The sequence below is a fragment of the Arcanobacterium haemolyticum DSM 20595 genome, assembly GCF_000092365.1.
GTDB lineage: Bacteria > Actinomycetota > Actinomycetes > Actinomycetales > Actinomycetaceae > Arcanobacterium > Arcanobacterium haemolyticum.
This window is the reverse complement of record NC_014218.1, coordinates 1,554,841-1,612,511: the sequence shown is the minus strand read 5'-3', so window position 1 is coordinate 1,612,511 and position 57,671 is coordinate 1,554,841. Positions and strand designations below refer to the sequence as shown.

Here is a 57,671-nt window from a genome sequence, read left to right as displayed (position 1 = left end):
GAAACTGAGCACCGTGCGCAGATCGCGGTTAGCGCCGAAACCTCCCATGGCGCCCGGCGTGGCAGTGGCGATCAGGGTTGGCTTGCCTGTGAAGCGAGTGGAGCCGTATGGGCGTGACAGGATGTCCAGAGCATTCTTGATGACCGCCGGGATCGACCGGTTGTATTCTGGAGTGATGAAGATGAAGCCATCGCATTCTTCGGCGATTTTGCGTGCGATTCGCACCGGTTCTGGCAACGTTTCGGGCTGGTCCCATTCGCTTTCATAGAAAGGGAGGTTGTGGATCTCGATCTGGCAAGTTTCGAACGTTTCAGGAAGCAAGGTTGTTAGATCATCTGCAACTTTCTGGTTCCAGGAGCCATTCCGGCGGCTTCCGACAAAAATGCCAATTTTCGTCATGTTTTTCCTTTCGTGTGGTGGGCTGTGTGGGTGCAGAATCGTATTTTCGACGCCGATCACGTAAGTGACCACCCAACAATTTTATTAAATAATAAACTATGTGTTGGACGGGGTGTCTAGTGTTTAGCGCTTTTTGTTGGTGTGGTGGGGTTTTGTGGGTGTGTGGTGGGGGTTACGTTGGTTTGGTTTGACGTTGTGGGGTGTGGGTGGGTAGAGTATTTATTCGTTGCGAGGGGCTGGAACGGTTCTTGCGGGATGGTTTTCTTCGTGATGTTGCCTTCTTGATGGTTGTCTGCTTTTGTGGTGGGTGGTTGTTGGGTGTGGGTGTGTTGTTTGATATCTCAATAGTGTGTCAGCTTTTTTTACGATTATTTTTTTGGTGTTGGGCTGGCTGGTTTTTTGCTGGTTGGTTTGATGCTGTTTTTTGGATGAGCTAGTTTTGGTTTGTCTTTTTTTGTTGAGCCTGTTGGGCTTTTCGGATGTATTGATTGGATGCCTTTTGTGGGTGTTTGGTTTTTTGTTTGGAGAGTTTGATCCTGGCTCAGGACGAACGCTGGCGGCGTGCTTAACACATGCAAGTCGAACGATGAAGGCTCCTGCTTGCGGGGGTTGGATTAGTGGCGAACGGGTGAGTAATACGTGAGTAACCTGCCCCTTTCTCTTGGGATAAGCCTTGGAAACGAGGTCTAATACTAGATATTCTGCTTCTGCCGCATGGTGGGGGTTGGAAAGGTTTTTCTGGTGGGGGATGGGCTCACGGCCTATCAGCTTGTTGGTGGGGTGATGGCCTACCAAGGCGTCGACGGGTAGCCGGCCTGAGAGGGTGACCGGCCACATTGGGACTGAGATACGGCCCAGACTCCTACGGGAGGCAGCAGTGGGGAATATTGCACAATGGACGGAAGTCTGATGCAGCGACGCCGCGTGGGGGATGAAGGCTTTCGGGTTGTAAACTCCTTTTAACACTGAACAAGGCGAAAGTTGAGGGTAGGTGTTGAATAAGCGCCGGCTAACTACGTGCCAGCAGCCGCGGTAATACGTAGGGCGCGAGCGTTGTCCGGAATTATTGGCGTAAAGAGCTCGTAGGCGGTTTGTCGCGTCTGCTGTGAAAGACCGGGGCTTAACTCCGGGGCTGCAGTGGGTACGGGCAGGCTAGAGTGCGGTAGGGGTAATTGGAATTCCTGGTGTAGCGGTGGAATGCGCAGATATCAGGAGGAACACCGATGGCGAAGGCAGGTTACTGGGCCGTTACTGACGCTGAGGAGCGAAAGCATGGGGAGCGAACAGGATTAGATACCCTGGTAGTCCATGCCGTAAACGTTGGGCACTAGGTGTGGGGCCTTTTCCATGGGTTCTGTACCGTAGCTAACGCATTAAGTGCCCCGCCTGGGGAGTACGGCCGCAAGGCTAAAACTCAAAGGAATTGACGGGGGCCCGCACAAGCGGCGGAGCATGCGGATTAATTCGATGCAACGCGAAGAACCTTACCAAGGCTTGACATACACCGGGATTATGCAGAGATGTGTGAGTCTTCGGACTGGTGTACAGGTGGTGCATGGTTGTCGTCAGCTCGTGTCGTGAGATGTTGGGTTAAGTCCCGCAACGAGCGCAACCCTTGTCTTGTGTTGCCAGCACGTTATGGTGGGGACTCACGAGAGACTGCCGGGGTTAACTCGGAGGAAGGTGGGGATGACGTCAAATCATCATGCCCCTTATGTCTTGGGCTTCACGCATGCTACAATGGCTGGTACAGAGGGTTGCGAGCTTGTGAGGGTGAGCGAATCCCTTAAAGCCAGTCTCAGTTCGGATTGGGGTCTGCAACTCGACCCCATGAAGTCGGAGTCGCTAGTAATCGCAGATCAGCAACGCTGCGGTGAATACGTTCCCGGGCCTTGTACACACCGCCCGTCACGTCACGAAAGTTGGTAACACCCGAAGCCCGTGGCCTAACTCGTTTGAGGGGGAGCGGTCGAAGGTGGGATTGGCGATTGGGACGAAGTCGTAACAAGGTAGCCGTACCGGAAGGTGCGGCTGGATCACCTCCTTTCTAAGGAGTCACGTACCACGCGTTATTGTGTTTATTGTTGTGTGGTGCCTAGCCTGGTGGTTGGGTAGTGGTTTTTAGTGGTTTATCGTATGAGGGTTGGCATGCTGTTGGGGTGTGGGATAATAGATCCTGTGCTGCCTGTGCTTGCGTGTTGCGACGGTTGTTGTAGCGTGTGGGTGTGGTGTTGGTGTGGTGGTTGAGAATTGTATAGTGGACGCGAGCATCTTTGGTTTTTTTGTAAGTGTTCAAGAGCGTTCGGTGGATGCCTTGGCATGCAGAGCCGATGAAGGACGTTGTAGCCTGCGATAAGCCTCGGGGAGTTGGCAAACGAGCTGTGATCCGGGGGTGTCCGAATGGGGGAACCTGGCCAGAGTTATTTCTGGTTACCCGCACCTGAATGTATAGGGTGTGTGGGGGTAACGCGGGGAAGTGAAACATCTTAGTACCCGCAGGAAAAGATATTCTGTGAGTAGTGGCGAGCGAAAGCGGATGAGGCCAAACCATGCGTGTGTGATAGCTGTCGGGCGTTGCGCGTGTGGTGTTGTGGGGCCATGTTTGATCCAGCCGATACTGGGTCGGGTAGTGATAAATGTATGGTGTGTAGACGAATCAGTTGGGAAGCTGGACCGTAGACGGTGAGAGTCCGGTAGTTGGAACATGCCTGCCTGCTTTATGTGGTGCCCAAGTAGCACGGGGCCCGTGAAATCCCGTGTGAATCTGCACAGACCACTGTGTAAGCCTAAATACTCTGTGTGACCGATAGTGGATAAGTACCGTGAGGGAATGGTGAAAAGTACCCCGGGAGGGGAGTGAAATAGTACCTGAAACCGGACGCTTACAATCCGTCAGAGCCTCCTTGGTAGGGGTGATGGCGTGCCTTTTGAAGAATGAGCCTGCGAGTTAGTGGCATGTAGCGAGGTTAACCCGTGTGGGGAAGCCGTAGCGAAAGCGAGTTTTAAAAAGCGTGTGAGTTGCATGTTCTAGACCCGAAGCGGGGTGATCTACCCATGGGCAGGTTGAAGCACGTGTAAGAGCGTGTGGAGGACCGAACCCACTTCAGTTGAAAATGGAGGGGATGACCTGTGGGTAGGGGTGAAAGGCCAATCAAACTCCGTGATAGCTGGTTCTCCCCGAAATGCATTTAGGTGCAGCGTCGTGTGTTTCTTACCGGAGGTAGAGCGACTGGATGGCCGATGGCCCTTATCGGGGTACTGACGTCAGCCAAACTCCGAATGCCGGTAAGTCAGAGCACGGCAGTGAGACTGCGGGGGATAAGCTTCGTAGTCGAGAGGGAAACAGCCCAGACCGCCGGTTAAGGCCCCTAAGCGTGTGCTAAGTGGGAAAGGATGTGGAGTTGCTGTGACAACCAGGAGGTTGGCTTAGAAGCAGCCACCCTTGAAAGAGTGCGTAATAGCTCACTGGTCAAGTGATTCTGCGCCGACAATGTAGCGGGGCTAAGTACACCGCCGAAACCGCGGCAATAAACACTTTGTTTGTTGGGTAGGGGAGCGTCGTACGTGAGGTGAAGCAGCACAAGTAATTGGTTGTGGATTTCGTACGAGTGAGAATGCAGGCATGAGTAGCGAATGACGGGTGAGAATCCCGTCCGCCGAATGACTAAGGGTTCCAGGGCCAGGTTCGTCCGCCCTGGGTTAGTCGGGTCCTAAGGCGAGGCCGACAGGCGTAGTCGATGGTCAACCAGTTGATATTCTGGTACCGGCGAAGAACCGTCCCTGTCGAACCAAGGGATACTAACCACCCAAACCATCCATCCACGTCTTCGGGCGTGATGGTATCGGGGAGCGTGGGACCTGATCTTGTAGTAGACAAGCGTGTTAACAGGGGTGACGCAGAGTGGTAGCTCCGCGTGGCTAATGGCTTGCCACGTTTAACAGCGCAGCCCGTTCCCCAGGCAAATCCGGGGAACATTAAGGGGTGAGGCTGGATGATGACCCACACTAGTGGGGAAGCAGAGTGATCCTGTGCTGCCAAGAAAAGCCTCGACGTGAGGTTCTAGCCGCCCGTACCCTAAACCGACACAGGTAGTCAAGTAGAGTATACTAAGGCGAGCGAGTGAATCGTGGTTAAGGAACTCGGCAAAATGCCCCCGTAACTTCGGAAGAAGGGGGGCCAAAACCCTGAAGCCCTTCACGGGCTAGGGGTAATGGCCGCAGAAACCAGGGAGAAGCGACTGTTTATCAAAAACATAGGTCCGTGCGAACACGTAAGTGGATGTATACGGACTGACGCCTGCCCGGTGCTGGAAGGTTAAGAGGAACGGTTAGAACCCTCGTGGTTCGACGCTGTGAATTTAAGCCCCAGTAAACGGCGGTGGTAACTATAACCATCCTAAGGTAGCGAAATTCCTTGTCGGGTAAGTTCCGACCTGCACGAATGGCGTAACGACTTCTCCGCTGTCTCAACCACGAACTCGGTGAAATTGCATTACGAGTAAAGATGCTCGTTACGCGCAGCAGGACGGAAAGACCCCGGGACCTTTACTATAGCTTGGTATTGGTGTTCGGTACGGCTTGTGTAGGATAGGTGGGAGACTATGAAATACCAACGCCAGTTGGTATGGAGTCATTGTTGAAATACCACTCTGGTCGTACTGGATGTCTAACCTCGGACCATAACCTGGTTCAGGAACAGTGCCTGGTGGGTAGTTTAACTGGGGCGGTTGCCTCCTAAATGGTAACGGAGGCGCTCAAAGGTTCCCTCAGCCTGGTTGGCAATCAGGTATCGAGTGTAAGTGCACAAGGGAGCTTGACTGTGAGACCGACAGGTCGAGCAGGTACGAAAGTAGGAACTAGTGATCCGGCGGTAGCTTGTGGAAGCGCCGTCGCTCAACGGATAAAAGGTACCCCGGGGATAACAGGCTGATCCTGCCCAAGAGTTCATATCGACGGCATGGTTTGGCACCTCGATGTCGGCTCGTCGCATCCTGGGGCTGGAGTAGGTCCCAAGGGTTGGGCTGTTCGCCCATTAAAGCGGCACGCGAGCTGGGTTCAGAACGTCGTGAGACAGTTCGGTCCCTATCCGCTGCGCGCGCAGGAAACTTGAAAAGGGCTGTCCCTAGTACGAGAGGACCGGGACGGACGAACCACTGGTGTGCCAGTTGTTCCGCCAGGAGCATCGCTGGTTAGCTACGTTCGGAAGGGATAACCGCTGAAAGCATCTAAGCGGGAAGCCTGCTTTAAGATAAGGTTTCCACGATCCTAACGATCGGAAGGCCCCCTACAGACCATAGGGTTGATAGGCCAGACGTAGAAGCCCGGTAACGGGTGAAGCTGACTGGTACTAATGGCCAACCACCTACAAAAACACGTAACAAACACGCACGCGTCCACTATACAACTCCCAACCCCCACACCAACCACAGAAACTATTCATCCAACCGTTTTGACGGTGGTCACAGCGGTAGGGAAACGCCCGGACCCATCCCGAACCCGGAAGCTAAGCCTACCAGCGCCGATGGTACTGCACCCGAGAGAGTGTGGGAGAGTAGGACACCGCCGTCACCACACCATCGAGGGGCTAACCAACACACCGGTCAGCCCCTCAAACACACCCCCACAACCACACACCCAAACGGACCAGAAGTAGCAAATGGCCAAGTTCTAGGAACTAGACACCAAACCTAGCAAAATCAAAGGGTCTGAGATAGAATGGTTGAGGAATCATTCCATGAACAGGGTTGTTACTGAAAAGGCAAGACCTGAGATTTGCACTGCAATCTCGGGTCTTTTTGTTTACTCAGAATTCTTTACTCAGAAACACGAATAAGTCCATAGAAGTCGTTACCCACGCCTTCAAAGGGGAAGGAAGATAATCATGATCTCACGTACCGTAACTGTTGCATCGTCCGTAGGCCTTCACGCTCGGCCAGCAGCACTCCTTGCAGAAGCAGCAGAAGAAACTGGCATCGAATTCACCCTCACCCTAGATGGTGAAGAAGCGGATGCGGCGTCAGTGCTCGACATCATGTCACTTGGTGCAGAACATGGCGACGAAGTCACCATCTCTACTGATGATGACTCTGCCGCCGAAGCACTCGATAAGCTCGCCGCGATGATCGAAACTGATTTGGACGCGTGAGTACATGGCCGCTCCACATCGTGTTCTCCTAGGTATTGGCGTCTCAGCAGGAACCGCCCATGGTGCTATTGCTCTTGTTACCCCGGCGCCAACGATGGATCCGAATGAAGCTGAGACCACTGACGTCGAAGTCGCCACCCAAACCGTTACTGATGCGCTAGACACGGTGGCTCGTCTGCTACTCGAACGTGCAGAACGCGCCCCCGAAAAGGCTCAAGAAATCCTCAATGCCACCGCAAAAATGGCAAAGGATCGCGGGCTTGCAAAGGCGATCGTCAAGGAACTGAAAAAGGGATCAGGTGTTACCCGTGCGATCACGGACGCTATCCAAAAATATGTGGATATGTTCGTGAAACTTGGCGGGTACATGGCCGAACGTTCAACGGATCTTTATGATGTCCGTGACCGTGCGATCGCGGTTGTTCGTGGTCTTCCGATGCCAGGCATTCCTGAGCTCACGGAGCCGTCGGTGATTGTGGCACGGGATTTGGCGCCTGCTGAAACAGCAACACTGAATCCGGAACTTGCCCTCGGAATTATTACGGAAGAAGGTGGGCCAACCAGCCACACGGCTATTCTGGCGGCTCAGCTTGGTATTCCTGCGGCGGTTCGCGTGCGTAACATTGTTGGATACGCGGATGATGCGCAAAAGCATGGCGTTTCGATTGCGCTCGACGGCGGGGTGGGCGAAGTGATTATTGCGCCGACGGAGGACGACGTCGAACTGCTTGCGGAGCGTTCGAAGCGACGCGAGGCCGCGTTGGCTGGATCGCACGGTGCGGGTTTGACTCGTGATGGGCACAAGATCGCGCTGCTTGCGAATATTGGGACGGCAGACGATGCTGCGCGAGCGGCCGGATACGATGTTGAGGGTTCGGGCTTGTTCCGTACGGAGTTCTTGTTCCTTGGGCGGGAAACTGCGCCGAGTGTGGAAGAACAGACTGCTGTGTACACGAAAGTGTTTGAGGCGTTTGGTACGCGCCGTGTGACGGTGCGTACGCTGGATGCGGGTGCGGATAAGCCGCTAAAGTTTGCTGATTTGGGTGGGGAAGAGAATCCGGCGCTTGGCCGCCGTGGTATTCGCCTTACCCGGATTCGTGAAGAGCTGATGGATACTCAGTTGCAGGCATTGGCGGCGGCTCAGCAGGCCACTGGCGCGGATGTGCGCGTGATGGCTCCGATGATTGCCACGATGGAAGAAGCACAGTGGTTTGCGGATAAAGCCCGTGCGGTTGGCTTGCCATCTGTGGGTATCATGATCGAAGTGCCAGCAGCGGCGATCAATGCGTCCACATTGCTGTCGATTGTTGATTTCGCATCGATCGGCACGAATGATTTGTCCCAGTACACGATGGCGGCAGATCGTATGCAAGGCGAATTGGCTGAACTGTTGAACGTCTGGCAGCCTGCCGTGCTCCGTATGATCCGTATGGCATGCCAGGGCGGTACTGCTACTGGTAAGTATGTTGGCGTGTGTGGTGAGGCGGGCGGCGATCCGCTATTGGCGCTTGTACTCACGGGCCTTGGCGTGCAGTCGCTTTCGATGGCTCCTTCGAAAGTGGATGCTGTGCGTGCATCTCTCAAGCTCCACGATCTCTCTGCATGCCAGCAGATGGCTGCCTATGCGCTTGATGCCCCAACGGCACAGGATGCTCGGGCAGCGGTTGAGGCTCTGGTTCACCCTGACGTGAAGTTCTTAATGTAGAGTAACGTCTTATAACGTTGGAGGCTCGGCAGGGAAACCTGCCGAGCCTTTCCAACAACAGCCAGAGCCGTTCAATCAATTCCCGAGAGCGCGTTCAGGCGCTCGTGACGCGCGATATGTGAAGCGCCAGATAGGCGAGTTCGTTCGAGTTGAGTTCTTCGCCCAGGCGCAGAGCCACGAGATCCCCGATTTTCTCCGCACATGCGTATTCTGGTACCAGGCTAGAACGGATAGCATCGCCGATTGTGGTGGCGTGATCGTCTAGTTGCTTGTGTTGCATGATGCGTACGAACAAGTACCGCATGTGGGTGATGAGGCGGGCGGTATTCACGCTGGTTTGATCGAGAGTCACGTCGAACGCAGCCCCGATCACGTCGATCACTTGCTGGATCAGCCCCGTCATTAGATAGGTTTGTGAAAGATCGCCGCCAGAGAACCCGGCATTGACCAGGTGTAGCGCAATGGCGATGCTTTCGTATTCGGGCAGTGCTCCGTGCCCTTCTCGCAGAAGAAGCTCGTTCAAATTACTCAAGAACCGTTTCGCGAGTTCGTATTCGCCCCGGTAGAGGTGTTCCACTTCTGCTTGGAGCGGATAGTGCATGGTTTCGCCGTTTTGTGCGCGGCGGAGAGCCAGATCGATGTGGTCGCACAACCCGATAAAGAGTGTTGGGCTGGTGAGTTTATCTTCGCTGAAACCGGCCGTGACCATGGCTTTGTAGACGTGGTCACGGACGTCGTTTGGCAGTTGCGCGATGAGGGTTCCGAGGTGGTCCGGATCGCGGCCGTCGAGTGGTACGAAAACCCGGACAACAAGGTCAGGATTGACCTGTTGTCCGGCGCTCGCTTTGAAACCGACGCCTCGGCCCGTCACGATGACCTCACGGCCAGAGTCTTGACGGGCCAAGACGACGTTGTTATTAAAGATTCGGAGAATCTTCATGCGCTTCCTTAACGTTCGGTTGTGACACCTGGCGTTAGGACTGTTGCGTGATCAGCTAACACCGGGGTGACAGCCGCGAAGTTACGTGTGTTGGTGACAGTAACGATCACTGTGGTTGCGTATCCCGCGGCGGTGACTTTGTCAAAGTCTACCGCGACGAGTGGGGTACCGGCAGTAATTTGTTCGCCCTTGGCAACTTTTGGTGTGAAACCATCGCCCTTCAAGTTAACGGTATCGATTCCGACGTGGACGAGAACTTCTGTTCCGTTCTCCGATTTGATTCCGTATGCGTGACCGGACTTGGTAACACTGGAGATAGTTCCGCTGATTGGGGCGACGACGTCGGACACACCAGCAACGCTTGGAATCACACCGAAGCCTTCACCCAAGGTGCGGGAAGCGAAAACCTTATCACCGGTTTCGTCGAGGGAAACAACACGGCCTTCGATTGGCACACCAACAGCATTTTCTGGGAGTTCAACTGGGGTGGCAACTGCGGCCTTTCGGGTGCCCTTGCGGACTGGGCGATCTTCGCGTGGGCGGTAATCGAGGAGGATGACCGCGATCATGGAGGTAAAGAAGGCAACCGCGATAGCGATCATGTAAACCCAGGCTGGATCAAACACGGAGATGGTGAGGAGCGAGGTGAAGACGAAAGCGTCGGTCTTCACGCCACCGTATGGAAGGCTGAGGATGGCGATGGTGACGCCACCTGCAAGACAGCCGGCGAGCAAGCGCGAGTAGATCATCTTGAAGCGCAGGTGGATACCGTAGAGGGACGGTTCGGAAATACCGCCGAAGAGGCCAGCAGCCAATGCGCCCGATGCTGTTTGGCGCATTGCCACATCCTTGTCACGGATGGACAGGAAGAGAACACCAGCGGTGGTTCCGAAACATGCGAAGTTCCATGCACCCATTGGGCCCTGAATAAAATCGTAGCCGAGGGTCTGGATGTTCACGAGCATCATTGCGTTCAATGGCCAGTGGAGACCGAGTGGAACCAAGAATGGGTAGATGAGCGGGATTGCGATAGCGAAGATGAATGGAGCGTTTGTGTTCATCCACGCCAGGCCGTTACCAAGGCCGTTACCGATCCAGATGCCGAGTGGGCCAATGAGGAATGCAGTGAGCGGGATGGTCACTAGCATGGAGATGAATGGAACGAACACCATCTGAACATTGCTTGGAATGATCTTCTTGAGGTTGTGGTAGATGAGTGCGAGGAGAGGAACCATCATCAACGGAACGAACACGTTGGATGAGTAGTCCGGCAATGGCATAGTCAGACCGAAGATGTCGATCGAGCAGGAGGCCTTGTGGATAGCTTCGTTTTCCACACACTGGAGTTGGGAGAACGCTTCTGGGTTCGATAGCTTCAAGAACTCTGGGGTTAGGAACGCAGCCATGACGGTGGCGCCCAGCCATGGATCAATGCGCAACTTCTTTGCTGCATTGTATGCCACCATGATTGGCAGGAAGTAGAATACGGAGTGCCACATGGCATCCACGAACACCCACGACGCGGCCTTATCTGCCGCACGGAAATCGACGATGTCCAGCGCATCGAGCACAGCAGCGAATGCGATGATGAGCGATGCGCCAAGAAGGACGCCCAGGATTGGGCGGAAGGAATCAGAGAGGTATTCGAAGAAGGTATCGAGCCAGGCAACCTTGCCGCGAGCCTTCGAACGAGCAGCTGCCTTCACGTCAGCATCAGACATGTGGCCACCGAGCTTCTTCATCTCGTCCATTGCCATGATTGCGCTGAACATGGATTCCACAGCGCCGCCAACGATCACCTGGTAGCGATCGCCAGACTGAGGCATGACACCCAGAACGCCTGGAATATTTTCGAGTTCTTCTGCCTTAACCACAGAAGAATCGCCGAGCTCAAAACGCAAACGGGTAGCGCAGTGATTCAGGGAGTGAATATTATCTGGGCCGCCAACAGCATCGATGATGCTGCGCGCACTTGTTGTTGTAGACATCCTTGTCCTTTTCTATCGTCTTATCTGCCGGAAAACAAAAAAGACCCAAGAGATACGCGAAAGCGCCTCTTGAGTCTTGCCTAAAAATAGTTGCAACCTCTTAAGATTGCTTTTATCATACGAGCAGTGTGAATGAAGAGTCAAGTACGCGATAAGATTGGGGCAGCACAACCGCGAGGATATTGGGGCAGCACAACCGCGAGGATAAGGCATAACTCATGGATCTAACTCTTGCTAAAGAAGAACTTGTTGAACGTTTCATGCGATACGTGGGGATCGTTAGCCAATCGGACGCCTCGCGAACGCATGTTCCCACGTCGGAAGGCCAGCGAGAGTTGGCGAAACTGCTCAAGGCCGAGCTAGAGCAGATGGGCGCTCGCGATGTGGTGTTGGATGAGTATGCGTGCTTGACGGCGCATTTCCCTGCCACCGCTCCGGGCCCGCATCTTGGTTTTTGTGCTCATCTGGATACGGTTGATGTTGGGCTGGCTCCACAGATTCACCCGCAGATTCGTGTGTTTACGGGGGAGCCGATCGCCTTAGGTAATGGCTTCGTGCTTGATTCCGCGCAGTATCCGGTGTTATCCCACTTCGTGGGTGATGACGTGGTGTGTACGGACGGCACGTCGGTGCTGAGTGCCGATGACAAGGCCGCTTTGGCGTCCATCATGACCGCTCTTGCTCACCTTCACGAACATCCGCACCCGGCGATTACGGTTGCGTTTGTGCCGGACGAGGAGATCGGTTTGCGTGGCGCGAAAGCGTTGGATTTGGGCCGGTTCCAGGTGGATGCGGCGTACACGGTTGATTGCGAAGGCGAATCCACGATTGCGTACGAAACGTTTAACGCGGGCCAGGCGATCGTTGAGATTCAGGGCGTGACTGCTCACCCGATGTCTGCGAAAGGCGTGTTGGTGAATCCTGTTTTGGTTGCGCACGATCTTATCGCGCGTTTCGATCGTAGCCAGACGCCCGAATGTACCGAGGGCCGCGAGGGCTATATTTGGGTTCAGGGGATCACGGGAAACCAGGCGCGCTGCACGGTTACGTTGAGTATTCGCGATCACGATAAGGCGCGTTTTGAGCAACGGAAGGCTGAGATTGAATCTGCGGTTGCCGACGTTTCGCAACAGCATCCGAAGGCAGTAATAACGACGACGATCGCGGACGTCTATGGCAACATCGCCGATTCGCTTGATTCTAGTAACCATTGGGTGATCGATGATTTGCGTGCGGCGATTCGTTCGGTGGGTAGGGAAGCGGTCCCGCTCGTCATGCGAGGCGGGACCGACGGTTCCTATTTATCAACTCAAGGGATTCCAACCCCGAATATTTTTACGGGTGGATTCAATTTCCATTCGGTTCACGAATTTCTTCCTGTATCCGAATTTCTGGCATCGTTCCAGGTGATCTGGGCGTTGATGACCAGGCGTGAGATTAGCTGAGGATCTTGAACTGGAATGGGTAGGAATGTAACCTGCCCTTATCCACGGCCAAGAAAGCCTTGATATGGTGCCAGAGTGTGAGGACAACGCTGGCGATGATCAGTGGGATGCCAATAACTGCCAAGACCAAAGTGAATGTGAGTATCCATCCGAGGATCGACATCAGCCACATGCCAATGTTGAAGTTGAATGAATCCGCTGCCGCCTTGCGAACAAACTGGCTTGAATCTTTCTTCAACGCCCACACGATCAATGGCCCAATGAAGGACAGCGATGAAGCGGAAACGAACATCGCGATGATCGCAGATAAGTGCGCGATCTTAGCCCAGGTGCGATCGTCTTCTGACACAGATTCAACGATCATGCCATTGTGATACATATTTTGAGTCATGGTTCCATTATCTCTGCTAGATCATCTGCACGGATAGACATTTTTCTCTAAGCAGAGGGATCAGCGGTAACGTAGCCCTTCTGCCAAGTCAAACATGTGATCGAGCAGTTCTTCGCCAGCAGCACGCAACCCGTTGTGTTCATTGGTGTTGGTGACGATCTGGCGAACGCCTGGCATGAGATCCACGGTTGCCATTGACATCTCAAATGGAACGTAGGCATCACGCAGATAAATTGTAGCCGCACCGCTTACGCCCGAAGCCGCAAGGACTTCTGGATCGAAGAGCGGTGGCCATTCCCAATTCGCCAAGATGCGCAACACATCTGCCCACGGCTTCCACGCTGGAATCGAATCACACCATTCGTCAAAGAGGTGTTCGCCGGTGAGGAGAGTGACGTCATTACGGTAATCCTCTGGCATGACCCGCCCAGCAGACCATCCGGTGACGCATCCGTTGGCGCCACATGCTTCATGGAGCAAGAAGTAGATCGGGTTGCGAGCATCAAACGGCAGTTGAGCTGCAAGATCGTGGCGCAATGGCAACGATTGCGGATCCCATTCCAGCAGATGATGCAACGCCTGCCAGCCTTCATTACGGCCCAGGTTCATGCCGAGTGAACGAATACGTGACGGGGAGACCACCTCACCATCAGGCAAAATAATCTTTCCGGCTGCAGCCTGTTCAACCAGGGCACGCATCCGTTCCCGATCCTGCGGAAAATGCGAATAGTAGTTTTCCGATAGCCAGCGCATCTTGTTAAACGTAGCCGCATAGAAATCATCCACATGGCCAACAACGGGCGGCAAACCACCCGTGAAGAACACCCGGTTTACCGAATCAGGATGCGTGCTGATATAGCACGCGGACGTGAAACCGCCGAAGCTCTGCCCAAGCAGATTCCAATCTTCAGGACCAGCCCCTAAATGCTTACGGAGCGCCTCCGCATCCTCAACAATCGAATCAGCACGGAAGTGGCTTAAATACTCCGCAACCGTGTGAGCATCGCCCATCGCCAACAATTCTTCGGTGACTGGTGTGGAACGTCCCGTTCCACGCTGATCCAGCATAATCACACGGTAGCGTTTCAGAGCCGCCGGCAACCAGCCGGGCGCCGGCGGATTAGCCGCCACGCGAGGCGCTTCAAAACCCGGGCCGCCCTGGAGATACACCAAGAATGGCAACGATTCGCCACCCTCACGGGTAACGATTCGCGCAAACACATCAATAGAACGATCATCGGATGGATCCCCATGAACCAATGGAACACGAATCGTATGATCGGCCAGAGTCAAACCTTGCAGCTGCGTCGTCGTCATCCCACAACTCCTCACACGAAACGTGCCGAAATAGTGCCCATCCGGCCGTAATCGCACAAAATGACGTCACCACGTTCAACAGGCATCGCGCGCGTAAACGAACCAGCAAGCACAATCTCACCCGCATCCAAATACTGATCGCGCGGAGCCAACGTGTTAGCCAACCATGCAACCCCATTCGCCGGGTGATTCAACACCCCAGCCGCAACGCCCGTCTCCTCAATCACTTCGTTCTTGTACAAAAGAGCAGAAACCCACCGCATATCGACGTCCTCAGGGCGAAGTGGCTGGCCGCCCAAAATCATCGCCCCAAAATACGAATTATCCGCAATCGAATCCACCACGGTACGGCCAGGCCCCGCAACACGAGACGACAAAATCTCAACCGCAGGCGTAATGAACTCGGTAGCACGCAACACGTCATACATAGTCAAGTGCGGGCCCTCCAGACGTTCCTTCAACACGAACGCCAACTCCACCTCAACCCGCGGATTACGGAACATATCAAAATCAATCAGTGTGGAATTGCCATAAATCATGTCCCGGAAAATCGTGCCGTGCGTAGGCTCCGTAATCCCACGCGAATCCTGCGCGGCGCGAGCTGTCAAACCAATCTTGTGACCTGCGATCTTACGTCCCGCATCCAACTGTTCCTCAACCCACGCGGCCTGGATTTCATACGCGTCATCGATCGTGGCGTGCGGAAGCTGTTCGGAGATCCGCGGCAGCGGTTCGCGCGTGTGCTGCGCCTTGCTCAATTTGCGGGCAATATCGGTTGCAAGCGATCTATCCATAACTTTTCCTTCCAGACAGCGCGGCATGCTGCGATGAACAATCCAGCTTTCATTGTGTCACTTTCTTCTAGGTGCGTGCCACCGGTCACAAACTGTTGCATAAGACACGAGACATCCGGGGCGAAAACCGGGATAATGGAACCATGGCTACACAATTCAAAACCAAAATGTCCGTGATTGGTGCGGGATCAGTTGGTACTGCTCTCGCTTATGCGGCAATGTTGCGCGGTTCTGCCAATGTTGTTGCACTGTTCGATATCAATAAAACAAAGGTGGATGCTGAGGTTCTTGATCTCGCCCACGGCACCCAGTTCATGGCAGGTTCTGAACTGATTGGTGGCTCCGATATTACCGTGACGGCGAATTCTGACATCGTGCTCATCACCGCGGGCGCAAAGCAAAACCCTGGGCAAACCCGCCTAGAACTGGCCGAAAAGAATGCACACATTCTCGAAAGCCTCATGTCTGATCTGGTTCCACTATCGCCTAACGCGGTGTTCGTGCTGGTTACCAACCCGGTTGATGTGCTCACCGCTGCTGCCGTGAAGTTCTCTGGCTTGCCAGAAGGCCGCGTGTTCGGTTCGGGTACGGTGCTGGATTCGTCGCGTCTGCGCTGGCTGGTTGGCCGCAAGATCGGCGTTTCTCCACGCTCCGTCCACTCGCTCATCGTGGGCGAACACGGCGATAGCGAATTCGCCCTGTGGTCTTCTGCCACGATCGGTCAGGTTTCGTTGCGTGAATGGCGCGATTCGTCCGGCAACAAGGTGTTTACAGATGACGTTCTGCACGAACTCGAACAAGAAGTGATTCACTCTGCCTACAAGATCATCGAAGGCAAGGGTGCAACCAACTACGCGATCGGCGTGGCGGGTGCGCGCATTGTTGAGGCAGTGCTGAACAACCAGCGCGCGATCCTGCCAGTTTCCAGTGTGTTGCACGGATCCTTCGGTGTGGATGACGTGGCGTTGGCCGTTCCATGCATCGTGGGTGCGAACGGCGTGGAACGCCCGATCGAATTCCCAATGGATCAGGCAGAACGTGCCCGCTTCGATGCGTCTGTTGAAGCATTGAGCGCTGCTCAAAAGAGCATCGGCATCTAATCGGCATCGAAACGCTGGATCTTTGCCTGGGGCTGTATCAAAAGGCTGAAACTACCATCATTCCCGAACGTAAAACGTTGAGATGTCAACGCTTTGACTTAGGCAGATGATAGAAAACTGGCCTTTTGGTACAGCCCCATGAGCCGTTATTCAGCCGTTGGCACCGGGCCGCCAGCAGCAAACTCATTTGGTGGGAGACTGCCGGTACGCACAGTGCGCGAAGTGGAATCGTCCCACTTGTACGTGGCAACAGCTGGCTTTGGCTGAGAGCGCTTTTCATCCAAGTACCAGGTGCGTTTGATCTGGATTTCTGTATCGGACACGCGAGAGATCTTCGGTTCGCCTAAGTATGGGCGTGCTTCGGCAGTGCCACTAAATACTCCGTTGTGGAACAAGGCAATGTTGTATGGAGAATCTTCACCTGGCTTGCCTGTTGGAATGACGATCCAAGAAAGTTGCGCACATGAATCATACGTGCTCGTATCTGCGGCTTTCAGATCCCAGTTTTCTACAGCGCCGTCTTTCAACCCTTCCCATGCGGGAGCGATCTGCGTGGAGGCATTCTTTAACGCTTCCTCACCTGTGGTAGACGCACAATCTGAACATCCGTTAAGCGCCAGTAACGCAGTTGCTAAACATCCCATGCGTGCGTAGCCAAAACGAGCCATGATCACTTCTTTCTGACTTTTCATATAAAACTCACGAAAACGTTAGCACTTTTGGCTAGTTCTTACCTCTTTTCTTGCGATATGGTCGGTCTCACAGATTGTGAAGTATGTGGTTGAATGACGCAGACGGGCACATAATCGCCTGAACAGAAACTGGATCTGGATGATAGTAGCCTTTCAGATCCACGGGAGTGCCCTGGAGCGCCACGAGTTCATCTTGGATCGAGCCGATGTTGTGTTCCAGTTCCTGGGCAAAAGCGGCAAAGCGTGCTGAGAGTTCTGGATCGTCGGTTTGATCGCGTAGCGCTTGTGCCCAATATAGGGCCAGCCAGATGTGGGAGCCTCGATTGTCTTGTTCTCCTGCGTTGCGTTTAGGCGAACGTCCGTTGGAAAGCACGTGTTCGGTTGCCGTATCAAGTGTGTTGGCTAACACGGTTGCCTGCGGATTATTGCTGGTTCTGCCGGCGAAGCGTAGCGATTCAGCCAGGGCTAAGAATTCTCCTAGGGAATCCCACCTTAAGTGGTTTTCGCTGAGGAGTTGTTCCACGAGTTTTGGTGCAGAACCTCCGGCTCCTGTTTCAAAGAGTCCGCCACCTGCCATGAGTGGCACGACGGAAAGCATTTTCGCGGATGTGCCAAGTTCCATAATGGGGAAGAGGTCCGTGAGGTAGTCACGCAGGACGTTTCCGGTGGCGGAGATCGTATCGAGTCCCGCACGGAATCGTTTCAAAGTGTAGAGAGTTGCGTCGCGTGGCGGCAAGATACTGATATCCAGGTTATGGGTATCAAGTTTGGAAAGACGACGTTGGGCCGCGTCACGTACAGCTCGATCGTGTGCTCGCTCTGGATCCAACCAGAACACGACGGGGGTTTTCGATAATCTGGCGCGTTCCACAGCTAGCTCAACCCAGTTGTCGAGTGGGGCTTTGCGGGTGACGCAGCTGCGGAAAATATCGCCAGCGTTTACGGGGCGCTCCAACAGCACGGTATCGTCATCCAGCAGGATGTGAACTGTGCCGGCAGACGGCGCAATGAACGTTTTATCGTGGGATCCGTATTCTTCAGCCTTTTGAGCCATCAACCCCACGTTTGGAACACTGCCTAGTGTTGCCGGATCGAATGCGCCATGCTGGCGGCAATCGTCAATAACTACCTGGTAAATTTCGGCGTATGACGAATCGGGGATCACTGCGATCGTATCGTCATCTTCACCATCTGGCCCCCATAGACGGCCGCCATTGCGAATCATTGCTGGCATCGATGCATCGACGATCACATCAGATGGGACATGAAGATTCGTGATACCCCGATCCGAATTGACCATCGATAACCGTGGGCCGGATTCTAACTCAGATGCGAACGAGGAACGAACGGCTGCGTCGTCGTCCCCCTCAATCTTCGCAAAAATCGAACCCAGCCCGTGATCGGCACTCACGCCCAAGCGGGCTAAATCTTGCCCGAAACGTGCGAACGTGCGCGGGAAAAATGCGCGTATCGCATGCCCAAAAATAACCGGATCGGACACTTTCATCATCGTGGCCTTCAGATGCAACGAAAAAAGTAGATTCTCACGCTTAGCGGCCGCGATCGCGCCGGATAAGAACATATCCAATTCGTGCGCTTCCATCGTGCTAGCATCCACTATATCCCCAGATCCTAACGGGATAACTGGAGTAATGACTTGTGTGGAACCGTCCGTTCTTGTAAAAACAATACGTGCGTTCGTTGAACGATCGGCCACCGCAGAAACTTCATTATGTTTGAAATCGCCTCTGGGCATCGTGGCAACACGCGTACGTGACTGAGGGCTCCAAGGCGCCATCGTGTGCGGATGTGTCCGGGCATAATTCTTTACCGCTTGAGGTGCCCGACGATCCGAATTTCCCTCACGAAGTACTGGATTTACTGCGGAACCTTTCACTGAATCGTAACGGACGCGAACGTCACGTTCTGCCTCAGTGTGCGGATTCAATGGGTAATCGGGGAGCGGGTAGCCTTGGTTTTGTAACTCTGCAATCGCGGCTTGAAGTTGGGGGAGCGATGCGGAAATGTTTGGCAGCTTAATAATATTCGCGTCCGGTTCTAACGTGAGTTTCCCTAGGTCAGCTAAGGCGTCAGGTTGCCGAAGCGATGTGGGGAGCAGATCGGAGAACGCTGCGATGATACGGCCGGAAAGTGAAATATCGCGGGATACAAGATCGATTCCTGCGGTACGCACAAACGCCTGAGCAATGGGGAGGAATGACGCGGATGCGAGCATCGGTGCTTCGTCTGTATACGTGTAAATCATCTGTACCATGGCTGTTCTCCCTCGAATTTCACGGTCATATCACGAAAATGTCTTGATGTTAAGATTATCAGGAATATGAAGAAATGTGGGCTGAATCAACATAATGATGTGAGGTTGCCCGCCAAACGTCGTTTTAACGCGCTCGCACTAGGGAAAACACCCCTCACGTTGGTACTTTTGAACTGCACACAAAGCCGTATTTGACGGAACAAAGGAGGCGGGCTATGGCAACGTGGACCGATGGCCCTGGAGTGATCACTCTACCTTCTGGGCGGCGCATAAGAGGACGCTCCTGGAGGGTGGCCACTGATGAGCAAGCAGATCTTTCCATTGTTCTCACCACGTCAGTTGGCAACAAATTCGGTGCGCCAACCGTCATCTCACGCGCAAATGAAACCATTGCGATCGATTGGCCAGATTACCGCCTACCACGCCGCTCCGCCCAAGCTCTCCAAACCTTGCGCGAAGCATGGGATGCGGCAGAACACCAAAAAGTAGAAATTACGTGTGCTGGAGGCGTGGGGCGAACAGGTACGGCGCTCGCGATTTTAGCCGTGTTTGACGGCATGGAACCACACGACGCCATCGAACTCGTACAGCAAGAATACAACCCAGAATCCGTTGAATCGCCTGCTCAGCGAGCGTTTGTTATGGATCTGGGATCGGACGTCAACTAAAAATAGGACATATCTGCCACGAATTCATAGTGGATCGTGGCATATCACTCAACTTCCGGTACTTACACCGAACGAAGGTGAGATTTTTAGTCATTTGCGCCATACTTGTCCCATGTTCCTTGATGGGGTAGCACCAAATAGTCCTGAACGCCATGTCCTTGAGACCCTGGCGGCACTGAGTGTTGCCAGCGAAGAAATCGAACCATACGGTTCCGACCCCGCACAATTCATCGAATGGTACGGCCCTGCCGAAGGACAACCTGTTGTTTTCGTTCACGGCGGAGGATTCCGGTCACCACTCTCAGTAGGGCACGCACGCCCAGCAGCACTCGCACTAGGCGAAGAAGGCTACCGGGTAGCCCTCGTCGAAATGCGCAAAGAACGCGGAAACCCCAATGTTACGCTTGCTGATCTTGACACCCTTGCCCACCTTCCACAACTTGCCAACGCAACATGGATCGGGCATTCACTGGGCGCAACGCTAGCGATCGACGTCGTCCTTGACCCTGACCTCCCCCCAACCAAAGCGATCGGCCTCGCGCCATTCTGCCATCTCGCAAACGAAGTAGACATCCACCCAGACGGTTCCGGAATCGAACTCTGGATCGGCGGAAAACCAGAAAATCTGCCAGGAATCTACACAAAACTCGATCCCAGAGCACGCATGAAAGAACTTGGCGAAGCACGATTTGTTGCCAATGAACTCAACATTCAAATCATCCACGGTGAAGATGACCAAACAATCCCACTCGCACGCGTACGCGGAAACGCAAGCACCACAATACGCACCGCAATCGTGCCAGGTGCCAACCACGTCGATTTAATTCGACCAGGCCATGATGCGTGGCTCTTCCTTCTAGGAGCGTTACGCGCCGATTAAGTAACAAGGCTAAAATGAAGGTATGAGTTACCTTGATACCTTCACACCACGTTCCTACGCCCAAGCTTTTGGCGACTTCATTACTGAATCTCCCACCTCGTACCACGCGGCAGAAAATGTTGCCCGCCGGCTCCAAGACGCCGGTTTTACGCGAACCGAACAAACAGACGAATGGCCGGATACGCGCCGCGGAGTCATGGTGATCTCCGGTGCTGTTATCGCATGGCAACTCCCAGAAACGTTCACCCCGCAAACTGGTGCTCGAATCATCGGTTCCCACACGGATTCCCCAACCTTCAAACTCAAGCCCGAAGCACACACCGCCACCGAAGGCTACTCGCATGTGAACGTTGAAGTGTACGGCGGGCCGCTCCTCAACTCGTGGCTCAACCGCGATCTGGGCATCGCAGGCCAAATCGTCACCATCTCTGGCGAACGCCACCTGGTGAAAACCGATGCGCTCATGACAATCCCACAACTGGCACCTCACCTGGATCGCTCCCAAAACGACGATCTCAAACTCTCCCGCCAAAAGGACTACCATCCAATCTGGTCCTGCAACGAAGCCTCCGTGATGGACAAAATCTGCGCGCAAGCCGGAATCGATCCCGCCACCGTGGCAGGCACCGATCTGTACGCCTACGATACGGCCCCATATCAGATCTATGGTGGCAAGGACGGAGAAGATTTCTTCTGCGCCGGGCGCCAAGATAACCTCACATCGGTTTTCGCATCCCTGGAAGCATTCGTGGCAGTGGCTGGGAACGCTGAGGTAGACGCACATGGCCAGGACGTACTGATCTTCGTGGCATTCGATCATGAAGAAGTCGGCTCCGGAACCCCAACGGGCGCCAGCGGGCCAATCTTGGAAAGCACCTTGCGCCGCATCGTTGATTCCTCCCCGATGGCAGGAGACGAAGGCTACTGGCGCTTCATCGCGAATTCGTCCTGCATTTCCGCCGATGCAGGCCACGCAGTGAACCCAAACCAGATCGCCAAACACGATCCGGCACACCACCCGGTGCTGGGTGGGGGCCCGTTGCTCAAACTCAATTCGCAGCAGCGCTACGCCACGGATGCCATCGGTTCGGCGGCCTGGCTGCGGGCGGCACACGTGGCTGACGTATCGACTCAAGAATTCGTATCCAATAACGATATGCCGTGCGGCACCACAATTGGGCCGTTGACCGCCACCCGTTTTGGCATGACAACCGTAGATGTTGGCGTTGCCATGCTGTCTATGCATTCAGTTCGTGAAATCACGAATCCGGCAGATGTGCTTGCGATGGCACGAATCCTTGAAGCGTACTGGATGGGTGCATGAAGCCGCATTTCAACCCTGCATATTCGTTAGATCAGGCGGCTGCCTGGCATGGGGATCGCGTGGCGATTCATTACGGTGACGTGGCGGTGCGTGTGGCGGAGGCTGCGCAGGTTACGCGCCAGTTGGCTGGGATGCTGGCCGAATGTGGCGTGGGGGCGGGGGATCGGGTTGCGCTGATTTCGCGCAATTCGCCGTATCATTTGCTGTTGCATGTGGCGTGTGCCCGGTTGGGCGCGGTGTTCGTGCCGGTTTCGTTCCGTTTCGCGGTGCCGGAGTTGGAAGATTTGCTGCGGTTTTCGGGTGCGCGCGTGGTTGTGGCGGATCCAGAGACTGCCGTGCGTGGCATTGACCGAGCCGGGTGCGGTGGGGCTGAGTTTTTTGTTATTGACGACGACGCGGCTGCTTCCGCCGCCGATGCTCCTGGCGAATACCGCCGGCTGGTGGCGAGCTATTCGGCGGTTGATCCGGCTGAACTGGGCGATGTGTTGCCTGATCTGGCTGATGTGGAATCTTTGGGCGGTGCGATGCTGTTCACCTCCGGTTCTACGGGGCGCCCGAAGGCCGTGTGTTTGAGCCATGAAAATCTGTGGTGGGGTTCGCAGAACTTCCGTGAAGGATTTGAGTATTCGAATCATGACGTTGAATTGGTGACTGTTCCGCTTACGCATATTGGCGGTTTTAACGGGACTACGCTGGATCTGTTTAGCCATGGCGGAACCGTTGTGATTGTGCGCGAATTTTCTCCGGCTATTGTGTTGGAGCAACTGGAGCGCCGCAAGGTGGCCATGATGTTCGCGGTGCCAACGATTTATGCTGCGTTGATGGCGCATCCGGATTTTGTGGCGCGTGATCTTTCTGCGTTCCGGTTGCCGCTGATCGGTGGGGCGATTTGCCCGCCTGCCTTGTTGAAGCGAATGGAAGAACACGGGTTGCGCCCGTTGAACGTGTGGGGGATGACGGAAGCTGCAGCATCCGGTTTCATGCTCTCGCAGGATCTTCTAGATGAAGCCAGGGGCGCGATCGGTATGCCGTTCGCCCACGTGGAAGCCAAGATCGTTGGGGCAGACGGAAACGAAGCTGCTGAAGGTGAACTCGTGATTAGCGGCCCGAACGTGGTGAGCGAATACTGGAAGGATCCAGATTTTAGCGCCGAAGCATTCCGCGATGGTTGGCTTTATACAGGAGATATGGCCCGGCGTGATGAGCACGGATTCGTGTGGATTGTTGGGCGCGTGCGTTACCAGATCAACACGGGCGGCGAAAAGGTGATCCCTGAAGAAGTTTCCAACGTGCTGATCCACATGCCAGAAATATCTGACGCTGCCGTGGTGGGAATCCCTGATCCGGTGTGGGGGCAGGCTGTTGCAGCGGCCATCGTACTCCGCCCAGGTTTTGAGGCTCCAAGCGTTAAGGCTGTGCGTGACTTCGCTCAAGCCCACATTGCCCGGTTCAAGGCGCCGCGTGTGCTGGTTGTTGTTGATGCTCTGCCAACCAATGCTAACGGCAAGATCAACATGGCCGAGGTCAAAGAACTGGTGTTGGCCAGGATCTGATGCTGATGGCAGGTGGCCTGGTTTGTGTGTGTGGAAGATCCACACACACAAACCAGGCCACCGTTCGCTTTAGCAGCGCGAGTTAGATGATGCGCGATCAGCAATGCCCGCGAGCAACAAGAGTTGCTGCTTCCTGGCGGGCATGGCCACCGCCAACGCCCAGGCCCTGTTCGGCCGATGCACCGATGGCCTTCAAGTTTTCTGGAATCTCCCATCCCTTGTGCTTCATGGCACGCGCCCAGAGGGAACCAGACCGGTAGGACGAGCGAACCAGCGGCCCAGCCATGATCCCAGCAAAGCCCATCTCATACCCAATCTTGGATAGTTCAACGAATTCCTTTGGCTTCACCCAACGATCGATCGGGTGATGGAGCGGGGAGGGGCGCAGGTACTGTGTGATCGTGAGGATGTCACATTGTGCGTCCTTCAGATCCTGCATGGCTTGGATGATTTCGTCCCACGTTTCGCCCATGCCCAAGATCAGGTTGGACTTGGTAATAAGCCCCGATTCGGACGCGAACGTGATGAGATCGAGAGAACGTTCGTAGCGGAATGCCGGGCGGATCTTCTTAAAGATTCGCGGAACCGTTTCGAGGTTGTGCGCCAAGACTTCTGGCTTCGATTCGAAGACTTGCGCAAGGGAGGCTTCGCCGCCGCGCATATCATCGATCAAAAGTTCCACGCCGGTGGTTGGGGACTGGCGGTGGATTTCGCGGCACGTTTCGGCGTAGAGCCAGGATGCGCCGTCGTCAAGATCATCACGAGTCACGCCCGTAACAGTGACGTAGTTCAGGCGCATATTGACCACGGATTCGGCCACGCGGCGCGGTTCGTCGCGATCATATTCCGTTGGTTTTCCTGTTTTGATGAAACAGAAATCGCACCGGCGTGTACAAATATCGCCTCCGATGAGGAACGATGCTTCGCGATCTTCCCAGCATTCGTAAATGTTTGGGCAGTTTGCTTCTGCACACACGGTGTGGAGGCTGGCACCTTCCATTCGGTTGCGCATATCTGTGTATTCGCTTCCGACAGTTGCTGTGGTTTTAATCCAGCCTGGCTTCTTTTCGATTGGGGTTTCGCGGTTGCGCTCTTCGACGCGCAGGAGCTTGCGATGTTCTGGGTTCACGCGGTCTGCGACGGCCACGGCGCCTCCTTAGATTCTTTGTTCCATGCTACGCCGGTTCGCGCTGGCACAGTTGGGTGAGAAGCCAGGGCTTCGTTTAATAACTGGGTTGGGTGTGGATGGACGACGACGCAGGGGTCTGGACGCGCCAAGAACTTCTGGTATCCATCGCTCAAGAATGGTATGAGGTGCTGTGCAACATCAGTTAGACTTGCGGTGACGCCGAGTTGTTGGAGCGACGTGACGCCTGCATCGGTGATTCCGCATGGGACCACGCGCATGAAGCGATCAAGATCTGTAGTGACGTTAAAAGCCATGCCATGCATCGTTGTATCTGTTGCGAACTTGATGCCAATTGCGCAGAGTTTCGATTCGATATGTGTGGGAGTATCAGCTGCGTTAATCCACACTCCGGATCGGCCATCTACGGCTTTCGCTGTGAGGCCGTACGATGTTACCGCCTTAATAAGGAGCTGTTCTGTTGTGCGAACGAAGGCAACGACGTCTTTAGGTGGCGTGACTTTAACAATGGGATAGATCACTAACTGGCCGGGACCATGGTAAGTGACAGACCCGCCGCGGTCCATGGCGATCACCGGAACGTCGTCGTTCGGAATATCTTGTGGCTGTGTGCGCCGTCCAGCAGTGTATGTATGGTCCGCCTCCCACACAATGAGCGTGTCTGGTTCGGAACCACAAGCAATTCGTGCGTGAAGAAAACGCTGAAGGGAGTCCACATCCATGTATGGGAGTGGGCCACACGATAATAAATTAACGATCTGCACACCAATAAGCGTAGTCCGGGACGTTAGTCTTATGCGACTTGTGAGTATGTGATGTCGCTTAGTTCGCCATTGGTTAAGATAACTTTCAATCGAGATAATTAGATATCGTGTGCATTAGGGTAGGACCGAATGGTAATTTACCCACAAAGTTGCATTAAAATGTGAGTCAGTATGGCTATCCGTTATACACTCCCAAAATAAGAGAATAAGAAAACCGGTGTTTTATCGTCCCCGCGAGGCGGAGAACACCGCCGGACAGAAAGCCTCGCATGTTAAAGTTCATTCTTCGGCGACTGCTTAACTATCTGCTTTTGCTGGTAGTGGCAGTAACCCTTGCCTACTTTATTGCTGGCACTCAGCTAGATCCGCGTTCGATGCTCATTGAAGCGGAAATTACATCTGGTAAGAACATTCCTTACGAAGAGGTTGTTCGAACCGTTGATCAGCGACTTACCGGGTGGAACATTAACCCAACAGATCCGATTCTTGATCGCTTCTTTAACTGGGTTGGTATGATTAGCCACTGGGATTGGGGCCACTCCCCACTCGGAAATAGCGTCAATGCTGAAATCGCAAATCGAGTGCCGATTTCTCTCCAGCTCGTTTTCCTTGGCTTCTTTATTGGAATTATTGGTGGCGTTTCCCTTGGTGCATGGGCTGCAGTTCACCAGTACTCCAAGCGTGATCGCCTCATCACGATCATTGCAATGGTGATCATTTCTACACCTGCAATGGTTATCGCCGTGTTCTTGCAAATCGGGGCCACATACGCAAATAACTTTGCCGGCTATCAAATCTTTAACTTCATTGGCCCAACATCGGCAGTACCCCCCACTGGATTTTTCCCAGCACTGCTAGATCGTGCCCAACACCTGCTGTTGCCAACGATCAGTATGGCATTGGCGTCAGTTGCCTCATATTCGCGAATCCAGCGCAACTTGATGCTCGATACCCTCGGGGCGGATTATGTACGCACGGCTCGTGCAAAAGGAGTGCGCTTCGGCACCGCCATTCGCAAACACGCGCTCCGCACCGCCCTCATACCAATTGCCACATACTTCGCATTCGGTATCGCAACACTCATCTTGGGTGCTGCAATCACCGAACAGGTCTATGGCTGGAACGGTATGGGCATCTACTCTGTGGGAACGATTACCGGTTCCGATATTAATGGAACAGCAGCTGTTGTTGCGTTCGCTGGAACCTGTACGCTAACTGGTGCATTCTTATCTGACGTTGCCATTTCTCTAGTTGATCCACGAGTAAGGGTAGGCTGATGAACGCTACACAACATTCACCTATGGTTACCCAAGCAGAAGTTGATGAAGTTCAATCACGCTTGGCAGAAGTTACTAAAGCTCGATTGGAATCAGCGCATCGCTACACCCGTGGCCAGCTCGTACGGCGTCGTTTCGTACGAAACTGGACTGCCGTTCTTGGCGTATTCATGCTTGTTGGCATCGTCCTTTTCGCATTTTTCGGATCATATATCAGCCCCTGGGATTATTTAACCCGAGATCGTACCGCGCCACTACAAGCGCCAAGTGCCACTCACTGGTTTGGAACAGATAACCGTGGGCGCGATCTTTTCGCTTTGACAATCGAGGGCTTGCGTACGTCCCTCATGATCGGTTTTGCTGTTGCCTTCATCCAAACCGGATGGGCAGCTCTCTTTGGCTCCTCAATCGCCTACTTTGGCAAATGGATTGACAAGGCAGGCTCATGGCTGATCGATTTGATGCTAGTCATCCCGTCATTCCTTCTTATCGCGGTGATTAATCAGCGGCTAGGTGGGCAATCAGGATCAGTTATCGTGTTGATCTTCTTGCTTGCGCTGTTTGGCTGGATGCTTACGGCACGTGTTGTACGTTCTATGACAATGTCTGTCAAAAATCTTGATTACGTCAATGCGGCTCAATACATGTCAGTGCCACCCTTCGTCGTCATCACTCGGCATATCATCCCGAACATCTCTTCCTTGCTGATCATCGATTTCACGTTGGGGATTGCAGGTGCAGTTCTTGCTGAAACAACGCTGTCGTACTTTGGTTTAGGTATCAAGGATCCACAAATTTCGCTTGGACGCTTAATTGGTGAAGGCCAAGCATCGGCACTGACCCATTCCTGGCTGTTTGTGCCACCGGCTCTTGTACTCGTCTTCATGCTCGTTTCCGTGAATTTCATTGGTGACGGTTTGCGTGACGCAATTGATCCAACCTCGAAGTCTGGAGGAAAAGCATGAGCAAGAAAAAGAATGTGATGACATTTGAAAACGACGATCTCCCACGCGCAAAAGCTGGTGTGCCGATCGTTGATGTCACCGATCTTCACGTACGTTTCCCTTCAGAAGACGGAATCGTTCACGCAGTTCGCGGTGTGAATTTTTCCGTTAATTCAGGGGAAGTCCTTGGCATCGTAGGCGAATCTGGTTCAGGTAAATCTGTCACGTCGATGGCTATTATGGGGCTTTTGGATCAATCTGCTCAGGTAGACGGATCTGTGAAGCTACATGGCACGGAAGTTTTAGGCCGATCAGATTCTTACATGAGTAATGTTCGTGGCAAAACAGTGGCCATGGTTTTCCAAGATCCGCTTTCAGCATTAACTCCGGTTTACACAATTGGGGATCAGATTATCGAAGCGCTCAAGGTTCATGATTCTGACTTGAGCGATGCCCAATATCGAGAACGCGCCGTTGAACTTCTTCGCACTGTAGGTATTCCTAATCCAGAAATTCGTGTCAAGGCTTTCCCACACGAATTTTCGGGCGGCATGCGGCAACGTGCAATGATTGCGATGGCAATCGCGAACAAGCCAGAACTGATTATCGCGGACGAACCAACTACTGCTCTTGACGTCACTATCCAAGCTCAGATTCTTGACGTTTTGCGTCAGGCTCAAAAGGAACTTGGTGCGGCTGTCATCATGATTACCCACGATTTGGGTGTTGTTGCAGGCTTGGCCGATAAAGTTGCGGTTATGTATGCTGGCCGTGTAGTTGAATCTGGTTCCGTGGATGAAATTTTCTACCACTCAGCTATGCCATACACGATTGGTTTGCTGGGATCGTTGCCACGCCTTGATTCTAAGAAGGAATACCAGCTAGCTGCTGTTGAAGGAAACCCGCCATCGATGCTCTTTGAGCCAACTGGTTGCCCGTTTGCGGCTCGTTGCCCAGTTGCTCAACCGCGCTGTTTGGATGGTGAACCGGGGCTTGATGATGTCAAGAGCTCTGATAGCTACCGGCATCGTGTGGCGTGTAAGCGTGCAGACGAAATCCGCCATGAATCTCGTAAATATACAGATATTTACCCACTTCCTGCTGCAGTGCCACCGCCTTTCACCACGTCTCGTTTTGAACGTGAAGAAGTGCTTCGCGTTGAAAATATGACTCGTTACTTCCCACTCATGAAGGGATCAGTGTTCCGCCGCCAGGTGGGCACTGTTCACGCAGTTGATGGTATCGATCTTGACATCCGTGCAGGTGAAACCCTTGGTTTAGTGGGCGAATCTGGTTCGGGTAAAACCACCACGTTGATGCAAGTTTTGGACTTGGTGAAGCCACAAAACGGCAATATTGTTGTTATGGGGGAGAATACCGCACAGCTTAATGCGCGTGATCGTAAGCGGATCCGGCAGGATTTGCAGGTGGTGTTCCAAGATCCAATGGCATCGCTAGATCCACGATTCCCGGTGTTTGATATTATCGCGGAACCATTGCGTTATGGTGGCTGGAAGAAAGAAGACATTCCAGGCCGCGTAGCAGAACTCATGAAGATGGTTGGGCTTGAACCAGCGCATGTCAACCGTTATCCACGTAATTTCTCTGGCGGGCAGCGGCAACGTATCGGTATTGCTCGTGCGCTTGCTTTGGAACCGAAGCTCCTTATTCTTGATGAACCGGTTTCTGCATTGGATGTCTCTATTCAAGCAGGTGTTATTAATTTGCTTGATGAGTTGCGTTCGAAGATGTCACTCTCTTACCTCTTTGTTGCGCACGATCTTTCGGTTATTCGCCATATTGCTGATCGTGTTGCGGTGATGTATTTGGGTAAGATTGTGGAAATTGGTGATGTGGATTCAGTGTTCGAATCACCGCAGCATCCGTACACGCAAGCTCTTTTGTCTGCCATTCCAATTCCTGATCCTCATAAGGAACGGAATCGCGATCGCATTATCCTAGAAGGCGATTTGCCTTCTCCAGCAAATCCGCCAAAGGGATGCCGTTTCGTTACGAGATGCCCACTTTATAAGACACTTGGCGATTCAGAGAAAGCGAAGTGTGATGCAAAGCATCCAGAGTTCGTTTCGCTGGCGCAAGATCACCAAGCTGCGTGTTATTATCCGCGGCCAGCTGCCCTTTTCTAGGATAGCTACCGCGCACATAACTGCTATATCTGTGTAAATACATTCAGGCGGCTGGAATACCAGCCGCCTGAATGTATTTTTTTCCACAATTCGTAAAATAAATGGTAAATGAATTTACCTTTTATTGAAATATGGTTTAGTCTATTCGTAACACTCCGCGTAAGTATGTATGGGAGTTATGTCCTAGAGGAGGACCAGATATGCGAATCAAGAAAGCAGGAGTTGCTCTCCTTGCAGCGTCCGCACTTGCACTGAGCGCATGCTCAGGGCCAGCAGCTACTGATGGTAAGAGCAATAAAGCTGCGGAACTTCCGGCGTCAGACATCAATCGAGTCGAGCCAGCTAAGTTGAAGGAAGGCGGAAACCTTCGTCTTGCCTTTAATGCATTGCCAACGAACTACAATCCGATACACGTAAATGGGAACACCGTAGAGAATAGTGATTTGTGGGCATACATGTCTCCTCGAAACATTAAGTTTGCAGAAGACGGCACATGGGAACCAAACAAGACGTTCTTGGAATCTTACAAGGTTGATAACAAGGCTGATGGTGACGTTAAAATGACTGTCACTCTAACCTTGAACCCAGAAGCAAAGTGGTATGATGGCACCCCAATTTCGGCTGCTGATTACCAAGCTAACTGGAACGCATGTAAAACGCCAGATACTGGTTTCGATTGTGCTTCCCAAGATGGATGGAGAGAAATCCTCTCTATCGAACCTGGTAAAGATCAATTTGAAGTGGTTGTGAAATTCGATCGCGAGTATCCGGATTGGGCAGCTGTTCTCTCTGAGCCAGTAGCCGCAAAGGGCACAAGCGATGCAACTGTGTTCAACACGGGCTGGGTTGCTGCAGATGTTAACGTTCTGAACCAGTATGTTGCTGGACCATTCAAGTTTAAGAGCATTGATGAAGCCACCAAGCGTATCACCCTTGAGCGCAATGAAAAGTGGTGGGGGCCTAAGGCTAAGCTTGATACTGTAACTTTCTCTACCCTCGATGCGAAGGCACAAGCTCAGGCGTTTGCAAACAATGAGCTCGATGTGGTTAGTCAGATCGTTGATGCGCCAACCTACGAACTCGTCAAGGGGCGTCAGAACGCAGTTGTTAAGCAATCTGCCTCCACTCAGTGGCGTCATATCACCCTTAACTCACAGGCTGAGGCACTGAAGGATGTTAAGGTGCGTCGTGCAATCCAAAAGGGTATCGATGCGACTGACTTCTTGGCTACCGATATGGCCGGGTTGCCAGTTGACGGTCTTGATCTTTCCCTCGGAAACCACTTCTTCATGCCAGGCCAGAAGGGCTACCAGGATAACTCTGTAAAGTTTGATCCTGAAGGCGCGAAGAAGGATCTTGAAGAACTAGGCTACAAGATGAATGAGAAGACTAAGTTCTTCGAAAAAGACGGCAAGGAACTCTCCTTCAAGTTCACTCGTTTAACAGGCGTTCCAACGTCTGAATCTGCCGCAGCCCTCCTCAAGGAACACATGAAGAATATTGGTATCAACCTTGTGTTTACTGATGTTCCGGCAAAGGAATTCTCCAACGTGCTTGATTCTGGAGAGTTTGAATCGATTGCTTTCGGTTGGCGTGGAACTCCGTACCCAATGAACAACATTGGCCAAATCTACGGTACAGGTTCGCAGTCTAACTTCTCGAAGGTCTCTGATCCAGAAATCGATAAGTACATCGATAAGATTTCAGGTGAGTCAGATAATGAGAAGCGAATCAAGATGACTAACGAAGTTGACAAGATTATCTGGGATAATGTTATGACTATTCCAGTTTACTACCGGGCAACTTTGAGAGCCGTGCCAGCAAACCTTGCTAACTTTGGTGCGACGGCATTCGAAACGATCCTTCCAGAAAATATCGGCTACACCGAGTGAATCTGAACGATCGCACAACATAGAGGGTCCTGCTAAGTGCAGCCTCTGAGGGCCGGGAAATTCCCGGCCCTCAATCCGTTTCCGGCTATCTGCTCCGGCGCTGTTATTGGCCAGTGCATGCCAGCCGAAGCGCATGCCAGCCAATACGAAAAACTCACTTATTTCCGGCGATAGGTCCATATAAGGGCCTATCGCCGGCTCTGGGTGAGTTTTTTGTAAGAAGGATATTCTTCTGAGCTTTTGTAGAAGAAAATGGAACGTGTTAGTGTGGATTCATGATGTATACACTGTTGCTGTCGTGATTGTGGTGGCTATAAGCCACCATCTGTTGAGTACTAACACTTTTGCGCACGTGTAGCTTGCGCACTACTCCAGAAATCCGTATCGTTTCGCGTCTATTTTGACTATGCGCTCTTAGCGGCGCGCGTTCAGCAACGCCTACAATCAAGCGAAACCATAAGCAAAGAATACGTATGATGAAGAATATTTTTACCTTTCCTGTATCTTTTCCCTTTCGCCGCTATTCCACGCGTTCACATCTACAAACGCCAGATGAGCGCGGGAAACGGTCCCTCACAGATCGCCAGTTTGAAGTAGGGCCTCATCCGGCCCGCTGGCCGCAGTTTATGACATTTGATGCCACGCCTCAGGGCGATCCGGATCGTGTGATTGGTTCGATGGTTCGGCAAAATTGGCGGATACTCCTTGCTGCCACGATTGCTTTCCTGTTTATGTTTGTTGGTTCGGCACTGATTCCGTGGGCGCTGGGCATCTTTCTTGATTCGGGGCTTGAGCAGGGGCTCCAAGCTTCGCTGATTCCTGGCTGTTTACTCATGTGCTTTATCGTGGGTGTTCGTGCGCTCGGATCATTGGGCGAGCCCTTGGGCGTGGTGGTGTGGATGCGTGGTGCATTCGCGTGGCGCCGGGACGTCGTCACGCACGTCTCCGGCATGCGTAATGGGGGCCGAAATGCGATTCCGTCGGGAGAAATTGTTTCGGCTGCCACCTCCGATTCGCCAAAACTTGGCAACCTGATGTATTCGATTCCATCAACAATCGCATCGTTAACGTCATTTGCCGTGATAGTTGTGTTGATGCTGAAAACTCATGTGATGTTGGGGCTTGTGGTGGCTATTGGTCTGCCGATCAGCGTGGCGTTGATGACTTTGTTGATTAAGCCATTGCATAAGCGCCTAGCCGAGAACCGCGAGGAGCGTGGAAAATTGACTACGCTCGCGTCGGATGCCGTGGTGGGGCTCCGCGTGCTTCGCGGCGTTGGCGGTGAAGGCTCCTACAACGAACGGTACGAAGAGCAGTCCCGCCATGTCATGGACACAGGTATCAAGGCGGCGCTGGTTCAGGCGGTCTTAGGCGGTTTGACCACCGCGGTTCCCGCGTTGTTCAGCGCGATTGTGATTTCGCTGGGCCTGTGGTCTGTGTATGCGGGGGAGCTCAGCTACGGCAACCTTGTGGCGTTTTACGGGTACACGGCGTATTTGGCTGTCCCCGTTTCGTCAGCAACAAATTTTTTCCAGATGTTGACGGACGCTCGCGTAGGCGCCCGCCGCATCGAACGGATTTTGGAATCGCAACCGTTGATTTCTTCCGATCGTGAAGATCCTTCGGTTCCGATTCCGGATTGGTCGCGGGCTCGTTTGATCGACGACGAACGTGGCGTTGTGATCGAATCTGGCTGTATGAGTGTGATCGTGTCAGCACGCCCGGATATCTCTGCCGGGGTGGCCCAACGTTTTGCTCGGGTTGATGATTCTCCTATTCGTGTTACGTGGGATAGCAACGATATCGATATTCGTACTCTTCCCGTATCAAACGTTCGTGACAACATTGTTCTATCTGGTGCTATTGCTCAGTTGTTCCAGGGTAGGTTACGTTCGAACGTGAACGGCAGACATGCGGATGAGCCGCTTCCGCGCCCGATCGAAACCCAGATGGCAGATACTGGAGATGGGGCAGGAGTAGCCACGCGTGATCACCTCCCTCAGCCGGGCGCGGCTTCGGAGAGGGATCTCATGCGCGTTCTTGCCATTGCAGATGCTACGGATATTATCCACGGCTTCGATGAGGGCCTGGATGGCTATGTGGCTGAACGCGGCCGATCGCTTTCTGGCGGCCAACGTCAGCGCCTTTCTCTTGCGCGAGCTGTGGCTACCAACGCTCCGATCTTGATTGGGATCGAACCGACGTCAGCCGTGGATTCGCATACGGAACTGCGCATATCCAAAGCCCTCTACAATGAGCGCCGCGGTAAAACAACGGTGATCGTTTCCGTATCTCCAATCATTTTGCACCAGGCAGATCGCGTGATTTTCTTAGACAAAACCGGGCATGTGATCGCTACCGGAACCCATGCGGAACTGAGCGAACGCGCCGATTATCACGCGATCGTTCACCGTGCGAGCGAACCAGAACACGAATCGGAAACCGAGTCAGAGGAGGCCCAGGCATGAAACTCCCTATAGCTTCAAATGCAACGATTATGCGCCAGTTGGGAGCGTTGGTGGCGAAGTTTCGATCAGAATTGATTTTTGTTCTGGTTGTGCAACTGATGGTGGCGCTGGCTACGGTGGTCACGCCGTGGGTGATTGGTGCGTCATTGGACGCGGTGAATCAGGGCGTGGCAGGTTCGGTGATTCGCACGAATATCATCATTTTGATCGTGGCGGTGATTGTGCAATCGTTGACGGCCGGCTACGGCGAATACGTCTCGCGCGTACTGGGGCAGAAGGTGTTTAACGATTTGCGCGTTGAACTGGTAAAATCTGTGACTCATCTGCCGCTTTCCACCGTGGAATCGGCGGGTACGGGCGATCTTCTTGGGCGCACCACAACGGACGTGGACCGGATCGAGTTCATCGTGCGTGTGGGTATTTCGCGAATCATGATGCTGTCGATGCAAGTGGTGGTTACAGTGATTGCCGCGTTGCTGGTGGATTGGCGGATCGGATTCGTGGTGGCGTTGTCCTTTGTGCCGGTGTTCTTTGTGGTTCGTAAGTATTTGCGCCGGACTATCGCGGCCTACTTGGCATCGTCTGCATTGTATGCGGAAGTTTCTGGCGATATTGCGGAAACAGTTGAGCATTCTGAGACGATTGATTCGCTTGCGATGGGGGAGCATCGCGTTCGCCGTACCATGACCTTGATGGCTGAACATTGGGAGAACGAACGGTATTCGGCAACGATGCGCGCGATTTTTGGTGCGGGCATGGTGATTGTGTTGTTTTCGCCGGTGATCATCGCGGTGTTGTGGGGCGCTTGGTTGATTGGTCTGGGTTATGTGTCGGTTGGCGCCGTGACAGCGGTTGCGTTGTATGCTCAGCAACTTCGCGGCCCGATTGATGAGCTTTCGTGGTGGATTGACGAAATGCAGTTTGCTGCGGTGGCACTCGCACGTATTTTTGGCGTGGCCCAGGTTCCGCCGGATCGCGTTGCGGGGGAGGATCTTCCGATCGGCGACGCGATCGACGTTCGCGGAGTCTCCTTCTCTTACCGTGACGGGGTAACAGTTTTGGACGACGTCGATCTGAGCGTTGCGCCGGGAGAACGCGTTGCGATTGTGGGGCCGTCCGGGGCTGGCAAATCGACTTTGGGCCGTTTGATTGCTGGAGTTAATGCGCCAACATCGGGATCGCTTACGATTGGCGGCGTGGAAGTGACGAAGATTGAGGAGAAGTATCTTCATTCGTCGGTTGCCCTAGTAACTCAAGAAAATCACGTGTTTGTAGGGACGATCGCTGATAATTTGCGGTTTGCATCGCCGCAGGCGCGCGATGTTCGGCTGTGGGACGCTCTCGATATCGTGGATGCTACCTGGGTGCGTGATCTGCCTGATGGGCTGGAAACTAAGGTGGGTTCAGGGCACCGCGATCTTGCTCCTGCGCAGGCGCAACAGTTGGCGTTGGCGCGTATCGTGTTGCTAGATCCGGACGTGGTCATTTTAGATGAGGCAACATCGTTGCTTGATCCAACCGTGGCGCGTTCTGCAGAGTTGGCGTTGGGGCGTGTTCTGGAAGGGCGTACCGTTATTTCGATTGCTCACCGGCTTTATACGGCATACGACGCCGATCGTGTGTGCGTGATGATCGACGGGCGGGTTGCCGAACTCGGATCACATGATGAACTCGTGGCGCTCGGCGGCCAATATGCGTCCCTCTGGAACACGTGGCAGCAAGATTAAAATATTGCGAACGTCACAATTGTGGCGGTAAGTAAGCCGATCGTGCCTAGGATGGGAAGCGGAAGCCACACGAACGTCGTCGTCTTCTGATCCGGCGCTCCCAGCGCTAAACGCCTGCGGAGCGCCGGATCAGAACGCACGGCGTGGAGCAAAATCATAATCGTATCCGCGGCAAAGTTGAGCGGAACAACTATCTCTTCTGAACGCGGATGCTTCCAATCAATTGGATCGGGTTCGCTCTTGTTGCGATCACGCCACGAATTCTGCAACAACCCAACCCGGGAAGGAAGCGCCCACACGGGAATCTTTTTCCCAGACTTCGTGGTGATATATAGCCCCCAGCGGTTATACGCTTCGCTCAGATCCTCCCACGGAATCGAAAACTGGCGAACCACGTTTGTCACGATAACTCTTTCATCGGTAATCGTGAGCCGTGGGTTCCACCAGCCAGCCCATCCAACGAACCCAATAAACGCGCCAAGCGGCATCGCGAAAAGAAACTCTGCGATACCCCCATTGATAGTCGATGCAAGAAGAATAGTCCCCGCAAAAAACCACAACAAGAACGCCCAAAAGTGGCTCTTTTCGCCACGTAAAATTAGATTCATACCCCATATTGTGTCAGGTTCAGGTGGTTTGTGCATCCACCGCAACCACTCCGACATCGATAAATCCCCTGTTTGTTCGCTCGCATTTCGTCAGGTGTACACGAATAGTGTCGGAGGTGCGTCGTAAAATAATGTCATTCGTACCGGAATAATATTTAAGGGACTTTTTATGATTCAAACACGCGCCGATCTTCGAAACGTAGCCATCGTGGCCCACGTTGACCACGGCAAAACCACGCTTGTGGACGGCATGCTTTGGCAAGGCGGTGCGTTCGATGCGCGCGCAACCGTTGAAAAAACTGGTGAGCGCGTGATGGATTCAGGCGATCTGGAACGTGAAAAGGGCATTACTATTCTTGCCAAGAACACGGCCATCACCTACCACGGCCCTTCTGCCGCTGAATTCGGCGCGCCAGAAGGCGTCACCATCAACGTGATCGATACCCCTGGCCACGCCGATTTCTCTGGTGAAGTAGAGCGCGGCCTGTCCATGGTTGATGGCGTTGTTCTTTTGGTGGATGCCTCCGAAGGCCCGCTCCCGCAAACTCGCTTCGTGCTGCGCAAGGCACTTGAAGCCAATATGCCTGTTATTACAGTCATTAACAAGGTTGATCGTCCAGATGCTCGTATCAGTGAAGTCGTGGACGAAGCGCAGGATCTGCTGCTGAACCTGGCCTCCGATATTGATGATGCGGATCTGGATCTGGATCGTCTGCTGGAAATCCCAGTTATCTATGCGGCTGCTAAGGCTGGCCGTGCAGATACCGAACAGCCACGTGATGGCGAACTCCCAGCAAACGAAAACTTGGAACCGCTCTTCCGTGCGATCCTCGAATACATTCCGGCACCAACATATGAAGAAGATGCCCCGCTGGTTGGCCAGGTAACCAACTTGGATGCGTCCCCATTCTTGGGCCGTCTTGCGTTGGTTCGCGTCTACTCCGGCGAACTAAAGAAGGGTGCATGGGTTGGCCTTGCCAACGGCCCAGAATCTGACATCGAGCGTGTGCATATCACTGAACTTCTGCGTACCCAAGGCCTGGAACGTGTTCCAGCAACCACCGCAGGCCCAGGCGATATCGTGGCTGTGGCAGGTATGCCAAACATTATGATTGGTGAAACATTGGTGGATCTGGAAGATCCGCGCCCAATGCCACGAATCCACATCGATGATCCGGCCATTTCCATGACCATCGGTATCAACACCTCTCCATTGGCTGGCAAGGTGAAGGGGCACAAGCTCACTGCACGTCAGGTACGCGATCGTTTGACTCAAGAACTCGTGGGTAACGTTTCCATCCGTGTTCTCCCAACCGATCGTCCGGACGCGTGGGAAGTGCAGGATCGTGGCGAATTGGCGCTCGCGATTTTGGTGGAAACTATGCGCCGTGAAGGATTCGAACTCACCGTTGGCAAGCCACAAGTTGTGAAGCGTGTGATCGATGGCGTTATTCACGAACCATGGGAGCGCGCAACCATCGATGTTCCAGAAGAACACCTGGGTGCAGTTACTCAGTTGATGGCTGCCCGTAAGGGGCAGATGGCTACCATGTCCAACCATGGTAGCGGCTGGGTTCGCATGGAATTCGTGTTGCCTTCGCGTGGCATGATCGGCTTCCGTACCCAGTTCCTTACCCAGACTCGCGGAACGGGTATCGCCGCCTCCATCTCAGAGGGCTATGCTCCATGGGCTGGTGAAATCGAATCGCGTAACACCGGATCCCTCGTGTCTGATCGCTCCGGCCAAGTTACAGCGTTCTCCTTGCAGCGTTTGGAAGATCGCGGCACCTTCTTTGTTGATCCAGGCGAAGAAACCTACGAAGGCCAAATCGTTGGTGAAAACCCGCGCAACGAAGATATGGAAGTGAACGTTGTGAAGGCCAAGGAAATGACCAACATGCGTTCCGCTACCGCAGACGCGTTCGAAACCTTGCAGGCCCGCCGCAAGCTCACCTTGGAAGAGTGCATCGAATTCGCGGCAGATGATGAGTGCATCGAAGTCACTCCTGAAACCGTTCGCGTTCGCAAGGTCATTCTGAACACAACCGAACGTCTTCGTGAAGCAGCCCGCCGTAAGCGTGCAGCTGGGAAGTAGTCCTCTATGATTCGTGGCATTACTGGTGCATTCATCGGATTCTTGGCAGCAGTCCTTTCCCTCGTGGCCTACTCTGGGCCTCTAGATCAACCGATCATCGGGTTGGGGCTTGCTACCGGGTTGATCATTTCCGGTTCGTGGCTGACAAGCCGGCTAACCGGTTTGGTTGGGTGGATACTGTTCTGTGCCACATTGGTGATCACCACTGGTTGGTTCCTTTTTGGAGCCAACAGTGGGGACTACCTGTATACGGATCATTCCTGGGCGCTTGATGCTTGGCTGATTCTTCTTGCGGTAGGCGTGATTGTTCCTGTGATTGGGGAACGGTTCGGGCGCCATGAACTTCCTCCTGCAGAGCCTCGGGCAGAAATCGTGGAAGAACAGGCCAAATGATGAAAATTATTGCGTCTGTTAAAACGTGGTCACGCCCCGCGATCGCTGGCGTTATTGGTGCGATTCTACTTGTGTTCTATGTTGGTTTGGCCCTTGCCTTTTCCGGGCAGATCCCATCAGGCACAACAATTTCTGGAGTTAACGTTGCTGGCATGTCACAGGATCAGGCACGTGGTGCGCTAGAAAAAGAACTCGGGCCACAGCTTGCCACTCCACGCGCGATCGTTGTCAAAGATATCGAACACGATCCATTAACGATCGATCCTACTGTTGCGAAGATCGCGATTGATTATGATGCCACCCTGTCTGATCTTACTGGATTTTCACTAAACCCAGTACATCTGTGGCGTCACATTGTGGGCGGTAGTGCGATGGATGCCCAGCTCACGGCTGATAAGAAAAGTCTCGATGAGCAACTCACTGCCCTGGCCGGGCAAGTAGAGCGCGCAGGAGAAGATGCCTCCATTACCTTCGAAGGCAGCACGCCCGTAGTGAAGGCTTCTAGCAATGCTCGCAAACTGGATGTATCAAAGAGCCGTGCAGTACTTCTTCAATCCTGGTTCTTTGGAAAAGAGCCTCTAACGCTTCCATCGGTGGAACGTCCGGCACACATCACCACGAAAGAAGCACAAGAATTCGTTGACAACACGCTCACCCCGCTTCTTGCGCAGCCGGTATCAGTGGATGTCAAAGAAAAACATATTGAGCTGAATCCTGAACAGCTCGCGGATCTTCTTGTTATCGAACATAAAAAACATTTCCTCATCAACGTGAATCCGGAGAAACTCCGTTCACAGGTTGATACCGCCCACCCGGATCTTCTCACACACGCCAAAGATGCAGTCATCTCAATAAAAAATACGGACGTTTCGATTGCGCCATCACAAGAAGGTGAACAGATCGATGCTGACGATTTCGCACACAAGCTAAGCCACGTCGTCGAAACAAAAAACCGCACAATCACTGCAAAAATCGATGTTTCTCAGCCAACTCTTACCACAAAAGCCGCCGAAGAACTCGGTATTAAAGAAGTTGTTTCGGAAATCTCCACCCCGATCACGTCCGATTCTGTACGGACCAAAAACCTCATCGTTGGATCACAATACGTGTCGAATACCTTGGTGAAACCAGGGGAGACTTTCGATCTTCAAACCGCACTCGGCCCACTGGAAGAATCACGCGGGTTCCGCGCTTCGGGAGTGTTCGTTAACGGGTTCTCTTCGAAGGCGCTGGGCGGCGGCCTATCGCAACTCGCTACCAACGTGTTTAATGTTGGCTACCGGGCTGGCCTAGAAGATCTGGCCCACACGCCTCACAGCGTGTACTACGATCGCTACCCAATGGGACTCGAATCTACAATTTGGTACGATAAAATCTTCGTGAAATGGAAGAACACCACCCCATACGGCGTGATGATTCAATCGTTTGTATCTGGCGGAAAACTCACCACCAAATTGTGGTCAACTAAGCATTTTAACGTGGAGGTTCACCAGGGCCAGCCGTACGGTTATGTGAAGGCAGAAACGAAAGAAAATCCGGCGCCGGATTGTTCGCCGTCGTCATATACAAAAGATGGCTTCTCTGTAGACGTGGGCCGTACCGTGACTCTACAGGGCAAACCCGTTGAAGATTCTCGCCACACTGTTCACTACGATCCTATCCATGCGGTAACGTGTCCTCATAAAGAACCTCATGAGTAGCGTAATTACGCCAAGTAGCGCTTGAGCGCGTTACAGGAAGATAATGGAAACAGCGTAAAGAAGAGAAAGAGGAATCCATGACGTACGTTATCGCGTTGCCATGCGTGGATGTGAAAGATCGGGCATGTGTTGATGAATGCCCAGTAGATTGCATCTATGAAGGTGAACGAACACTCTACATTCACCCAGATGAATGCGTGGATTGTGGAGCATGCGAACCCGTGTGTCCAACCGAAGCGATCTACTATGAAGATGATCTGCCAGAAGAGTGGAGCGAATACCATCGGGCAAACGTTGAATTCTTTGATGATCTCGGTTCGCCAGGTGGCGCAACGAAGCTTGGTCCGATCGCGAAAGATCACCCGTTGATTGCCGAACTTCCTCAGGGCATCAACGATTAAATGATGATTTCCCCGGCGTTACTTCGGTAATGCTGGGGATTTTCATACCCACAAAATATCTCAACATCAAAACATTTTCCTCAAAGTGTTGTAGTGTGATGTGTAACGTACGTTGCTCCTCCACCGTTGAAGGGGTAACCGCGAGAAAAGGGGACTCACTATGGCAAACAACGCGCACCTTACCGTGGACGCCCAGGAACTTGAACTGGAACGCGTCCAGGCAGTCTCAGGAAATGACGGGTTTAAGATCAACACAATGCTGGCCGAAACTGGCACGGTCACACTAGATCCGGGCTTTACCAACACAGCTTCATGCACGTCAGAAATCACGTACATCGATGGAGATGCGGGGATCTTGCGGTACCGCGGTTATCCGATCGAACAACTAGCCGAACATTGTTCGTTCCTAGAAGTGGCCTACCTGCTGATTTATGGGCAGTTGCCGGACGTGGAATCGTTGGCGGCCTTTACGCATCGGATCAAACGCCACACGCTCTTACATGAAGATTTCCGTTCCTTCTTCACGGCCTTCCCGTCTTCTGGCCATCCGATGTCCATCCTACAAGCGGGTGTTGCCGGCTTAGGCACCTACTATCAGGACACGCTGGATCCGGTGGATAAGGAACAGCGAAATTTGGCATCAGTGTTGCTGCTGGCGAAGCTCCCCACGATGATCGCCTACATTTCGAAGCGCGCTACGGGTTTGCCGCTCCTGTACCCGGACGCCGCGAAATCGTACACGGAAGATTTCATCCGGATGACGTTCGCGTTGCCGTACCAGAATCACGATATTGATCCAACGATCGTGAACGCTTTGGACAAGTTGTTTATTCTGCACGCAGATCATGAGCAGAATTGTTCCACTTCCACGGTGCGCCTTGTGGGATCGTCTCAGGCGAATATTTATGCGTCGGTGGCAGCGGGCGTGGGAGCGCTTTCGGGCCCGTTGCATGGCGGTGCGAACGAAGCCGTGCTGTCTATGCTGGATAACCTGCGCGAATCAGGCACGCCGATTAAGGAGTTCGTCTCCCAGGTGAAGGACAAGACGAACAATGTGAAGCTGATGGGGTTTGGGCATCGCGTCTATAAGAATTACGATCCGCGGGCGAAGATCGTGAAGGGCTTGGCGGACGATATTTTGGGGTCGCTTTCTGGTGATGAAGAATTGTTCGATATGGCACGCGAGCTGGAGCAGGTTGCGTTGGAGGATGATTACTTTGTGGAGCGCCACTTGTATCCGAACGTCGATTTCTATACGGGCTTGATTTATAAGGCGATGGGGTTCCCTACGAAGATGTTTACTCCGTTGTTTGCGCTTGGTCGGTTGCCTGGGTGGATTGCTCAGTATCACGAATTGGTGGACGATCCGGCGCAGAAGATTGGCCGCCCGCGGCAGGTGTATATTGGGGCGGACGAACGCGATTGGGTTCCGTTGAGTGAACGCAACAGGGGATATTCGGGGTTCCGGGAGCCGATTGACTATCAGGTATAGGACGCCGTGAAAATGAATTGTGGGGTTGCTTCACGTGAAACAACCCCACAATTCATTGACGTAAGTTCCTATTTTAGTTCCAGAAGTCGGTGATCGAATGGCCGAGTTCTGCGAGTAACGTTCGGAGCAGTGGAAGGGATATTCCTACGATTCCGTGGTAGTCGCCGTCGATTTTTTCAACGAAGGGCCCGCCGAATCCGTCCACAGTGAACGAGCCGGCCACGTGGAGTGGTTCTCCCGTTGCGATATAGGCGTCGATTTCTGCGTCGGTGAGGTTGGCGATATGGACGGCTGCGGTGGAGACTCCTTCGGAGATTTTCCCGGTGGCAGTATCGATTACGCAGTGTCCGGTGTGGAGGTATCCCACGTTTCCGCGCATGTTCCGCAGGCGTTCGCGCGCGATGTGCGGGGTGTGTGGTTTTCCTGCGATGGTTCCGTTCATTTCGAGCATCGAATCGCAGCCGACGACGACGGTGGCGTTCTTACCTTGTCGCCTCATTTCTTCATAGATCGCCTGAGCTTTGCTAGTGGCAAGTAGCTGGACTTGTGCAGTAGCTAGACTCCTCGTATCCATATCAGGATGTTGGGTCGCAAAATCGGCGATTAGCGAATCTTCGTCTAGATCGGCAACCATCACCGATGGGGTGATGCCTGCGTTGATCAGGGTTTGGCGGCGTGCAGGGGATGCTGAACCGAGCAAGAGATTCATGCCATCGCCTCACGTAACACGTCCAAGCCTACCGAACCGAGGGAGAGTGCCTGCGTGTGCCAATCTTTAAGGTTGAAGTTGGCACCATCGCGCAGTTCTGCGTCAGCCCGCAGTTGCTTCCACATGCGGTGGCCGATCTTGTATGACGGAGCTTGGCCAGCCCAGCCGAGGTAGCGGTTGAGCTCAAACTGCAAGAACGAACGATCCATCGCCACGTTATCCTGCAAGAACTGCCATGCCACATCGCGGTTCCACACAGGGGAGATGTGCTGGTATTGGGCCGGTGCCGGCTTTTCTAAATGAACCCCGATGTCAAGTACCACGCGGGAAGCACGCAACCGTTCGGCGTCGAGGACCCCCATGTAGTCACCTGGATCGTTCATGTAACCCAACTCGCGCATCAAACCTTCGGCATATAGAGCCCAGCCTTCGCCGTGGCCTGAAACCCAGCAGAAGTTCCGGCGCCACATGTTGAGCTGATCGCGCAACAACGTCGTGTATCCGATTTGAAGGTGGTGGCCGGGAACGCCTTCGTGGTAAACCGTGGTCTTTTCCTGCCATGTCGTGAACGTGGTGGATGTTTCTGGAACAGACCACCACATGCGGCCTGGGCGGGAGAAATCGTCCGATGGGCCCGTGTAGTAGATGGCGCCCGTGCCAGATGGGGCGATCATGCATTCGATCTTCTTCATGGGTTCTGGAATCTCAAAATGAGTGCCAGCCAGATCGTTGAGTGCCTGATCGGAGATGCCCTGCATCCATGTCTGGAGTGCATCCTTGCCGTGTAGCATCCGGGTTGGATCGTTGTTCAGGCGTTCCATGGCTGCAGGAATGCTGACTCCTGGGCCATAGAGTTCTTCAGAGACCCGGTTCTGTTCTGCAATGATACGCGTCAGTTCGGCGACGCCCCATTCGTAGGTTTCATCGAGGTCGAGTTTTGCGCCAACGAACTGGCGGATCCTGCGTTCGTAGCGTTCGCGGCCAAAAGCGTCACGTTCGCCGCCGTGCGGAGCGATCTTTTCTTTGAGGAATTCGGAGAGTTCAGCGTAGGCTGCGCGGGCGTCTGTTGCTGCTGCGCAGAGAGTATCGGCTAGCTGTGGGTGTGCTGCGGCGCCACGCTCAGCGAGGGAAGCGATCCCGGATGCGTCGCTGGCTTTCTGTGCGGCTTCGTCGATTGCGAGGTTAATCTGGCGTGTTGCGTTGGCTGGGCCGTGTTCTGCGCGGAGAAGGAGGGTCTCCTGCCAGCCTTTGAGGGCTTGAGGAACGTTGCGTAAGCGGGCAGTGATCAGCTCCCAATCGGCGGCAGTATCGGATGGCATGAGGTCAAAGATTTCGGCAACGCCTTGAAGTGGCGTGGTGATGTTGTTGATGTCGCCAAATTCGGTATTATCAAAGGATTCAATTTCTAGCCCGAGCCGTTCTTTCATGGCGGCTACGGTTACGCGATCAACGGCGTCCGTAGGTTCTTGTGCATCAATTGCGGCAAGAGTGGAGCGCTGGATATCTGCCATTTTCGCTAATCCTTCTGGGGAATAGTCAGAAAATGTGGATTCATCGGCGCCTGGTAGGCCGAGCGATGTGACGAATTCCGGCGATTCGTTAAGGATCTTCTGGCAGAATTCGTTTGCAAGGGCATCAATGGGGGATACTGGTCTAGTCATGGATGTCATTCTACCGGCAGACGTTGGAGAAGAAATAGTAGTACCCTAATGTGGGTAACACGTGAGTTTGGCATTTTCTCTTCAAAAAGTGTGGCAAAGTTGTTAGAGTAGTGGATGTGATGCAAGACACACCTGGATTTGGGTCCGATGAAGAACTGACTACCGTCGAGAAGCATGCTCGTCGGCTCCTCGGTGGTGCCCCAAAGTACGCTATTCATCAAGCTGCGGAACTCGCTGGAATGGATGTTGATTCTGTGCGTCGTTTTTGGCGCGCCATGGGGTTTCCGTATATTCGCAACTCTGAAAGTGTGCTGTTTACGGAATATGACATCGATGTGATGCGTGCCCATCAAGATTTCATCGAACGTGGGAAGATGGATGAGGATACGCAAAATTCGTTGGTTCGCGCGCAGTCGCACCTCGCAGATCGTATCGTGCTGTGGCAATATGAGGCTCTTGTAGAAGAAGCAGAAAATCGCTTTGGTTTAGATGAAGTGTCTGCTCGTTACTGGGTGTTAGATCATATTCAAGATTATGAACAGTTCCTGATTTATCAAACAAAGTACGCTTGGCGGCGGCATTTGACCGCGTTCCTGCGCCGCACTGAAGTTGAGTTGGAAGGCATGTCATACAACGGTGCAAACGTGATGCCGTTGACTCGTGCTATGGGCTTTGTTGATCTGGTGTCATTTACGCAACGTTCTGGTGAACTTTCGCCGCATCAACTAGTTGACTTTATTCAGACCTTCGAATTTACGTCGCGTGACGTCATTTCTGCGTACGGTGCTCGCGTGGTAAAAACGGTTGGGGATGCTGTTTTGTATATTGCTGATGATCTCGACGTCGGTGCCACAGTTGTTTCTGAAATCGTCAATGCGCTTCACAAGACTCCGGGTATGCCGGACGTGCGTGCCTCGCTTGTGTGGGGCGGTTTGGTCTCTCGATTCGGTGACGTGTTTGGTCCGAACGTCAATCTGGCATCTCGCCTGTGTTCTATCGCACCGGTTGGCGGTATTTTGGTGGATCGTCCAACGGCTGAAGCGTTGAAAAAACTGGATGATAAGGCGTATCTCATTGAACCGTTCGGTTCTCCTGATTTGCAAGGAATTGGGAGTATCGATGCTGCACAACTTCATGTTGTTAGACAAGAAATGTGATCTCGTCAAATCTTGAATCTTCCTTTACTTTAATGAGGGAAGGTGTGCTAGATTAAGCACGTACATCTATCTAGGCAAGGGGAAATGGTATGACGAAAGTACTTATTGTAGAAGATGATTCGGCTATTTCAGGCCCGCTTGTTCGCGCGTTCACACGTGAAGGATACGATGTGACTTCTGTGGCTACAGGCCAAGAAGCGATTGACCTCGTGTCGTCCTCCATTGATCTCATGGTCCTTGATTTGGGGCTTCCTGATATGGACGGCTTGGATGTTGCTCGTGCTGCACGTACTGAAGGCCAGTCGTGCCCAATCCTTATCCTCACTGCTCGTGCAGAAGAAGTAGATATGGTTGTTGGCCTTGATGCTGGTGCCGATGATTACGTCACCAAGCCATTTAGGCTTGCAGAACTGTTGGCGCGCGTTCGTGCACTCTTACGGCGGTCCGTTTCTTCAGATGAAACAGTCGGAATGATTAAAGCGCAGGATGTGAGCGTTGATATTTCTGCCCATCGTGCGTACCTAGGCGATGAAGAACTCCAGCTCACAGGCAAAGAGTTTGAATTGCTTACCATCCTTTTGCGTTCGGCTGGCTCTGTTGTTTCACGTGAAAGCCTCATGGCTACGATGTGGAGTAAAGACATCGAAACATCCACGAAGAAATTGGATATGCACGTATCGTGGTTGCGCCGCAAACTTGGCGATGATGTTACCGAACCACATTACATCACCACCGTGCGCGGCATGGGATTCCGATTCGAAAACGCCTGATCTAGCCTGAAGAAGGTGTGCGATGCGCCAGCGGGCAGTTGCTCTAGTTACCGTAGCTGTTGGTGTTGCAGTTTTATTCTTGGCTATTCCTGGAATGTTGCTCGGCAGTTACCTTATCTGGAAAGATGCCGAAACGAGCGTCGAAATTCGTTCCCAAGCGGTTGTAGAAATCGTAGGGCGATTGGAACAAAACAAGTCAAAAGTGTGGATCAACCTGCTCGATTCGCTCGCTGAATCATCGCATCTGTCAGGTGTTCATATTTCTGTCGTGTACCCAGATGGGCAAACAGTAGAATCTACCAGCCCAGTTGCGCCGTCACGCTTCGAACTGCGGCGATTTACCACGCAAGGATCGCTTGTAACTATTTCTGCCCCACGCTCAGCGGCACTCCACAACATCGTTCAACTTATCGCAGGCGCAGTTGCCCTTGTCCTGGCTGCATTCACAGTTGGGGCATGGGTGGCGCGCAGGCGCGCCCGAACACTCTCAGATCCTCTCATTCTCCTTGCGGCAACGGCGGAACAAATCGGGGCGGGGCAAGTTCGCCCACGCATGTCCCTATCAGGGATCGAAGAAATCGATCTGGTTTATCAAGAACTCGAACGAACTGCTAGCCGGATGGCGGGCCGCATCGCCGCCGAACGCCAGTTCGCCGCCGATGCGGCCCACCAACTCCGAACACCACTCACCGCACTTTCTATGCGGATTGAAGAAATCCAATTTTTGGCAGACGATTCTGAAGTTGCCACCGAAGCCGAACGTGCCCTAGAACAAATTGATCGCCTAAGCGGAGTAGTAACAGAGCTTATGCGCAAATCCTCCACAGGCGTTGGCGGAACTACTGAAGCTGTTAATCTGCGTGATGTTTGCGAACAACAACACCACGAATGGGCAACCATATTCCGTAAAGCCCACCGCACGTTAGTCCTAGCAGAAGGCGATTACAACCCTGTTCTTGCCACTCCAGGATCGTTGGCACAAATCCTTGCCACCTTGATCGAAAATTCGCTCAAATACGGTGCTGGAACAACCACAATAACCCCAATAAAATCAGGCCGAATGGTCAATATCAAAGTCCGTGACGAAGGCTTGGGTGTGCCAGACGAACTCGCAGATTCCATCTTCCTCAAAGGCGTATCGGGCGGCGGATCCACTGGGATCGGGCTAGCAGTAGCACGCGAATTAGCATCAAACGATGGCGGCCGCCTTGAACTCACCGCCCGCAAACCTGCAGAATTCACGCTCACGTTGGCGGCTGTACCACACCAGCTCGATCCATCACGTGTGGTTCCACGTGGAGCAGTGATATCGATGAGCTCACGGCGTCGTCGTCGATAATTTAAAACGACGCAAACATATCCTTCGTTACTGTGCCGTTACGAACATGCTCCCAGAACGCGTCAATCTTATCCGAATCCAACAAAACATACGATGCCCCGTCATAGCCAACGTAATTAAGCGAACTAATCGGAGGAGCACCCATCATTCCATCGGGGCCAATCGCGCCACGCAACGCCAACCCAGCCCACGCAACATCCATCAAGGAATCCTCATTGTCCACAGTCAACACAGACGCGGCCGAACCAACCAAACTGTGCTGAGTAAACGGATTCAAGAATGTGCTTGTGGACGCCGCTTTACCGATAATCTTCGATACAACCTGGCGCTGGCGTGCCGTACGGCCAATATCGCCCAACGGATCCTGGTAACGCATCCGAGAAAAAGCTAACGCCTTAGTGCCATCAACGTCATGGCAACCAGCCTGCCACACCAAACCAGAAAACTCATCATTGACGTCATAATCCAAACACAAGTTGACCCCGCCCACGGCGTCCGTCAACTCCTTCACGCCGTCCATGCCAATCTGCACGTAATGATCCACCGTTAACCCGGTCAGCTTTTCGACTGTGCCCACAAGCGCCTGATGGCCACCAATATTCAACGACGCATTGATCTTCCCCGAAGATCCATCAGGATAGTCAACCAGAGTATCGCGAGGAATCGAGATAAGAGACGTGGAACCAGAATCTGGCACGTGAAGAAGCATGATCGTATCTGCACGATGCCCCTCCGTAGGATCCGAAACGATACCGCCTCGTTCATCCGATCCAACGATCAAGTAGGTGGTGCCAGGGGTGCCTTCGGCTCCAGTCAACGCCGAAATGCGCGTGACCTGCGAATTTCCGTAGCTAAACAGGTAATAGACCCAGCCGCCCACAGCAAGCACGCAACACAACGCTGCAATCCCCGCCATGCGGGCATAATACTTTACGCCGCGCCTGCGCTGCGCGGGCGCAATAAGAGGCGTATGAGGAGCGTGGCGTTCTGGCGTATGCGGAGGTGGTTGCACTGGCCGTTGGGCCGGAAAACGCGGAGGCTGATTCGATTCAGCGGCATCGTCAGGGCGCGCCTGATACTGCTGATTCGGGTGCGAGAAAGCAGACTTGCGAATAGGGCCGGCAGGTGTTCGGCGTTGCGGAGCCTGGGAAGAGGAAACGCTGTGATCCACATCCGGACGGGCAGGAGTACGGCGCACTGGTTCAATACGAGGCGCTTTCGTTGGGCGAGGGGCAGACTGGCGTGGCCGAGCTGAATCTTCTGACGGTGAATCCGGGCGGCCCACGCGGCGCGCACCAGCACTCGACGGCCGGCTGCGGCGTTTGCGCGGCTCAAAAGACGGCGGTTGAGTCATGATTTCCCCTCAGAGACTTATTTGTGCAGGCCCGAACCTAGGTTGTTTTTGAATTCTTCCAGCTGTTCTGGAGTGACGCTTCGGATGATGTCCGGGCCAGAATCGGTTGCCAAGGCTTCGGCTGGAATCGGCTGATCATTCAGCAACGCCTTCCACACCAAACTTGCATTGGCAGACGGCCGTACGCGGGCCCCTTCATATACGTGAGGCATAGTTGCGAAATTGATCGAATCCGGATCGATATTCCGCAACGAGTAGGCGAACCCGCCAAGCCACTGGATATCGCCCAAGCCATTGGAAAGATCCATGTGGCTAGTGACGTCTTTGATGATTCCGTAGAAGGTAGAGATATCGGTGAAGAAGTTCAGCGAGAATGTTTTCTTTGCGATCGCGGTAACCACTTGGTGCTGACGTGAAATTCGGCCAATATCTGTACCGTCCCCAATAGAGTAGCGGGCACGAGCAATGCCAAGCGCTTGCGTTCCATCAAGATGGTGGCAGCCGGCATCGAGTTTAATTCCGGAGTACTGATCGTCCACAGCTTCGTTGAAGCACAGATCGATACCGCCGATGGTATCCACCACATCCCGGAACGAATCGAAGTTCAACACAGCGAACCCATCAATGTAAATGCCGGTGAGTTCTTCAACGGTACGTAGAGTACACGCGGCTGCTTGTGCCACGGTGCCACCGTTAGAACCGCCTGTAGAGAAGGCGGAGTTGAACATGGCATCTTCTTGTGGGTAGGAGTTTCCATTATTTCCGGTTACACACGACGGGATGTTCACAAGAGTGTCACGTGGAATCGACACCACATCAACACGCTCCCGGTTGGCGGAGACGTGAACGATCATCGTGGTATCGGAGCGTTGGATTCCACCATCTTCCTTATCTGCGCCAAGGAGCAGAATGTTGAGTGGTTTTCCGGCTTTTTGATCTAGAGGCGCCTGGTTTTGGACGGGACGTTCCTTTTGTTCAACAAGCGCAGCAATATCGTGCTGTGTGATCGATTGCTGTAGTTCGTAAAGCATGGTTCCAAATGCGGTTCCGCTGGTGAGGATAAACGCGAAAATAGCCAGGCCGAAGATCCGTAGTCTGTTTCGCCACGGATTACTCTTTCGCTGATGCGAAGCCGAGCGGGGGGAAACATCTATGTTGTCATTCGTTTTAACCACGCTTGTGTTCCTACAATCTCGTTGGGGTTGCGCCTGTGCGCAACAATCATTGAGTGGTCAAATTCTACCCCAGGTTGATGCATTTTCTCCGGAGATGACCCGTTCAGTGTTCGCTTGTGGGGAGATTATCACCAGGCCATATCCGTGGGAAATGGCTCCAGCGAACTGTTTCGTGAGGGTTTGGAGATCGTTGGGTGGTACCGCGAGCATAGGAGTTTCGGCTGAAGGCGGAGTGAGGCCGTCTACCTCCCCGGTGAGCGTGTAGGGATCGATTGAGTCAGGGTAGCGCATGGGTGCCGATGCCGCGTCGTCGTACCCTTCGGGAAGTTCCCCTGGCCAGGAAAACGCAAGTGATTCCAGGGTTAACGCAAGATTCGTTGCGTTCGAATCGGGTTGGGTTGGGTGTGAGGTGACGACGACGTCGTTCCACGAAACCTCTCCGGCTTCCAACGCAACTGTGCATTCAGCCAACTGACCCGCCAGCGCCCACATCACTGACTTCCAGTGTGGCGGTAGATCAAGAACAAGCGTGCTCGACGAATCAACCCCCAGATCATCAAGTAGATACTGTGTAATCTTTGCCAAATGCATCGCAACTACTTTTCCTGATAGTTCAATACGCTCTTGATCGCCGTACCACACGAGGGCAGGACTGGTGCCGCGTGAGAGAAGAACGGATAAAAATGTGGGTGCCGGGATGGCCATAATGACTCGTTTCAGTGAGAAAGATCAATGTTTTATGTAACTGGACGAAACCGGATAAACGGGTGAATGTAAATTCTTCCATGCATCTGTGATTATTCCGAATGCTAGAGGACAGTTTGCCTTATCGTCTTGACTTTTGGGGTGCGACACGCGTGTAATTTATATAGTGATTTAATTATGAAGGGATCTGGCTATGAGGGAAACCGAGATGAAAGCCCCGGGCATGTGCTCCGATGCTCGCTCAACTCGGTCTCTCATGCGCGGCATCTTTAATCTAGGATATGGCACTCAGTACGCGGACGATCTCACGTGGATGGAAGAAGCTCTGTGTGCCCAAACTGATCCAGATATTTTCTATCCTGAAAAAGGTGGGTCCACCGCCCCGGCAACCTCGGTGTGTGCCAGCTGTGCTGTCCGCGCCGAATGTTTAGAATATGCTGTGGCAAACGATATCCGGCATGGAATTTGGGGCGGGACATCAGATAACGATCGGAAGCGCATGGCACGTGAGCGCAAGGCCACTCGGAGTGTGCGCGGCTAAGGTTCGCTGTGGATAATCAAAAAATACAGGGTATAGATCGAGGAAGCGTCACGGCCATTGTGGTTGCACAAGGCCGTGATTTTCCATATCTTGCCCAAACGTTGGCCGCACTGGCCGCGCAACAACTTCCCGTAGATCACGTGCTCATCGGTATAGAAACTGATGCTGATCTCCCTTTTCTTCGCCGGGCGCTACCTGATGCCCGAGTCCATGTGATCGGCGAACAGCCATCGTTTGGTGCTGCCGTTAAGACTCTTCGTGCCATGGCTGATGATTGTGATTCGTGGCTGTGGCTGTTGCATGCTGATTCAGCTCCGGAACCAGATGCGTTGGACGCGATGTTGCGTATGGGTGAATCGTCTCATTCGATCGGCGCTGTTGGGCCTAAACATGTGGGGTGGGATCGGGAGCCGCGCACGCTTGTAAGCGTGGGTATTCGTGCCACCCGATCGGCACGGCGTGTACCTGAAGTTGAACCCGGTGAACTAGATCAGGGGCAGCTTGATTCGCGAACTGACGTGTTGGCTGTGGGCACTGCCGGGATGCTGGTGCGGAGCGAAGCGTGGGAGGAACTGGGCGGTTTTGATCCATTTTTGGGGCCGTTCGGGGACGGGCTTGAATTTTCTCGCAGGCTTCGTTTGGCGGGCTACCGGGTGGTTGTGGAACCGCGTGCGCGAATTCGGCATGCCCGCGTATCGCTCGGAGAACGCATGGTGGAATCGTTTGCGATGCGCCGGGTGTCTCAAGCCTATAACGCCTTGTTGGCGGCTCCTTGCGTGCTGGTGCCGTTGTTGTGGTTAGGGTTTGTATTGGGCGGCATTGTGCGGGCTATTGCCCGGTTCTTTATGCATGAACCTGGCTATGCTGGCGCAGAAGTGCGTGCGGGCTGGAAAATCGCGGGAGCGTTGGCGCATGTGGCGCGTGGCCGGGCGCAGATTCGGCGTGTGCGTAAGGTTCCACGGCGGGCGTTGAGTGCGTTGGAAGAAAAGCCGTGGAGCGTGAGGTTGGCACAGCGCCAAACCCGCAAGGCGCATCAGGATGCGCGTTTAATGGCAGACGTTCCTGATCACTTGACGTTAAAAGAACTGCAGGAGAATGCGCGTGCGAACCGGTGGGGACGCGCTCTGGTGGGTGCTGTTTCGCTGGCGTGGATGGGCTTGTTTTTGATTCCTGTGGCGTCGGGTGGTGTGCTGGTTGGCCGGCATTTGGCGCCCGGTACGGTGGAGGGCCCTGACCTGTTCGCTGCTGTGTTGCGTGGTTGGATCGAATCGGGGGATGGGTATCCTGGCGCGATTGATGCGTTGTGGGTGTTCCTTTCGCTTCCGCTCTTGGTGCTTTCCCCGTTCCAGGTTACGCTGGGGCATTTAGTGACACTGTTGTTGTGGCTGGCTTTCCCTTTGGCTGTGTTGTTGGCGTATGCCGCGTTGGGCAAGATCGTTATTAGTTGGTATGTTCGCGCCGGTTTGACCATGGTGTGGGTTTCGGCGCCTGCGTTTGTGGATTCGGTTGCGACTGGCCGGATTTCTGGCGTGGTGGCCTTCCTTGGTTTGACTGGCTGCGTGTATGCTCTTGGGGGTGCGTGGCGTGGTGGCCGGCACGATCTGGGTGTTCTATCTTTCTTTGCGATGGTGGCATCGTTGGGCGCGCCCGTATTTGGTGTTGTGACGCTTGTGGTGGGAGTGGTTGGTTTTGTGTACCATCGGGCGCAGGTGCGCTGGTTGTTGGTGCCACTTCCTGCGCTCGCGGTTCATATTCCAGGTTTCCGGTTTGCTGGGATTGGCTATCTTCTCACGTCTCCAGGAGCGTCTGAATCGGGTGTTCGTGATCCCCGTGCGATCCTTTCTTTGGTTCCATTTGACGATTTTTCGTTGAGTTTCCCTACTTTGCTGGCGTTCGTGTTGCCGGCTTGCTTGGCGTTGGTTGCGTTGCTTGGTTTGTTCCAGGTGCGTTTCTATGCTCGCGCCCGCGTGGCGTGGCTTTTCGCAGTGGCAGGTTTGGCGATTGCGTTGTTTGTTGTTCCGTTGTGGCCTGGTTACGGCCAAGAACTGGTGTGGGTTTCTTTGACGACGGCGGTGGCATGCGGTTTCGCTGGGACCCGTAAGCGGCTTCGTGCTGCGTCGTTTGGCGTATACCATCTGGTGGTTGGGTTGATTGTGGTAGCTCTTGGGCTGAGTTGGATAGGGTCAGCTGGCTACACGATCATGAATCATTCAAAGATTCGGGATGTGCGCCCGGTTCAATCGTCTCTGATCCCTGCTGTTGGACGGGAGGATCAGCGTTCTGGCCTGAAAGTTTTGGCGTTAGAACCGCAGGCTGATGGGGTTACGGCATATTTGTGGCGTGGCTATGGAACAGAACTTCATGAATTGACGATGGTAGCGCAGGCTGTTGGGGTAGATCCGGCGGCTCGTGATGTGCTTGCTCAAACTGTTGCGAATGTGACTGGAAGGGCGCCCGATGTTGCCCGTGATCTGGCTGTACATGGTGTGTCATTGATCGTGGTTCCACCAAGTAACGATCCACGACGCAATGAACTGGTTGGAGCGCTGAATGCTCTTCCTCATGTGACGTATGTGTCTGGCCACGAATCGGGTGACTTCTGGCGTGTGGAATGGAATGATTCTGCAACCCTCCGGGTGATTCCTGGCCATGAGCGTCAGATTTCTCCAGCAAGTAGTGAACGAAAAATTGTTATTCCTGAACGCAAGGATCCGCATTGGCATGCACAGGTAGGAGATACTGTGCTCAAAAGCGATAAACAGAGCGGGTGGGCGCAGGGTTTCATTCTCCCTGCAGATGCTCATGGAACTGTGCATATCACATATCGCGATGGCATCCATCGAACACTCAGCACGATCACTTACGCGATTATGGTGCTCTCGCTGTTGTTCGCGTTGCCTGTAAACCGGCGGAGGTTGAGCCGATGAAAATCAAACCGATTCTGTCTGGTGTAGCTGTGATCGCGCTAGCCGCAGGTGTTATAGGAGCGGCCTTTACGTTGCCAGCGCGAACTACGGCGGCAGAAACTAGCCCAGAATATGTGCCGATGGGGCAGACTTTTTCACTCGCCTGTACAGGCGGTGCTACTCGCACTGTCGAATCGGGAGTCAACGTCAACCACGAAGCCGAATCCATTTCAGGTCAGGGCGTGGTTTTCGTTGATGGTGCACAGTGGTTTGATATTGCACAACAATCCTCGGTTGATGCCACAACGATCGTCTCTCACGCAGAATCTGATCTAGGTGTAACGCAAGCCACCGGGGTGGTCTACGCATCAGACCATCGAATCAAGGACGGCCATATTATGGGAGCCTCCATCGTGCGCATCGGAGGAGCCGACATGCGCGGGTTGGCAGCGAACCCGTGCCAGTGGGCACGGCAATCTGTCTGGTTGTCCGGATCTCAAGCAAAAGTTGGCACATACAACTCCCTCGCCATACTCAACCCCGGAGAAAACCCCATCACGGTATCCGTGAACGCATACGGAGCCACTGGTCCACTCGAACTCACCAGTAACCATCACATTGTTGTACCCGCAAAAAGCCGATCGCAGATCAGCCTTGATGGGCTAATCCCGGATACGGCTCAGCTAGCACTTCACCTCACCTCGGATTCTGGCGTGTTTTCCGCATCCTTGCAAACAAACTCGCTCGATGGGCTCACCCCGCAAGGCATGTCGTTTGTTTCCCACTCCGATTCAGGGAAAAACATTGTTATTCCAGGGCTTGTTATTCCAGAAAACCGTGCTGTAGAAGCCGATAATGCAGAAAAACACCATGCGTCAGTACGTATCGTGAACCCACAACAAGAAGAAATCACCGCCCACGTATCGCTCATTGGCGAACGTGAACACGCACTCGCCGGCGCACAAGACGTTCGGCTGCCCGCTCAATCCGTTATTGACCTCACGCTCGATGGCACCGCCCCTGGCGCGTACGCTGTGCGTATCGCCGCAGATCAGCCCATTACGGGAAGCGTCAACATGAGCATCGAAGGAACCGCTGGAAAAGATCAAGCCTGGATCGGAGCCCAGCCATCCTTGCGCACAGGCGGTGCAGCTGTTACTGGAACAGCATCGCTCGTCCTCACCACACCCACTAATGCTGACGTCACGATCACCGGCTACGATTCCCACGGGCAGATCAGCCACGAAGAACAACGCCACATCACAGGCACACAACAAATTGAGCTACCTGACGGGCTAGATTATGTATGGGTCACGGCGTCGTCGTCGATCACCGGATCAATCTACGCAACGCAACCCCTCAACTCGGGCACAGGAATCACCGCAATCCCACTCACTGCGCAAGGAACCGACGCGCAAGGAGTACGCGTCAACGTCCACCCTAACGCAGATAATCCACGTCCCGCGGATCCATTTCCATCGCGGTAGCAATCTGGCCAACCATGACCTCGTGAATAAACCCACGCGGATCATCCTCAGCTAACATAGCCATCTCCAACGGCATCCGATAAAAGACAAGCCGGCCATAAATCTTCGACGGGCGCTCAAACGGCAAAAAACGAGCCAACGGAACCCCATCCTCCCACGGAGCTGGATCCGCCGCTGGAACATCCAACACAGCCACGTCAAACCGATCTAAACGCGGCCCCAAATGTTCATGAAATGCAGCCAATTCAACCGCGAGAACGTCATCAAACTTTTGGGCGCGCGAACGGAAAGCAGGCGATTCTGGGCCCACAAGCGGACCCCGCATACCGCGGCCATGGCGGTCGCGCCTCCGCCCATTCGAACGTTTCGGAAGAATACTCACACGTCTATGGTAAGCCACCCGAAACTTAACCACGAGCGTTGTAGACTTGAAACCGTGAGTCCAATCCGACACTGTAGCCGAAGCGCCTGCAACAACCCTGCAGCAGCCACCATGACCTACGATTACAAACAAGCAACAGCCGTGCTCGGGCCATTATCGCCCGTTCCACTTCCTGGTGCGTTTGATCTATGCGCGCAACACGCCCACACCGTTACTGTGCCCGTAGGATGGCAAATGATCCGCCTCAAAACCGAATTCGAACCCGTCGCGCCATCAACAGACGATCTCACGGCGCTCGCGGACGCCATACGTGAAGCCTCCCGGCGGGACGTTCCACCGCCGCGCCCGGCACAACGCGAAATTCGCCGGACCTCCATGGATATTTCCGCAACCCCGCGGCCGCGTCCCCATTTGTCAATGATTAACGGTGGTGGCGAAACCTCTGAAGAAGCCTCTAGCGCTGATCTCACACCCGTATCAGACGATGAAACAATCCGGTAAAGTAAAGCTATTAACCAATGTGAAAGGCGAATAGATGCGCATTCTTGTTGTAGATGACGATCCAGGAATCTCCGAAATGGTGGCAATCCTTCTGGAATCAGAAGGATACGACGTATCCGTATGTGCAAACGGATCCAACGTAGTGCCGCTTTTCCGTGCAGAACACCCAGATCTCGTGTTGCTTGACGTGATGTTGCCGGGGCTCGATGGCGTCTCGGTATGCCGTTTGTTGCGCGAAGAATCCGATGTGCCAATCATCATGATGAGTGCAAAGACGGACTCCCTTGATGTCATTGCCGGCCTGGAAGCAGGC

Annotated in this window: 44 protein-coding genes and 3 rRNA genes (2 of these 47 only partly in view); 30 read left to right on the top strand and 17 right to left on the bottom strand. The window is 53.6% G+C overall.

From position 1 onward, the window contains the following. On the bottom strand, nucleotides 1-399 hold the 5' portion of the coding sequence (locus ARCH_RS07360) for an NADPH-dependent FMN reductase (RefSeq protein WP_013170654.1). The gene continues 144 nt to the left of window position 1, outside the view; 399 of the gene's 543 nt are visible here — the first part of the coding sequence; the start codon lies at nucleotides 397-399; the stop codon falls past the left edge of the window. Between the two features lie 518 nt (nucleotides 400-917). On the opposite strand from ARCH_RS07360, the gene ARCH_RS07355 reads away from it, so the two are divergent. From ARCH_RS07355 to ptsP, 5 genes are all read left to right on the top strand, one after another. Beyond that, a 16S ribosomal RNA gene (locus ARCH_RS07355) occupies nucleotides 918-2,446 on the top strand. Nucleotides 2,447-2,681: 235 nt separating this feature from the next. Further along, nucleotides 2,682-5,769 (top strand): 23S ribosomal RNA (locus ARCH_RS07350). An 81-nt stretch (nucleotides 5,770-5,850) separates the two neighbouring features. Next, nucleotides 5,851-5,967: ribosomal RNA gene (rrf, locus tag ARCH_RS07345) — 5S ribosomal RNA — on the top strand. The 16S, 23S and 5S rRNA genes sit together here, the layout of an rRNA operon. 313 nt (nucleotides 5,968-6,280) lie before the next feature. After that, complete coding sequence (locus ARCH_RS07340) at nucleotides 6,281-6,544, top strand: HPr family phosphocarrier protein (protein ID WP_013170653.1); 264 nt, start codon at nucleotides 6,281-6,283, stop codon at nucleotides 6,542-6,544. Nucleotides 6,545-6,548: 4 nt separating this feature from the next. Beyond that, nucleotides 6,549-8,249: a phosphoenolpyruvate--protein phosphotransferase gene (gene ptsP, locus ARCH_RS07335; protein ID WP_013170652.1), complete on the top strand. Its 1,701-nt coding sequence runs from the start codon at nucleotides 6,549-6,551 to the stop codon at nucleotides 8,247-8,249. 94 nt (nucleotides 8,250-8,343) lie between these two features. On the opposite strand, the gene ARCH_RS07330 is transcribed toward ptsP, so the two are convergent. Then, nucleotides 8,344-9,189: a PRD domain-containing protein gene (locus ARCH_RS07330; protein WP_013170651.1), complete on the bottom strand. Its 846-nt coding sequence runs from the start codon at nucleotides 9,187-9,189 to the stop codon at nucleotides 8,344-8,346. Nucleotides 9,190-9,197: 8 nt separating this feature from the next. Then, nucleotides 9,198-11,177 carry a glucose PTS transporter subunit IIA gene (locus ARCH_RS07325; RefSeq protein ID WP_013170650.1) on the bottom strand — a complete coding sequence of 660 codons (1,980 nt, stop codon included), beginning with the start codon at nucleotides 11,175-11,177 and terminating at the stop codon, nucleotides 9,198-9,200. Nucleotides 11,178-11,395: 218 nt separating this feature from the next. Here ARCH_RS07325 and pepT point away from each other — a divergent pair, with 218 nt between their 5' ends. Beyond that, complete coding sequence (gene pepT / locus ARCH_RS07320; RefSeq protein ID WP_013170649.1) at nucleotides 11,396-12,622, top strand: peptidase T; 1,227 nt, start codon at nucleotides 11,396-11,398, stop codon at nucleotides 12,620-12,622. On the opposite strand, the gene ARCH_RS07315 is transcribed toward pepT, so the two are convergent. From ARCH_RS07315 to ARCH_RS07305, 3 genes are read right to left on the bottom strand one after another with little or no spacing between them, the layout of a single operon-like run. Next, nucleotides 12,615-13,013 (bottom strand): DUF4870 domain-containing protein, encoded by a 399-nt coding sequence (locus ARCH_RS07315; protein ID WP_013170648.1) that lies wholly within the window; start codon nucleotides 13,011-13,013, stop codon nucleotides 12,615-12,617. The two genes, pepT and ARCH_RS07315, sit on opposite strands and share 8 nt — an antisense overlap. A 60-nt stretch (nucleotides 13,014-13,073) precedes the next feature. Next, nucleotides 13,074-14,330, bottom strand: coding sequence for an alpha/beta fold hydrolase (locus ARCH_RS07310; protein ID WP_013170647.1), 1,257 nt, complete (start codon nucleotides 14,328-14,330; stop codon nucleotides 13,074-13,076). A gap of 11 nt (nucleotides 14,331-14,341) precedes the next feature. Continuing rightward, nucleotides 14,342-15,124, bottom strand: a complete 783-nt coding sequence (locus ARCH_RS07305) for an FAA hydrolase family protein (protein ID WP_013170646.1) — start codon at nucleotides 15,122-15,124, stop codon at nucleotides 14,342-14,344. Between the two features lie 143 nt (nucleotides 15,125-15,267). Between ARCH_RS07305 and ARCH_RS07300 the strand changes: the two genes are divergently transcribed. Further along, nucleotides 15,268-16,224, top strand: a complete 957-nt coding sequence (locus ARCH_RS07300) for an L-lactate dehydrogenase (protein WP_013170645.1) — start codon at nucleotides 15,268-15,270, stop codon at nucleotides 16,222-16,224. 146 nt (nucleotides 16,225-16,370) lie between these two features. On the opposite strand, the gene ARCH_RS09430 is transcribed toward ARCH_RS07300, so the two are convergent. Beyond that, nucleotides 16,371-16,916 (bottom strand): LppP/LprE family lipoprotein, encoded by a 546-nt coding sequence (locus tag ARCH_RS09430; RefSeq protein WP_013170644.1) that lies wholly within the window; start codon nucleotides 16,914-16,916, stop codon nucleotides 16,371-16,373. Nucleotides 16,917-16,983: 67 nt separating this feature from the next. Continuing rightward, nucleotides 16,984-19,191: an NADP-dependent isocitrate dehydrogenase gene (locus tag ARCH_RS07290; protein WP_013170643.1), complete on the bottom strand. Its 2,208-nt coding sequence runs from the start codon at nucleotides 19,189-19,191 to the stop codon at nucleotides 16,984-16,986. Nucleotides 19,192-19,481: 290 nt separating this feature from the next. On the opposite strand from ARCH_RS07290, the gene ARCH_RS07285 reads away from it, so the two are divergent. The 4 genes from ARCH_RS07285 (at nucleotide 19,482) to ARCH_RS07270 (ending at nucleotide 23,616) form a co-directional block, all read left to right on the top strand. Beyond that, on the top strand, nucleotides 19,482-19,859 hold the full coding sequence (locus tag ARCH_RS07285; RefSeq protein ID WP_049765843.1) for a protein-tyrosine phosphatase family protein: 378 nt from the start codon (nucleotides 19,482-19,484) through the stop codon (nucleotides 19,857-19,859). Nucleotides 19,860-19,971: 112 nt separating this feature from the next. After that, the gene (locus tag ARCH_RS09425; RefSeq protein ID WP_013170641.1) at nucleotides 19,972-20,739 is read left to right on the top strand and encodes an alpha/beta hydrolase family protein; all 768 of its coding nucleotides are present in this window, start codon (nucleotides 19,972-19,974) and stop codon (nucleotides 20,737-20,739) included. A gap of 22 nt (nucleotides 20,740-20,761) precedes the next feature. Continuing rightward, complete coding sequence (locus ARCH_RS07275) at nucleotides 20,762-22,063, top strand: M18 family aminopeptidase (RefSeq protein ID WP_013170640.1); 1,302 nt, start codon at nucleotides 20,762-20,764, stop codon at nucleotides 22,061-22,063. After that, complete coding sequence (locus tag ARCH_RS07270; RefSeq protein WP_013170639.1) at nucleotides 22,060-23,616, top strand: class I adenylate-forming enzyme family protein; 1,557 nt, start codon at nucleotides 22,060-22,062, stop codon at nucleotides 23,614-23,616. The genes ARCH_RS07275 and ARCH_RS07270 overlap by 4 nt, the downstream gene beginning before the upstream one ends. 97 nt (nucleotides 23,617-23,713) lie before the next feature. Here the strand turns inward: ARCH_RS07270 and ARCH_RS07265 are convergent, their stop codons facing one another. After that, on the bottom strand, nucleotides 23,714-24,763 hold the full coding sequence (locus ARCH_RS07265) for a lipoyl synthase (RefSeq protein WP_013170638.1): 1,050 nt from the start codon (nucleotides 24,761-24,763) through the stop codon (nucleotides 23,714-23,716). Further along, nucleotides 24,742-25,527, bottom strand: a complete 786-nt coding sequence (lipB, locus tag ARCH_RS07260) for a lipoyl(octanoyl) transferase LipB (RefSeq protein ID WP_013170637.1) — start codon at nucleotides 25,525-25,527, stop codon at nucleotides 24,742-24,744. Before lipB ends, ARCH_RS07265 begins: the two co-directional genes overlap by 22 nt. Before the next feature lie 269 nt (nucleotides 25,528-25,796). On the opposite strand from lipB, the gene ARCH_RS07255 reads away from it, so the two are divergent. The 6 genes from ARCH_RS07255 (at nucleotide 25,797) to ARCH_RS07230 (ending at nucleotide 35,982) form a co-directional block, all read left to right on the top strand. Further along, complete coding sequence (locus ARCH_RS07255) at nucleotides 25,797-26,804, top strand: ABC transporter permease (protein WP_013170636.1); 1,008 nt, start codon at nucleotides 25,797-25,799, stop codon at nucleotides 26,802-26,804. Next, entirely contained in the window at nucleotides 26,804-27,769 is a 966-nt protein-coding gene (locus ARCH_RS07250; RefSeq protein WP_013170635.1) for an ABC transporter permease, read from the top strand. The genes ARCH_RS07255 and ARCH_RS07250 overlap by 1 nt, the downstream gene beginning before the upstream one ends. Further along, nucleotides 27,766-29,895, top strand: coding sequence for an ABC transporter ATP-binding protein (locus tag ARCH_RS07245; RefSeq protein WP_013170634.1), 2,130 nt, complete (start codon nucleotides 27,766-27,768; stop codon nucleotides 29,893-29,895). Before ARCH_RS07250 ends, ARCH_RS07245 begins: the two co-directional genes overlap by 4 nt. Before the next feature lie 200 nt (nucleotides 29,896-30,095). Beyond that, complete coding sequence (locus ARCH_RS07240) at nucleotides 30,096-31,787, top strand: ABC transporter family substrate-binding protein (protein ID WP_013170633.1); 1,692 nt, start codon at nucleotides 30,096-30,098, stop codon at nucleotides 31,785-31,787. 626 nt (nucleotides 31,788-32,413) lie between these two features. Then, complete coding sequence (locus tag ARCH_RS07235) at nucleotides 32,414-34,255, top strand: ABC transporter ATP-binding protein (RefSeq protein ID WP_187286506.1); 1,842 nt, start codon at nucleotides 32,414-32,416, stop codon at nucleotides 34,253-34,255. Next, nucleotides 34,252-35,982, top strand: a complete 1,731-nt coding sequence (locus ARCH_RS07230) for an ABC transporter ATP-binding protein (RefSeq protein ID WP_013170631.1) — start codon at nucleotides 34,252-34,254, stop codon at nucleotides 35,980-35,982. The genes ARCH_RS07235 and ARCH_RS07230 overlap by 4 nt, the downstream gene beginning before the upstream one ends. Here ARCH_RS07230 and ARCH_RS09420 read toward each other — a convergent pair. Then, nucleotides 35,979-36,590, bottom strand: coding sequence for a PH domain-containing protein (locus tag ARCH_RS09420; protein WP_049765842.1), 612 nt, complete (start codon nucleotides 36,588-36,590; stop codon nucleotides 35,979-35,981). The two genes, ARCH_RS07230 and ARCH_RS09420, sit on opposite strands and share 4 nt — an antisense overlap. Before the next feature lie 172 nt (nucleotides 36,591-36,762). On the opposite strand from ARCH_RS09420, the gene typA reads away from it, so the two are divergent. The 5 genes from typA to ARCH_RS07200 all read left to right on the top strand — a co-directional run bounded on the left by typA (nucleotide 36,763) and on the right by ARCH_RS07200 (nucleotide 42,671). Next, nucleotides 36,763-38,685, top strand: a complete 1,923-nt coding sequence (typA, locus tag ARCH_RS07220; protein WP_111724947.1) for a translational GTPase TypA — start codon at nucleotides 36,763-36,765, stop codon at nucleotides 38,683-38,685. Nucleotides 38,686-38,691: 6 nt separating this feature from the next. Continuing rightward, on the top strand, nucleotides 38,692-39,078 hold the full coding sequence (locus ARCH_RS07215; protein WP_013170628.1) for a hypothetical protein: 387 nt from the start codon (nucleotides 38,692-38,694) through the stop codon (nucleotides 39,076-39,078). Continuing rightward, nucleotides 39,075-40,778: a VanW family protein gene (locus tag ARCH_RS07210; RefSeq protein ID WP_041640417.1), complete on the top strand. Its 1,704-nt coding sequence runs from the start codon at nucleotides 39,075-39,077 to the stop codon at nucleotides 40,776-40,778. Before ARCH_RS07215 ends, ARCH_RS07210 begins: the two co-directional genes overlap by 4 nt. Before the next feature lie 77 nt (nucleotides 40,779-40,855). Next, entirely contained in the window at nucleotides 40,856-41,179 is a 324-nt protein-coding gene (gene fdxA / locus ARCH_RS07205; protein ID WP_013170626.1) for a ferredoxin, read from the top strand. 160 nt (nucleotides 41,180-41,339) lie between these two features. Further along, complete coding sequence (locus ARCH_RS07200; protein ID WP_013170625.1) at nucleotides 41,340-42,671, top strand: citrate synthase; 1,332 nt, start codon at nucleotides 41,340-41,342, stop codon at nucleotides 42,669-42,671. 73 nt (nucleotides 42,672-42,744) lie between these two features. On the opposite strand, the gene ARCH_RS07195 is transcribed toward ARCH_RS07200, so the two are convergent. After that, on the bottom strand, nucleotides 42,745-43,380 hold the full coding sequence (locus ARCH_RS07195) for a Maf family protein (protein WP_013170624.1): 636 nt from the start codon (nucleotides 43,378-43,380) through the stop codon (nucleotides 42,745-42,747). Beyond that, entirely contained in the window at nucleotides 43,377-45,041 is a 1,665-nt protein-coding gene (locus tag ARCH_RS07190; protein ID WP_013170623.1) for a DUF885 domain-containing protein, read from the bottom strand. The genes ARCH_RS07195 and ARCH_RS07190 overlap by 4 nt, the downstream gene beginning before the upstream one ends. 119 nt (nucleotides 45,042-45,160) lie before the next feature. Between ARCH_RS07190 and ARCH_RS07185 the strand changes: the two genes are divergently transcribed. The 3 genes from ARCH_RS07185 to ARCH_RS07175 all read left to right on the top strand — a co-directional run bounded on the left by ARCH_RS07185 (nucleotide 45,161) and on the right by ARCH_RS07175 (nucleotide 48,307). Then, entirely contained in the window at nucleotides 45,161-46,198 is a 1,038-nt protein-coding gene (locus ARCH_RS07185; protein ID WP_013170622.1) for an adenylate/guanylate cyclase domain-containing protein, read from the top strand. A gap of 89 nt (nucleotides 46,199-46,287) precedes the next feature. Then, on the top strand, nucleotides 46,288-46,968 hold the full coding sequence (locus ARCH_RS07180) for a response regulator transcription factor (protein ID WP_013170621.1): 681 nt from the start codon (nucleotides 46,288-46,290) through the stop codon (nucleotides 46,966-46,968). 22 nt (nucleotides 46,969-46,990) lie between these two features. Beyond that, on the top strand, nucleotides 46,991-48,307 hold the full coding sequence (locus ARCH_RS07175; protein ID WP_013170620.1) for a sensor histidine kinase: 1,317 nt from the start codon (nucleotides 46,991-46,993) through the stop codon (nucleotides 48,305-48,307). A gap of 1 nt (nucleotide 48,308) precedes the next feature. On the opposite strand, the gene ARCH_RS07170 is transcribed toward ARCH_RS07175, so the two are convergent. The 3 genes from ARCH_RS07170 to ARCH_RS09415 are packed head-to-tail and all read right to left on the bottom strand — an operon-like array spanning nucleotide 48,309 to nucleotide 51,541. Then, nucleotides 48,309-49,661 carry an LCP family protein gene (locus ARCH_RS07170; protein WP_013170619.1) on the bottom strand — a complete coding sequence of 451 codons (1,353 nt, stop codon included), beginning with the start codon at nucleotides 49,659-49,661 and terminating at the stop codon, nucleotides 48,309-48,311. A 17-nt stretch (nucleotides 49,662-49,678) separates the two neighbouring features. Next, entirely contained in the window at nucleotides 49,679-50,836 is a 1,158-nt protein-coding gene (locus ARCH_RS07165; protein WP_013170618.1) for an LCP family protein, read from the bottom strand. Nucleotides 50,837-50,893: 57 nt separating this feature from the next. Next, entirely contained in the window at nucleotides 50,894-51,541 is a 648-nt protein-coding gene (locus ARCH_RS09415) for a TIGR03089 family protein (protein WP_013170617.1), read from the bottom strand. Nucleotides 51,542-51,797: 256 nt separating this feature from the next. Between ARCH_RS09415 and ARCH_RS07155 the strand changes: the two genes are divergently transcribed. From ARCH_RS07155 to ARCH_RS07145, 3 genes are read left to right on the top strand one after another with little or no spacing between them, the layout of a single operon-like run. Continuing rightward, nucleotides 51,798-52,082: a WhiB family transcriptional regulator gene (locus ARCH_RS07155; protein WP_041640994.1), complete on the top strand. Its 285-nt coding sequence runs from the start codon at nucleotides 51,798-51,800 to the stop codon at nucleotides 52,080-52,082. Nucleotides 52,083-52,090: 8 nt separating this feature from the next. Continuing rightward, nucleotides 52,091-55,009, top strand: a complete 2,919-nt coding sequence (locus ARCH_RS07150) for a glycosyltransferase (protein ID WP_013170615.1) — start codon at nucleotides 52,091-52,093, stop codon at nucleotides 55,007-55,009. Further along, entirely contained in the window at nucleotides 55,006-56,475 is a 1,470-nt protein-coding gene (locus ARCH_RS07145) for a DUF5719 family protein (protein WP_013170614.1), read from the top strand. The genes ARCH_RS07150 and ARCH_RS07145 overlap by 4 nt, the downstream gene beginning before the upstream one ends. Here ARCH_RS07145 and ARCH_RS07140 read toward each other — a convergent pair. After that, the gene (locus ARCH_RS07140; RefSeq protein ID WP_013170613.1) at nucleotides 56,429-56,857 is read right to left on the bottom strand and encodes a metallopeptidase family protein; all 429 of its coding nucleotides are present in this window, start codon (nucleotides 56,855-56,857) and stop codon (nucleotides 56,429-56,431) included. The genes ARCH_RS07145 and ARCH_RS07140 overlap by 47 nt on opposite strands. Before the next feature lie 54 nt (nucleotides 56,858-56,911). Between ARCH_RS07140 and ARCH_RS07135 the strand changes: the two genes are divergently transcribed. Together ARCH_RS07135 and mtrA are read left to right on the top strand one after the other, a co-directional pair. Continuing rightward, nucleotides 56,912-57,358 carry a DUF3499 domain-containing protein gene (locus ARCH_RS07135; RefSeq protein ID WP_013170612.1) on the top strand — a complete coding sequence of 149 codons (447 nt, stop codon included), beginning with the start codon at nucleotides 56,912-56,914 and terminating at the stop codon, nucleotides 57,356-57,358. A 34-nt stretch (nucleotides 57,359-57,392) separates the two neighbouring features. After that, a protein-coding gene (gene mtrA, locus ARCH_RS07130) for an MtrAB system response regulator MtrA (RefSeq protein ID WP_013170611.1) crosses the window boundary here: on the top strand, nucleotides 57,393-57,671 show its 5' end (the start). Its footprint extends 396 nt past the window's final position; 279 of the gene's 675 nt are visible here — the first part of the coding sequence; it begins with the start codon at nucleotides 57,393-57,395; the stop codon falls past the right edge of the window.

Bases quoted from the DNA above. Each gene is read 5' to 3' on its own strand.
- ARCH_RS07240 (WP_013170633.1), top strand. From the start codon at position 30,096: ATGCGAATCAAGAAAGCAGGAGTTGCTCTCCTTGCAGCGTCCGCACTT.
- ARCH_RS07270 (WP_013170639.1), top strand. From the start codon at position 22,060: ATGAAGCCGCATTTCAACCCTGCATATTCGTTAGATCAGGCGGCTGCC.
- ARCH_RS07195 (WP_013170624.1), bottom strand. From the start codon at position 43,380: ATGAATCTCTTGCTCGGTTCAGCATCCCCTGCACGCCGCCAAACCCTG.
- ARCH_RS07145 (WP_013170614.1), top strand. From the start codon at position 55,006: ATGAAAATCAAACCGATTCTGTCTGGTGTAGCTGTGATCGCGCTAGCC.
- ARCH_RS07235 (WP_187286506.1), top strand. From the start codon at position 32,414: ATGACATTTGATGCCACGCCTCAGGGCGATCCGGATCGTGTGATTGGT.
- pepT (WP_013170649.1), top strand. From the start codon at position 11,396: ATGGATCTAACTCTTGCTAAAGAAGAACTTGTTGAACGTTTCATGCGA.
- ARCH_RS09415 (WP_013170617.1), bottom strand. From the start codon at position 51,541: ATGGCCATCCCGGCACCCACATTTTTATCCGTTCTTCTCTCACGCGGC.
- ARCH_RS09430 (WP_013170644.1), bottom strand. From the start codon at position 16,916: ATGAAAAGTCAGAAAGAAGTGATCATGGCTCGTTTTGGCTACGCACGC.
- ARCH_RS07185 (WP_013170622.1), top strand. From the start codon at position 45,161: ATGCAAGACACACCTGGATTTGGGTCCGATGAAGAACTGACTACCGTC.
- ARCH_RS07170 (WP_013170619.1), bottom strand. From the start codon at position 49,661: ATGACTCAACCGCCGTCTTTTGAGCCGCGCAAACGCCGCAGCCGGCCG.
- ARCH_RS07200 (WP_013170625.1), top strand. From the start codon at position 41,340: ATGGCAAACAACGCGCACCTTACCGTGGACGCCCAGGAACTTGAACTG.
- ARCH_RS07290 (WP_013170643.1), bottom strand. From the start codon at position 19,191: ATGGTACAGATGATTTACACGTATACAGACGAAGCACCGATGCTCGCA.
- ARCH_RS07330 (WP_013170651.1), bottom strand. From the start codon at position 9,189: ATGAAGATTCTCCGAATCTTTAATAACAACGTCGTCTTGGCCCGTCAA.
- ARCH_RS07210 (WP_041640417.1), top strand. From the start codon at position 39,075: ATGATGAAAATTATTGCGTCTGTTAAAACGTGGTCACGCCCCGCGATC.
- ARCH_RS07275 (WP_013170640.1), top strand. From the start codon at position 20,762: ATGAGTTACCTTGATACCTTCACACCACGTTCCTACGCCCAAGCTTTT.
- ARCH_RS09425 (WP_013170641.1), top strand. From the start codon at position 19,972: ATGTTCCTTGATGGGGTAGCACCAAATAGTCCTGAACGCCATGTCCTT.
- ARCH_RS07215 (WP_013170628.1), top strand. From the start codon at position 38,692: ATGATTCGTGGCATTACTGGTGCATTCATCGGATTCTTGGCAGCAGTC.
- ARCH_RS07315 (WP_013170648.1), bottom strand. From the start codon at position 13,013: ATGACTCAAAATATGTATCACAATGGCATGATCGTTGAATCTGTGTCA.
- ARCH_RS07300 (WP_013170645.1), top strand. From the start codon at position 15,268: ATGGCTACACAATTCAAAACCAAAATGTCCGTGATTGGTGCGGGATCA.
- ARCH_RS07175 (WP_013170620.1), top strand. From the start codon at position 46,991: ATGCGCCAGCGGGCAGTTGCTCTAGTTACCGTAGCTGTTGGTGTTGCA.
- ARCH_RS07180 (WP_013170621.1), top strand. From the start codon at position 46,288: ATGACGAAAGTACTTATTGTAGAAGATGATTCGGCTATTTCAGGCCCG.
- ARCH_RS07310 (WP_013170647.1), bottom strand. From the start codon at position 14,330: ATGACGACGACGCAGCTGCAAGGTTTGACTCTGGCCGATCATACGATT.
- ARCH_RS09420 (WP_049765842.1), bottom strand. From the start codon at position 36,590: ATGAATCTAATTTTACGTGGCGAAAAGAGCCACTTTTGGGCGTTCTTG.
- ptsP (WP_013170652.1), top strand. From the start codon at position 6,549: ATGGCCGCTCCACATCGTGTTCTCCTAGGTATTGGCGTCTCAGCAGGA.
- ARCH_RS07155 (WP_041640994.1), top strand. From the start codon at position 51,798: ATGCGCGGCATCTTTAATCTAGGATATGGCACTCAGTACGCGGACGAT.
- ARCH_RS07305 (WP_013170646.1), bottom strand. From the start codon at position 15,124: ATGGATAGATCGCTTGCAACCGATATTGCCCGCAAATTGAGCAAGGCG.
- ARCH_RS07250 (WP_013170635.1), top strand. From the start codon at position 26,804: ATGAACGCTACACAACATTCACCTATGGTTACCCAAGCAGAAGTTGAT.
- ARCH_RS07230 (WP_013170631.1), top strand. From the start codon at position 34,252: ATGAAACTCCCTATAGCTTCAAATGCAACGATTATGCGCCAGTTGGGA.
- fdxA (WP_013170626.1), top strand. From the start codon at position 40,856: ATGACGTACGTTATCGCGTTGCCATGCGTGGATGTGAAAGATCGGGCA.
- ARCH_RS07245 (WP_013170634.1), top strand. From the start codon at position 27,766: ATGAGCAAGAAAAAGAATGTGATGACATTTGAAAACGACGATCTCCCA.
- ARCH_RS07340 (WP_013170653.1), top strand. From the start codon at position 6,281: ATGATCTCACGTACCGTAACTGTTGCATCGTCCGTAGGCCTTCACGCT.
- ARCH_RS07325 (WP_013170650.1), bottom strand. From the start codon at position 11,177: ATGTCTACAACAACAAGTGCGCGCAGCATCATCGATGCTGTTGGCGGC.
- ARCH_RS07255 (WP_013170636.1), top strand. From the start codon at position 25,797: ATGTTAAAGTTCATTCTTCGGCGACTGCTTAACTATCTGCTTTTGCTG.
- ARCH_RS07190 (WP_013170623.1), bottom strand. From the start codon at position 45,041: ATGACTAGACCAGTATCCCCCATTGATGCCCTTGCAAACGAATTCTGC.